Raw genomic sequence first — 56,161 nt, forward strand, 5'->3', positions numbered from 1 at the left:
CCCAAGAGTCGGCCGATGCCTGGCCCTCTGGCGGCCAGAGGCGGGCTTCAGGCCAGGCGGGTGCGGTGGCGCGCAATCTGCGTCAACACCTGGGCCGGCGCGGTGCCGCCCAGGGTGTTGCGGGCGTTGAGGCTGCCACGCAGGCTCAGGCACTCGTACACGTCTTTTTCGATGGACGCGTTGAAGCCCTGCAGCACAGCCAGCGGCAGCTCGGACAGGTCGCAGGCGTGGCTGGTGGCGGCCTTCACGGCGTGGGCCACGGTTTCGTGCGCGTCGCGGAAGGGCAGGCCCTTCTTCACCAGGTAGTCGGCCAGGTCGGTGGCGGTGGCGTAGCCCTTCTTGGCCGCGTCTTCCATGGCCTGGGCGTTGACGGTGATGCCGCCTTCCTTCTGGCCGTTGGCCGGGTTGAGCTGGCCACCCACCATCTCGCAGAAGATGCGCAACGTGTCTTTCAGCGTGTCCACGGTGTCGAACAGCGGCTCTTTGTCTTCCTGGTTGTCCTTGTTGTAGGCCAGCGGCTGGCCCTTCATGAGCGTGAGCAGACCCATGAGGTGCCCGAACACCCGGCCGGTCTTGCCGCGGGCCAGCTCGGGCACGTCGGGGTTCTTCTTCTGCGGCATGATGGAACTGCCGGTGGTGAAGCGGTCGGCGATCTTCACGAAGCCGAAGTTCTGGCTCATCCACAAGATCAGCTCCTCGCTGAAGCGGCTGATGTGCACCATGCACAACGAGGCGGCGGCGGTGAATTCGATCGCGAAGTCGCGGTCGGACACACCGTCCAGGCTGTTCTGGCAGACCTGGGCCACGCCCTTGTCATCGACCATGCCCAGCGTGACGGCCACGCGTTCGCGGTCCAGCGGGTAGGTGGTGCCGGCCAGCGCGGCGCTGCCCAGCGGCAGGCGGTTGGTGCGGCGGCGCACGTCGGCCATGCGCTCGGCGTCGCGGGCGAACATTTCCACATAGGCCAACAGATGGTGGGCGAAGCTCACCGGCTGCGCCACCTGCAGGTGGGTGAAGCCGGGCAGGATCACTTCCACGTTCTTCTCGGCCACGTCCACCAGCGCGGTTTGCAGCTCTTTCAGCAGATCGGAAATCAAATCGATCTCGCCGCGCAGCCACAGGCGCACGTCGGTGGCGACCTGGTCATTGCGGCTGCGGCCGGTGTGCAGGCGCTTGCCGGCGTCGCCCACCAGTTGGGTCAGGCGCGCTTCGATGTTCAGGTGCACGTCTTCCAGATCGAGCTTCCACTCAAACGTGCCGGCTTCGATCTCGCTGCGGATCTGCGCCATGCCGCGCTCGATGGCGGCGCGGTCGTCGGCGCCGATGATGCCCTGGGCGGCCAGCATTTCAGCGTGGGCCAGACTGCCGGTGATGTCGGCCAGCCAGAGGCGTTTGTCGAAGAAGACGCTGGCGGTGTAGCGCTTGACCAACTCGCTCATGGGCTCCGAGAATAGGGCGGACCAGGCTTGGGATTTCTTGTCGAGTTGGTTGGTGGACATGGTGGAGCCAGCGGCGTGTGGGTGAAGAAGGCGGCGCACAGGCCGCGGGCAAGGATGCTCAAGGGCTTGAGCCGGGTGCTGCTCGCCGGGGTTGGGGAAGGAAGGACGGCCTGTGCGCCTGTCCGTGGTTCCCGTGCCGGCCTATAGTGCGACCCATGAAAGATTCCCGAATTTTATCGACCTTCCAGGAGCTGGCCCCGGCGAAGGGCACGCGCCCCTTGCTCAAGATGCCCGAGCATGGCCAGGCCCATGAGCTGGTGTTCGACACCTGCCAGGTCGGGGTGGTGCTGCGCGCGGTGCTGTTCGTGCAGGCCATCGTGCTGGTGGCCTCGCTGTTTGAGTCCCAGTCCCTGTGGGGCTGGATGTCGCAGATGGCCATGCTCACCGGCGCGGCGCTGCCGGCCGTGCTGGCGTGGCTGCTGGTGGTGTGCATGCTCAAGCGGCCGCTCTGGTGTCTGCCGATGCCGCTCCAATGGACCGTGGGTGTTGGGCTGGGCGCGCTGGCGGCACTCTACGGTTGTGGTCTGTTGAACTGGATGGGCCTGCTGGAGCCCGCCCCCTGGCTGGGCAGTGCCGCGTCGGGGGCCCTGGTGGCCGCGGTGCTGGTGGCCGGGCTGGTGTGGCGCGCCAAGGCGCGCACCCCTGCCGGCACCACGGCGCAGCTGGCCGAGCTGCAGGCGCGCATCCGGCCGCACTTTCTTTTCAACACGCTCAACAGCGCGATCGCGCTGGTGCGCGCCGAACCGGCCAAGGCCGAGCGACTGCTGGAAGACCTGAGCGAGCTGTTTCGCCACGCGCTGGCCGACGCCAAGGAGGCGGTTCCGCTGGGGCAGGAACTGGAACTGGCCCGGCACTACCTGGCCATCGAGCAGGTGCGGTTCGGCGATCGTCTGCGGGTGGAGTGGAGCATCGACGAAAACGCCTCGCGGGCGAAGCTGCCGCCCCTGATCCTGCAGCCGCTGGTGGAAAATGCCGTGAAGCACGGCGTGGAGCCCAGCCCCATGGGGGCGGTGGTGCGCATCAGCACGAAGCGCCGCGGTTCGGTGGTGGTGATCAAGGTGACCAACACGGTGCCGGCCGGCAGCGGCGTGCCCGGCCATGGTCTGGCGCTGGACAATGTGCGCCAGCGGCTGAACCTGTTGCACGACGTGCAGGGGCGTTTCCAGAGCGCACTGGTTGATGGGGTGTTTCAGGTGCGACTCGAAATACCGGTATAAGGTCTGTTTCTGAAGCCACAAGCAACGGAGCGTGACATGGCACTGAAGGTACTCATCGTTGACGACGAACTGCTGGCCCGCTCGCGGCTGCGCACGCTGCTGGGCGACTGCACCGATCCACACGCGGAGGTGGTGGGCGAGGCGAGCAATGCGGTGCAGGCCATGGAGCAGATCCGGCGCCTGCCCTGCGACCTGGTGCTGCTCGACATTCACATGCCCGGTGTGGACGGCATGGCGCTGGCGGCCACGTTGCGGGAATTGGCGGTACGGCCCATGGTCGTGTTCGTGACGGCGCACGCCGAACACGCGGTGCATGCCTTTGAACTCGAAGCCGCCGACTACCTGACCAAGCCCGTGCGGCTGGAGCGCCTGCAGCAGGCACTTCAGAAGGTGCAGCGCCTGCGCGCCGCCAGCGAGGCGGGCGCGGCCGACGACACGGGCGCAGGCGAGTGCCTCATCATCCAGGAGCGCGGGCGCAGCGAGCGCGTGGCGCTGGCCGACGTGATCTACCTCAAGGCCGAGCTGAAGTACATCACCGTGCGCACGGCCGAGAAGGAACACATCTACGACGGCGCTCTGAGCGATCTGGAGCAGAAGTACGCGCATCTGTTTGTGCGGGTGCACCGCAATGCGCTGGTGGCGCGGCGCCGGGTGCGGGCGGTGGAGAAGCACAACGACCCGGTGGACGGCGAGGGCTGGACGGTGCGGCTCGATGGGGTGGACGAGCGTCTGGCCGTTTCCCGCCGGCAACTGGCGGCGGTTCGTGAAGCGCTGATGACTTGAGGTTTTTTGATGGGCTTGCTCCGGTCATCGGCAACCGGGGCGACCGATTCCGCTCATGTCCCCCGGGCCGTTCCGGCCCTCCTCCTTTACTTCGCTGCATCGGTCACCCCGGTTGCCGATGACCTCCCTGGTGCTCGGACGGCTCAATGCTTGAGTGCCCGCCCGGCTGTTGCTGGCGGGAACATGGCGTTCTGCATAGCGAAGTAAAGGAGGAGGGCCGGCGCAGCCGGGCCGGGGGACATGAGCGGCGCAGAGCGCCATGGTCTCGCCAGCGTGCGAGGTTCAAGAACGAAACAGAATCTCAGACCTCAGCAGCTTCGATAAGGAAGCGCACCCTCCGCTGACCCTGCCACTCATCCGCATCCAACCGGAACGCCAGCTTGACCCGCTCGGGCAAAGGCTCGGTGTGGCCAAACCAGATGCCGTCCACCGGCTCGCCCTGGTGCTTCATCTTCAGCGCCAGGTGCTTCTCGCCCACAAGACGCTGCGACACGATCTGCACTTCCTCGCAGAACACCGGCGGCGCAAAACCCTGGCCCCACACCTCCTTGTGCAGCGTGTCCACCAGGTCGGTGCGGCGGTACTGCTTGTCCAGCACGCCATCGGCCTCCATGCGGCGCTGCAGGGTGGCCGCGTCCAGCCACTCGTGGGCCACCTGCTGCAGCGCGGCCTCGAACACGTCCAGGTGCTCTTCGTCGATGGTGCAGCCCGCGGCCATGGCGTGGCCGCCGAAGCGCATCAACACGCCCGGGTGGCGCTTGGCCACCAGGTCCAGCGCGTCGCGCAGGTGAAAACCGGGGATGGAGCGGCCCGAGCCCTTGAGCTCGTTTTCCTTGCCCTCGGCGCCACTGGTGGCGAACACGAAGGTGGGGCGGTGCAGCTTGTCCTTCAGGCGCGAGGCCACGATGCCGACCACGCCCTCGTGGAAGTCCGGGTCGAACACGATCAGCGCGGGCGGGGGCTCTTCGGATTCGTCGAACATCTCTTCGGCCAGCGCCAGTGCCTGGTCGCGCATTTCGCCTTCGATGTTTTTGCGCTCGCGGTTGATGCCGTCCAGCGTGCGCGCGAGTTCGTCGGCACGCAGGCCGTCGTCGGTGGTCAGGCATTCGATGCCCAGGGTCATGTCGGCCAGGCGGCCGGCGGCGTTCAGGCGCGGGCCGAGGGCGAATCCGAAGTCGAAGCTGGTGGCCGCCTCGGGCTTGCGCGCCGCCACGTTGAACAGCGCCGTCATGCCCGGCGGCATAGCGCCGGCGCGCACCCGCTTCAGGCCCTGGGCCACGAGGCGGCGGTTGTTGGCGTCGAGCTTGACCACGTCGGCCACGGTGCCCAAGGCCACCAGGGGCAACAGCGTGTCGATCTTGGGTTGTGATTTCGCATCAAACACCCCCCGTTCGCGCAATTCGGCGCGCAGCGCCAGCAGCACGTAGAACATCACACCCACGCCGGCGATCGACTTGCTTTCGAAGTCGCAGCCCGGCTGGTTGGGGTTCACGATCACGCAGTCGGTGGGGACGACCACCTCGCCGCCCTTGAGCGCGGGGAGGTGGTGGTCGGTCACGATCACCTGCAGGCCCAGCTCGCGTGCGGCGCGCACGCCGTCGATGCTGGCGATGCCGTTGTCCACCGTCACCAGCACGTCGGCGCCCTGCGCCTTCACGCGTTTGGCGATCGCGGGCGTGAGGCCGTAGCCGTCGGTCACGCGGTCGGGCACCAGGTAGCTGACGCGGTCATGGCCCATCGGCGCGCCCAGCAGGCGCAGGCCACGCAGGCCCACGGCGCAGGCGGTGGCGCCGTCGCAATCGTAGTCGGCCACGATGCAGATGGCCTGGTTGGCGGCCATGGCGTCGGCCAGGGCGCGGGCGGCATCCGCTGCGCCTTTCATGGTGGACGGGGGCAGCAGCAGCGAGAGCGCGTCGTCCAGCTGTTCCTTGGCGGTGATGCCGCGGGCGGCAAAGAGGCGGGCCAGCAGGGGGTGCAGGCCGGCCTGTTCCAGCGCCCAGGCGGCGCGGGGCGGGACATCGCGGGTGATGATCTTCATAGGGGTTCGAGGGCTTTCCAGGCCGGGGGTGTGCCCAGCAGGTTTTTGAACAGGCGGCCAAGGCGGGCTGCGCCGCCGCGAGGGGCGCTGACCCTGGTTTGCGCACTGCGCTCGCCGCACAGCGTGAGTGTGACCGCTTCGCCGCGCCGCGCGCGCTCCAGCAGGGCGGGGATGTGTGTGGCGTCGAGTTCGGCCCAGGCCTGCGCCCAGGCGGCCCAGTCGGCGCGCAGCGCGGCCTGGCGCAGCGTGTCCGGCAGGGTGGGTGGCGGCTGCAGGGGGGTGGGGGATGCCACCGCGCCCGCGCCGCTGAGCCACAGGCCGTTCACCGGAAACAGGCCACGGGCCGTGCGCGCGTCGTGCACCGGGTGGGTATAGAACAGCATCTGTGCCTCGCTTTGCAGGCGCTTGAGCACCTGGGCGCCGCCCGGGTTGCGCGGGCTCTCGGCCATCCACGCATCCACCTGGCGGCCGCTCACGCGGTCCAGGCTGGCGCAGGCGATGTCTCGCAGAGGCTCGCCGCTGGCGTGCCAGCGCGTGGCCGAGTCAAAACGCAGGGTCACGCCGTCTTCGGCACAGAAGGGCGCCAGGGCGTCGAACAGGGCGCGCGACTCCGGCTCGTCCAGCACCAGTTGCTCCAGCGGCAGCAGGCTGACCCGCTCCATGCCGACCTGGAAGTGGCAGGGGCTGAGCCAGGCCTGCGGCGTCGCGGGCTGCGCGCTGTGCGCGGCGGCCCAGGGAATCAGGCCGTCTTCGCAGGGGCTGCCGTCGGCCTGCGTCAGGCCCAGCGCCCGCGCCAGCGCGCGCTCGTGCGGCAGGCTCAGGCTGTGGTCGTCGCCCGCGTCCAGGGCCGCCGGCACCAGTTCGCCCAGCAGGGCCTCCAGCTGGGGCAGGCGCAGGCCTTTGAGCGTGGCCTGGCAGTCCGGCGCGCTGGCGCTGGCAAACGGGATCAGCAGGTGGCTGGGCAGCGGGGGCGGGGCGGGTGGGGCCATGGGGGCGACGGGCATGGGGGCGATTGTCGGGGATGCCACAATCCACCGCTGGACTCCAACGATGCAAACCCCTTACGAACTCATCATCGGCTGGCGCTACACGCGCGCTGGCCGCGCCACGCGGCGCAACGGTTTCATTTCCTTCATCTCGGGCGTGTCCATGCTGGGTATCTCGCTGGGCGTGGCCGCGCTCATCATCGTGCTCTCGGTGATGAACGGTTTCCAGAAAGAGGTGCGCGACCGCATGCTCGGCGTGTTGTCCCACATCGAGGTGTTCGAGCCCGGCGGGCAGGCCATTCCAAACCTGACGGACACGCTGGCCGCCATCGAACGCCACCCCGAGGTGCTGGGCGCGGCACCGTTCGTGGGCGCGCAGGCGCTGATCGCGCGCGGCGAAGACATGAAGGGCGCGCTGGTGCGTGGCATCGACCCGGCGCTGGAGCCCAAGGTGACCGACCTCGTGGCCGACCTCGCCGACACCGTGCTGCCGCGGCTGGTGCCGGGCGAATTCGGCGTCATTCTCGGCGGCGAGCTGGCGCGCAGCCTGGGCGTGGGCATCGGCGACTCAGTAACCCTGATCGCGCCCAGCGGCCAGGTGACGCCCGCGGGTGTGGTGCCGCGCATCCGCCAGATGACGGTGGTGGGCACTTTCGATTCGGGCCACTTCGAATACGACTCGGCGCTGGCCCTGCTGCACCAGGACGACGCCGCGCGCATCTTCCGCGTGGAAGGCCCCACCGGCGTGCGCGTGAAGATCAAGAACCTGCACGAAGCGCGCGAGGTGGCGATTGACATCGCGAGCAGCCTCGACCCGGGCCTGCTGGTGCGCGACTGGACGCGCCAGAACCGCAGCTGGTTCGCCGCTGTGCAGCTGGAAAAACGCATGATGTTCATCATCCTCACGCTGATCGTGGCGGTGGCGGCGTTCAACCTCGTGTCCACGCTGGTGATGACGGTGACCGACAAGCGCGCCGACATCGCCATCCTGCGCACCCTGGGCGCGAGCCCGCGCAGCATCATGGGCGTCTTCATGGTGCAGGGCGCGATGGTGGGCGTGATCGGCACCGGCGTGGGCCTGCTGCTGGGCCTGGGTATCGCATTCAACATCGACACCCTCGTGCCCGCGCTGGAGCGCGCGCTGGGCGCGAGTTTCCTGCCGCAGGACGTCTACCTCATCAGCCGCATGCCCAGCGACCCGCAGCAGAGCGACATCATGCCGATCGCGCTGATCTCGCTGGCGCTGTCGTTCGTGGCCACGATCTACCCGAGCTGGCGTGCCAGCCGGGTGAACCCTGCCGAGGCGTTGCGCTATGAATGACATCAAGAACCCCGTTCGCCCCGAGCCTGTCGACGGGCTCAGGACAGGCTCTGTCGAAGCCTCCGCCAAGGGGTTGGCGAGCCCATCAACAGGCTCGGCCCGCACGGAGGTGGTGCTGAGCGCCACCGGCCTCACCAAACGTTTCACCGAAGGCCGGCTCGACGTGACCGTGCTCACCGGCGTGGACTTGGCGGTGCGCGCGGGCGAGACGGTGGCCATCGTTGGCGCGTCCGGCTCGGGCAAGAGCACCTTGCTGCACCTGCTCGGTGGGCTGGACGCGCCCACCAGCGGCCGTGTGCAGCTGATGGGGCAGACGATGTCGGGCCTGAGCGCGGCGCAGCAGGGCGATCTGCGCAACCGGTACCTGGGCTTTGTGTACCAGTTCCACCACCTGCTGCCCGAGTTCAGCGCGCGCGACAACGTGGCCATGCCCTTGTGGATCCGCCGCATGCCGCGCGCCGAGGCCGCGCAGCGCGCCGCGCAGATGCTCACCCGCGTGGGCCTGGGCGAGCGCCTGCACCACCGGCCGGCCGAACTCTCGGGCGGCGAGCGCCAGCGCGTGGCGATCGCGCGGGCGCTGGTGACGCAGCCGGCCTGCGTGCTGGCCGACGAGCCCACCGGCAACCTGGACCGCGGCACCGCCGAGAGCGTGTTCCAGCTCATGCTGGAGCTGGCACGCGATCAGGGCACGGCCTTCATCGTCGTGACGCACGACGAGACCCTGGCCGAGCGCTGCGCCCGCGTGCTGCGCCTGACCACCGGCGTGCTGACCTGACGGGGGCCGCTCAGGGCTTGGTGCGGACGAAGCGCAGCGGTTTGTCCAGCCCCTGGCTGTGGAGCCACATCGTCGTGCCCTGCACCTCGACCCGTTCGGCCTTGCGCAGCGCATCCAGGTAGCGGGTTTCCTGCTCGGACACCCCCTCGCCACAGGCCATGCGGGTCGAGCCGATCTGCCCGAGCGCGATGCGGTCATGGATCAGCGTGTAGGTGCTGAAAAAGCCGTTGCACGAGCCACTGCCCGTCACGCGACCGGCCTCGGGAAAGGCCAGCGTGGCCTTCACCTGGCCGAGCACGGGGCGACCCCCCAGGTCCTGCAGCAGCCATTCGCTGCCCACCAGCGGCGCGCTGGCCGGTGCGGCGGCCGGTGCTGCGGGTGCGGCACAGGCCACGAGCGACGCCAGCACGGGCAGGGCCAGCCAGAGCGGGGAGCGCGGGCCTGCGAGGCGGCGGGTGGCGTTGAGCGGCATGGTGAGGTCCTTTCGGGGGTGTTGCAAAGGGGAAAATGGTGCGCCGGGCTTACCGTCACAATGGCCCTTTTATACCGCCATGTGGATCGACACACACTGCCATCTTGACGCCCCTTCGCTCGGCGACACCCCAGCCCTCGTGCAGGCCATGCGCGAGCGCGCCGCCCGGCTGGGCGTGCGGTGCTGCGTGATTCCGGCGGTGGAGCGGTCCAACTTCGACACCGTGCGCGAGCTGGCCCACCGGCTGGGCGACGCCTACGCGCTGGGCATCCACCCGCTGTACGTGCCGCAGGCGCGCGACGACGACCTGCAGGTGCTCGACGCCCTGCTGGCGCAGCACCGAGACGACCCGCGCCTGGTGGCCGTGGGCGAGATCGGGCTGGACTTTTTCGTGCCCGCGCTGTGCGAGCCGGCCATGCGCGAGCGTCAGCAGGGCTTCTACCGTGCGCAGCTTCAGTTGGCCCGCAAACACCGTCTGCCCGTGATCCTGCACGTGCGCCGCAGTGCAGACGCCCTGCTCAAACAGCTGCGCGAGTTGCCCACCGGTGGCGGCATCGCGCACGCCTTCAACGGCAGCGCCCAGCAGGCGCAGGCCTTCATCGAGCTGGGTTTCAAGCTCGGCTTCGGGGGCGCGCTGACCTTCGAGCCGGCCCAGCGCCTGCGCCGGCTCGCGGCCGAGCTGCCGCTGGAGGCCCTGGTGCTGGAGACCGACGCGCCCGACATCCCGCCGCAGTGGCTGTACGCCACCGCCGCCGAGCGCGCCGCCGGCCGGGCGCAAGGCGTGAACACGCCCGCCGAGCTGCCGCGCATCGCCGCCGAGCTGGCGCGGCTGCGTGGCATGCCGCTGGATGCGCTGGCCCGGGCGAGCACGGCCAATGCCCTGGCCGCGCTGCCCCGGCTCGCGGGCCTGCGCAGTGGAGCCGCCGCGTGAGCCGTCTGCTGGGGCTGGCGCCGGTGCTGGATGAGAACACCCGGCTGCTGGTGCTGGGCAGTTTTCCGGGCGTGGCCTCGCTGCGCGCGCAGCAGTACTACGGGCACCCGCAAAACCACTTCTGGAAGATCCTGGGCGCCCTGTGGCAGCAGCCGCTGACCGAGATGCCCTACCCGGAACGCGTGGCCGCGCTGCGCGCGCATGGCCTGGGCCTGTGGGACGTGTACCAGGCCTGCGAGCGCGAGGGCAGTCTGGACGCGGACATCCGCGCCGCCGAACTCAACGACCTGGCAAGCCTGCGCCAGCGCTGCCCCCGGCTGCTGGCCATTGCCCACAACGGCGGTGAGAGTTTCCGCCACGCGAAACACACCCAGGCGCTGGGCCTGCCGGTCTACCAGCTGCCCTCGACCAGCCCGGCCAACGCCAGCTGGAGCTTCGAGCGCAAGCGCGCGGCCTGGGCCGAGGTGCTGCGCCGCCACGGCCTGGCGCCCTGAACACCGCCTTGGCGCTGCCGCGGTCGGGCGCCCCGAAGTGGATACATTCCGTACATATTTGCTGCTCATAATGAGCTTTCCGGACCGATTCCAGACCCCCCCATGCCAGTCTCCCGAGAACCCCGCCTTTCCTGTCTTTCCTCAGCCCGAGCCGACCTGGCCGGCTACCCGCCCGCGTTGGCAACGCCGTTCGCCGTGCGCACGGGAGCCTCCGCATGAGGGCCGGCGCCAACGCCACCGCCCGCCGCCGCACCGGCCCCCAGACCTTACCCGAGGTCACGCTGTCGGAAGACGGCGAGGTGCGCTTCCTGCACCTGGGCACGGAGTGGATCCAGGGTTCCATGATCATCGACGCGCCGTTCGACATCGAGCTTGATTACGTCCAGCGCATGATGGCCTGGCTGCTCTTCGTGGAGCCCGACACCGTGAGCAAGCGCCGCGCCCTGCAGCTCGGTCTGGGCTCGGCCGCGCTCACCAAGTTCCATTTCAAGGCGCTGCGCATGGACACCACCGCCATCGAGATCAACCCCCAAGTGCTCGCCGCCTGCCGGGGCTGGTTCAAGCTGCCGGCCGACGGGCCGCGCCTGCGCGTGGTGCTGGCCGATGCGGGGCAGGAAATCCGAAACCCCGCTTACACCGGCGCCATCGACGCGCTGCAGGTCGATCTGTACGACCACGAGGCCGCGGCCCCGGTGCTCGACAGCCCCGACTTCTACGCCGACTGCCACTCGGTGCTGACCGACGAGGGCGTGATGACGGTCAACCTGTTTGGCCGCGACGCCAGCTACGAGCGCTCGCTGCAGAGCATCAGCGCCGCGTTTGGCGCGGACGCGGTCTGGGCCTTCAAACCCACGCGTGAGGGCAACACCATCGTGCTGGCGCAGCGCACGGCGGACCGGCCCACGCGCATGCAGCTGCTGGCGCGCGCGGAAGAGATCCAGTCGCGCTGGGGGCTGCCCGCCGTGAAGTGGTTGCGCATTTTCAAACCGGTCGCCTGACCCGAACTCCGCATGAAAACCTCCGCCAGAACCCCGCTTCCCACGTCCCCGCAGGCCACCCCGGAGGCCCCGCTCGACTGGCGCCTGCTGGTGGGCTGGCTGCGCGATGACGGTGTCATCTCCGCCGACGAGGCCGCGCGCACCGTGGCGCGTTGCGCCTCGGCCCACAGCGCGCAGCACCCGCTGCAGCGCCTGGCGGTGGTGGGCATGGCGCGCCAGTCCGACGGCCATGTGCTGGACGTGGAGCTGCTGACCCAGTGGCTGGCCACGCGCAGCGGACTGAGCTATTTCCGCATCGACCCGCTGAAGGTGGACGTGGGCAAGGTGGCCGACGTGATGAGCGCGGCCTACGCCGAGCGCCACAAGGTGTTGCCGGTGCAGGTGGGGCTGGCCGAGGTGGTGGTGGCCACGGCCGAGCCCTTCATCCGCGACTGGGTGACCGAGGTGGAGCGCCAGACGCGCAAGAGCGTGCGCCTGGTGCTGGCCAGCCCGCTGGACATCGCGCGCTACACCGCCGAATTCTTCGCACTGGCCAAGTCGGTGCGGGCGGCCAACAAGCTGGGCGGCCAGGCCGGCTTTGGCAGCTTTGAACAGCTGGTGGAACTGGGCAAGGCCAACAAGCAGCTCGATGCCAACGACCAGCACGTGGTGCAGGTGGTGGACTGGCTCTGGCAGTACGCGTTTGACCAGCGCGCCAGCGACATCCACCTGGAGCCGCGGCGCGAGCAGGGCGTGATCCGTTTCCGCATCGATGGCGTGCTGCACCCGGTCTACCAGATGCCCATGGGCGTGATGAACGCCATGACCGCGCGCATCAAGCTGCTCGGGCGCATGGATGTGGTGGAAAAGCGCCGCCCGCAGGACGGCCGCATCAAGACCGTGCGCCCCGGTGTGGGCGCGGTGCGGGGCGACGAGGTGGAAATGCGTTTGTCCACCTTGCCCACCGCGTTCGGTGAAAAAATGGTGATGCGCATCTTCGACCCCGAGGCCACGGTGAAAGACCTGAGCGCGCTGGGCTTCGCCGCGCACGACGCGCAGCGCTGGGAAACGCTCACGCACCGGCCGCACGGCATCATCCTCGTGACCGGTCCCACCGGCTCGGGCAAGACCACCACGCTCTACGCCACGCTCAAGCGCCTGGCGACCGAAGAGGTCAACGTGAGCACGGTGGAGGACCCGATCGAAATGATCGAACCCGCCTTCAACCAGGTCCAGGTGCAACCCCATCTGGACCTGGACTTCGCCCAGGGCCTGCGCGCCCTCATGCGGCAGGACCCGGACATCATCATGGTGGGCGAGGTGCGCGACCTGCCCACGGCCGAGATGGCGGTGCAGGCCGCGCTCACCGGCCACCTGGTGTTCACCACGCTGCACACCAACGACGCGCCCTCGGCCATCATGCGGCTGATGGAACTGGGCATCCCGCCCTACCTGATCAACGCCACCGTGCTCGGCGTACTGGCGCAGCGCCTGGTGCGCACCCTGTGCCCGGCCTGCCGCACACGCGAGGACGACGCCACGGCCAAGGCCTCGCGCGAGGCCATGGAAGAGATCGTCAAGCCCTGGCAGGTCAGCGGCAAGTACCGGCCCTACCAACCCGTGGGCTGCGTGGATTGCCGCATGACCGGCTACCGCGGGCGCACCGGCCTGTACGAGCTGCTGGTGGTGACCGAGGCGTTCAAGGACAAGGTCAGCCACGAGCCGCGCATGGAGGTGCTGCAGAAGCAGGCCGTGGCCGATGGCATGCGTCCGCTGCGGCTGGCGGGCACGGTGCGCGTGGCCGAGGGGCTGACCACGCTCGACGAGGTGCTGGCCTGCACCCCCCCTTTGCACTGACCACGACCGTGGCGCGGGCCCGCCGCGCCACGGGTTGGGTGTTTTTTCAGCAAAGGCTTATATTGCGGGTCTGTGACAGATATGGTCTCCCCCGTCCCCATGATCCCCATCAAAACCGAATCGGCCTGGCGCGGCACGGCCGACTGCCGCAGCTGCGGCATCCGCGACATGGTGCTGTTCGCCGATCTGCATGAGGACGATTTCAAGCTCATCCACGCGCCCATCGACGATCTGGAGTTGAACGCGGGCCAGCCGCTGGTGCGCATGGGCGAAACGGCCACCTCGCTCTACACCCTGCGCGCCGGCCTCATCAAGCTGGTGCGCAACACGGTGGATGGCCGCCAGCGCATCGTGCGCGTGCTGCGCGCGGGAGACGTGGTGGGGCTGGAAGCGCTCATGGGGCCGACCTACGACTCCGACGCCATCGCGCTGACCAGCATCAAGGTCTGCCGCCTGCCGCTGCAGGTGATCCAGCGCCTGAACCGCGAAACACCGCGGCTGCACCAGCGCCTGCTGGAGAAATGGCACCGCAGCCTCAAGGAGGCCGACGACTGGCTGGCCGAGCTCAATTTCGGCAATGCGCGCCAGCGCGTCGCCGGCCTGATCCTGAAGATGCGTTCCGACCACGACGCGGCCCTGGCCACCCTGTTCTCGCGCGAAGACATGGGCGCCATGCTCGACCTGAAACTGGAGACCGTGAGCCGCACGCTCAGCGCATTCATGCGCGAGGGTCTGGTCGAGGCGCTGGACAAACAGGGCCGTGTCTACCGCGTGCTGGACGCGCAGCGGCTGGCCAATCCGAAGGGCTGAGCGGCTGAGCGTTCCCATGGCGCCTGGGGGCATGGCACCGGCCCGCCACCCGGCGCGGGCCGTCTGCCGATAATCGGACCGATGTCCGTTGCCACCGCCCGACCCCACCCCCACCTCGCCACCGGCCTGCTGCTCGCCAGCGCCGGCTCCATCGCCTTCAGCGGCAAGGCCATCATCGTCAAACTGGCCTACCGACACGGCGTGGACGCGGTCACGCTCATCATGTACCGCATGTTGTTCGCGCTGCCGCTGTTCCTGGCGCTGGCCTGGTGGGCCAGCCGGGGCAAGGCGGCGCTCACCGGCAAGGATTGGCTCGGCATTGTCGGCCTGGGGTTCACCGGCTACTACCTCGCGAGCTTTCTCGACTTCTGGGGTTTGCAATACGTCAGCGCCAGCCTGGAGCGGCTGATCCTCTACCTCAACCCCACGCTGGTGCTGGTGCTCGGCTGGTTGATCTACCAGCGCCGCATCAGCGGCCTGCAGGCGCTGGCCATGGCGGTGAGCTACGCCGGCGTGTTGCTGGTGTTCGGCCACGAGGCCGGTTTCCAGGGGCCGAACGCGGTGCTCGGCGCGCTGCTGGTGTTCGGCAGCGCCATCAGCTACGCGATCTACCTGGTCTACAGCGGCGAGCTGGTCAAGCGCCTGGGCTCGTTGCGCCTGGTGGGCCTGGCCACCAGCGTGGCCTGCGGCCTGTGCTTGCTGCAGTTCGTGGTTCTGCGCCCCCTGAGTGCGGCCGAGGTGGCGCCCGAGGTGATCTGGCTCTCGCTGCTCAACGCCACCTTGTGCACGTTTGCGCCGGTGCTGATGGTGATGATGGCGATCGAGCGCATCGGCGCGGGGCTGGCGGCGCAGACCGGCATGATCGGCCCCATGTCCACCATCGCCATGGGCGTGCTGATCCTGGGCGAGCCGTTCAATGGCTGGATCGTGGTGGGCACGGTGCTGGTGCTCTCGGGCGTGTTCCTGGTGACGCGCTTTGGTAAGCCCGCGGCGGGCCAGTGATTTTTTTGACAAGGAGACACGGACATGGATCTGGGCATCAACGGCAAATGGGCGCTGGTGTGCGGCGCGAGCAAAGGTCTGGGCCTGGGCTGCGCGCAGGCGCTGGCGGGCGAGGGCGTGAACGTGGTGATGGTGGCGCGCGGTCGTGAAGCGCTGGAGGCCTCGGCCGCGGGCATCCGCGCCGCGTCGCCCGGCGTGCAGGTGATCGCGGTGGCGGCCGACATCACCACGCCCGAAGGCCGCACCGCCGCTTTCGCCGCGGCCGGCGGGCCCGGCACGGCGTTCGACATCGTGGTCACCAACGCGGGAGGCCCGCCGCCCGGCGACTTCCGCCAATGGGACCGTGAAGCGTGGCTGAAGGCGGTGGACGCCAACATGCTCACGCCCATCGAGCTCATCAAGGCCACGGTGGACGGCATGGCGGCGCGCGGCTTCGGCCGCATCGTCAACATCACCAGCAGCGCGGTGAAGGCGCCCATCGACATCCTGGGTCTTTCCAACGGCGCGCGCAGCGGATTGACGGGCTTCGTGGCCGGTGTGGCGCGCAGCGGCATCGCGGCGCAGGGCGTGACCATCAACAACCTGCTGCCCGGCAAGTTCGACACCGACCGCATCGCCGCCACGCTCCAGGGCGCGTCGGCAAAGACCGGCAAGCCGGTGGAAGAACTGCGCCGTCAGCAGCAGGCGCAGATCCCCGCAGGCCGCTACGGCCACCCGCAGGAGTTCGGCGCCATCTGCGCCTTCCTCTGCAGCCAGCAAGCGGCGTACATGACGGGCCAGAACGTGCTGGCCGACGGCGGGGCGTATCCGGGGACGTATTGACCGGACGCGGTTGATCAACCAGCCGGTTTGCGGCGGGTGGTGGTGCGCTGGGTTTTCGTCTTGACCTGCAGTTCCGCGCAGAGCGCGTAGAACTGCTGCGCCGCAGGGGAAAGCACCGTTGATCGGCGCCTGATCAGCCCCATTTTCCGTTTGATCACCGGGTCAATCAGCGGCACGCTCATCAGCAGCGGGTGGTCGGATCCGGGCATCGCCATGGAGGGCACCACCGCCACGCCCAGGCCCGCTTCGACCAAGCCGATCATGGTCGTGCCATGCTGGGTCTCGTACATGCTCTGGGGTTGACCTGGCAGGCCGGCCAGTGCTTGGTCGATCAGCAGCCGGTTGCCCGAGGTCTTGCCGGCCGAGATGTAGTCGTATTGCGCCAGTTCCGTCCAGCGCACCTGCTTCTTTTTCGCCAGTGGGTGATCGCGCCGGCAGGCTGCAACGAATTGCTCTTCCAGCAAAGGCTCGAACTCCACGTCGGCTTCCTGTGATCCGATGAAGTTCAGGCCGAAGTCCACCTCGCCACGCGCCACGGCCAGCAGCACGTCGTTGGCGCTGCCATCGATGATCTTCACCCGAATCTTGGGATAGCGTTCGTGGTAGACCGCAATCACGCGCGACAGGAAGTAGTTGACGGCCGAGGGCACCGACGCGATCGTGACCTCGCCCATTCGGGTGGCCGCCACGCCGCGAATGCCCAGCAGCGTGGTGTCCAACGCGTCCAGGATATGCCGCAACTGGCGATCGAAGTCCCGGCCTACCGCGGTCAGGCTGACGCGTCGCGTGGTGCGTTCCAGCAAGCGCGTGCCCAACGCGCTTTCCAGCTTGTCGATGCGCCGGCTGAATGCCGGCTGCGAGATGTGGACCGACTCCGCCGCCTTGCGAAAACTGCCCAGCTCCGCCACGGCCCGAAAGGCCAGCAGGTCGTTGAGATCGAAGTTGATGGCCATGAAAACCCCCGAATCTGATTGATGTGAATTGTGGATCAATCCATCTCAAATATGCAATTCACAGCAGCATCGACTCGGAACATCATTCGCTTGCGGTTGTGGATGGGGCCCCTCAAGGCCTTCTGCACCGGTTCACCGACACCGACCCGTACAGGAGACAAGACATGAACAAGCTGCTCGCCACCATGATCGTGGGCACGGCCATCACCCTCACGCCGCTGGCCATGGCATTCCCCACCAAGACCATCACCATCGTGGTGCCGACAGCAGCCGGTGGCGGCAACGACCTGATGGCGCGCACCATTGCCCAGAAACTGGGGCCCATGCTCGGGCAGAGCATCGTGGTGGAGAACCGGGCAGGCGCCAACGGCTCCATTGCCAGCGAGTTTGTGGCGCGCGCTGCGCCCGATGGTCACACGCTCATGCTGGGCTACATCGCGACCCACGCCATGAACCCGGCCTTGCAGAAGCTGCGCTACGACCCTGTCACCGATTTCGAGCCGGTGGGCCTGGTGGGCTACTCGGCCACGCTGATGGTGGCAAATGCCAACACGCCCGTGAAGGACGTCAAGGACCTGGTGGCCCAGCTCAAGGCGAAACCCGACAAGTACACCTATGCCACGGCAGGCAATGGCACAGCGCCTCACTTCGCCGGCGAGCTGTTCAAGCTGAATGCGGGCGTCGTGATGCTGGGCGTGCCGTACAAGGGCGCAGCCCCGGCTGTGAACGACACCATCGGCGGTCAGACCCAGTTCATGTTTCCCAGTCTGTTCACGGCGCTGCCGCACGTGAAGGGCGGCAAGCTCAAGGCGCTGGCCGTGGCCGGACCGAAGCGCTCGGCCTTGCTCCCCGATGTGCCGACCCTGAAGGAGGCCGGTGTGGAGGGGGTGGAGGTTCAGCAGTGGTACGCCCTGTTTGCGCCCGGCAAGACGCCCAAGGCGGTGGTGGACCAAATCAACAAGGCTTTGAACCAGGTGCTGAGCGACAAGGAAGTCGTCAAGCGAATGGAAGATCACGGCGCCGATGTCGAGACCAGCACGCCTGAGCAACTGGGTGCCATGGTCAAGACCGAACTGGTCAAGTGGAAAGACGTGGTGACGAAAGCCAAGCTCACTGCGGAATGATTCAGCGCCAGCGTGGAAGAGCCCCTAACCATGGAAAACCTCTCGGACTGGATCGGTCGCCAGGAATCGGTGCGCGACACCATCGGTGCCACACCGGTGAAGGCGCTGAACGCCACCCTCGACCACCCCGCCATGGCGGTGGTGCCTGGCACACCGCTGCCCCCGCTGTGGCATTGGCTGTATTTCCTGCCGCTGCACCGGCAGAGCGAGATCGGTGCCGACGGTCACGCCAGGCGAGGCGGCTTCCTGCCCCCGGTGCCGCTGCCGCGGCGCATGTGGGCCGGCAGCCAGTTCGAGTTCCGTTCCCCGGTCCGTGTGGGCGACGACGTGGAGCGCACCTCGACCATCGCCAACGTCACCCAGAAGGAGGGACGGACGGGAACGCTGGTGTTTGTGAAGGTGCGCCACGAGCTGCGATGCAACGGAGTGCCTGATCCGGCCATCGTCGAGTTCCACGACATCGTCTACCGGGAGGCCAAACAGGCGACCGATGTGGAGCCCCCTCCGGTGGCCGCGCCCACTGGGGCCCCCTGGCAGCTGGAGATCGTTCCGGACGACGTGCTGCTGTTCCGCTACAGCGCGCTCACCTTCAACGGCCACCGCATTCATTACGACCGCAAGTACGTGACCGAGGTCGAAGGCTACCCCGGCCTGATCGTGCATGGCCCGCTGATCGCCACGCTGCTGATGGACCAGATCCGCCGCCACCTGCCGAGTGCCGATGTGGCGAGCTTCAGCTTCAAGGCGGTGCGGCCCACGTTCGACCTGCACCCGTTCCGTGTCAATGGAGCTCCGCAGGCCGATGGCAAGACGGTGAAGCTCTGGGCGCAGGACCACGAGGGCTGGCTGACCATGGACGCCGTGGCCACGTTGCGCTGAAGGACACCCCATGCAACCGCTTCACGGCATCACCGTTGTCACGCTTGAACACGCCATTGCGGCGCCGTTCGCCACCCGCCAGCTCGCCGACCTGGGTGCGCGCGTCATCAAGATCGAGCGCCCCGGTGTGGGCGATTTCGCGCGCGGCTACGACACCCGCGTTCGGGGCATCGCCTCGCACTTCGTCTGGACCAACCGCAGCAAGGAGAGCCTGACGCTGGACGTCAAGCACCCCGAGGCGCAGGCGATTCTCAAACGGATCATTGAAGAAGAAGCCGACGTGGTGGTGCAGAACCTGGCACCCGGCGCCGCAGCGCGCCTGGGTCTGTCGTACGGGGTCCTGAGTGCCGCCAAGCCCGGCATCATCGTCTGCGACATCTCGGGCTATGGCGACAGCGGCCCCTACCGCGACAAGAAGGCCTACGACCTGCTGATCCAGAGCGAGGCCGGGTTCGTGTCGGTCACCGGGACCGAGGACACGCCGTCCAAGGCCGGGCCTTCCATCGCCGACATTGCCGCCGGCATGTACGCGTACACCAACATCCTGGCCGCGCTGCTGCACCGCCAACGGACCGGTGAGGGCCAGCACATCGACATCTCGATGCTGGAGGCCCTGACCGAATGGATGGGCTACCCGCTGTACTACAGCATCGATGGCGCGGCGCCCCCGAAGCGCACCGGCGCCAGCCACGCCACCATCTACCCGTACGGCCCGTTCCCCGCCGGGGATGGCAAGACCGTGATGCTGGGCTTGCAGAACGAGCGCGAGTGGAAAGCCTTCTGCGAGCAGGTGCTGTTGCAGCCCGCGCTGGCCGTTGACGAGCGCTTCGCGAGCAATCCGCTGCGCGTGGCCGCGCGTGCATCGCTCGACGAGATCATCGTGAACGCCTTTGCCGGGCTCAGCGCCGCCGAGGTGGTGCAGCGTCTGGAAACGGCACAGATCGCCAACGCCCGGGTGAACACCATGGCCGAGGTCTGGGCGCACCCGCAGTTGCAGGCACGCCAGCGCTGGACCCAGGTGGACACCTCGGTGGGGACGGTCCCGGCCCTGCTGCCGCCGGGCTCCTGGAGCCGGGGTGCGCCGCGCATGGATGCCGTGCCCGCCCTCGGGCAGCACACCGACCGCATCTTGGGTGGTCTGGGGTACGGCGCCGAGCGGGTGCAGACCCTGCGCGCCGAGGGGGCGGTGTGATCCCGACCACCTACCTGTTCGTTCCAGGCAACCGGCCCGAGCGTTTTGCGAAGGCGCTGGCCAGTGGTGCGGACCGTGTCATCCTCGATCTGGAGGACGCGGTGTCGCCCGCCGACAAGCCTCAGGCCCGCCATGCCATCGGTGCCTGGCTCGACGCGCTGGGCAGTGCCGCGTGCGCCACCGTCCTCGTGCGCCTCAACGATGCCCGCAGCCCGTGGCACGCCGACGATCTGCAATGGCTGCCTGCCCAGCCCATTGGCGAGGTGATGCTGTCCAAATGCGAGTCAGCGGCCCAGGTCGCCGCCGTTCATGCGCGGATGGCACCCGATGCCCGGGTGTTGCCACTGATCGAAACCGTGCGCGGTGTGATGGCCCTGAACGACATCGCTCGTGCCGCCCACGTGTCGCGCCTGGCTTTCGGCGCTATCGACTACTTGCTGGACCTCGACCTGCCCGGTCCCGGCTTCGCGCTCGATGCGGCCGCCACCGCCATCGCCATGGCCTCGCGTGCCGCCGAGCTGCCGCCGCCGGTGGCTGGGGTCACCCCCGAACTGGCCACCGAGCGCGTGAATGCCGACTTCCTGCACGCCCGCGCCCTGGGGTTTGCCGCCAAGCTTTGCATCCACCCCACGCAAGTGCGCGTGGTGCGCGCAGCCATGCGGCCCGATGCGCAGACGCTGGCATGGGCATCGCGCGTGAACAGTGCCTGGCAGGCCGCGGGTGACCTGGGGGCGATCCAGGTCGACGGCCGCATGGTCGATAAGCCTGTGGCGCTGCGCGCGCAACGCATCCTGGCCCTGGCAAGCCTGACCACCTGAACCTCGCGCCCACTTCTCAGAGGATTTCCATGGCAGCCACCATCATCGACTCCCGCATCTTCGGCGACATGTTCAGCGACGCGCGCATGCGCCAGGTATGGTCGGATGAGAACCGCACCGCCAAATACCTGGACATCGAACGTGCGCTCGCCAAGGTGCAGGGAGAGCTGGGCCTCATTCCTCAGGAGGCCGCAGACGAAATCGTCAAGAACTGCGAGCTGTCCATGATCGACTGGGACCAGCTCAAGGCCAAGACCGAGCAGATTGGCTATCCCATCATCGCGGTGGTCAACCAGATCAACGCCAACTGTCGCGACCGTCTGGGGGAGTACTGCCACTGGGGTGCGACCACGCAGGACATCACCGACACCGCGGCGGTGCTGCAGATGCGCGAGGGCCTGGAACTGGTCGAGCAGGACCTCAAGGACATCTCGGATGCGCTGGCCGCGCTGGCGCAGAAGTACCGGGACACACCGGTCATCGGGCGCTCCAACCTGCAGCAGGCCACCCCGATCACCTTCGGCTACAAGATGGCCAGCATCCTGGCCGGCATGGATCGCCATCGCGAGCGCCTGCAACAGCTCAAGCCCCGTGTGCTCATGGGTGAGTTTGGTGGCGCCTCGGGCACGCTCTCGTCGCTGGAAAAGGGAGCGATGGAAACTCAGGCCGCGCTCATGAAAGAACTGGGTTTGGCCCAACCGCTGATCTCCTGGCACACGGTGCGCGACACCATCGCCGAAGTCGGTGCTTTCCTCGGTCTGGTGGGTGGTTCGCTGGGCAAGATCGCCATGGACGTGAAGCTGATGATGCAGACCGAGGTGGGGGAGGTGTTCGAGCCCTATGCCCCCGGCCGCGGTTCGTCGAGCACCATGCCGCAAAAGCGCAACCCGATCTCCTGCCTCTACATCCACGCCAACACCTCGGTGGCACGCCAGCACGTTGCCGCCTTGATGGATGCCATGGTCGCCGACCATGAACGGTCCACCGGCCCGTGGGAAATCGAATGGGTGTGTTTGCCCGAGATCTTCTGCCTCATGTCGGGCGCGCTGAAGCAGACGAAGTTCGTGTTGCAAGGCCTGGAGGTGGATGCCACCCGCATGCGCGCCAACATGGACATCACCAACGGGCTGGTCATGTCCGAGGCCGTCATGATGGGTTTGGGCCCGTACCTGGGCCGCGAGTACGCCCACGACCTCGTGTACGACCTGTGCCGCCAGGCGCGGGCCGAGAACCGTCCGTTGATCGACATCCTGGAAGCGCACCCGGAGATCAGCCAGTACCTGTCCCGCTCACAGCTCGAATCCTTGTGCGACCCGGTGAACCACCTGGGCCAGGCCGGGGTGATGGTGGACCGGGTGTTGGCTGCACATGCAGCCCTCGTCTGAAGTCCGCCACGGCGTTCCTTCCGTATTTCACTTTCCTCAACCTGCATTTCACTGGAGACAAACCAAGATGAAAAAACAAGCGCTTGCCGCGGCCACCCTGTCCGCACTGACCCTGGGAGGCGTGGCTCATGCCCAGTCGTCCGTGACGCTCTACGGCGTTGCGGACATGGCGCTGGCGAAGGTCACAGGTCAGTCTTTGCGACTGGCTGGCGCGTCCCCGCTGACCAACGGCAAGGGAAAAGCCGAGACCGATGTCAACTCGACACTGATCGGCATACGCCACAGCTTCTGATCCATCGGCTGTTCCAAGGTTTCAGGCCGCTTTCGGGTGGCCCTTTTTCGGTGTGCCACGTTGCGCCAACGTCGTTCCAAAAGTAGAGTGAGCCATGAAGCTGTCCATTCCCTGTGTTCTTATGCGTGCAGGCACTTCACGTGGCCCTTTCTTCCTGCGCGACTGGCTGCCCGAGGGTGACGAGGCGCGCGACCATGCGCTGATCGGCGCCATTGGTGCGTCGGACCCGCTGCAGCTCGACGGTCTGGGCGGCGGCAGCACGCTCAACAGCAAGGTGGCCATCGTGTCGCGCTCCACACGGACCGATTGTGATCTCGACTACCTGTTCGCCCAGGTGGGGGTGGGGCATCGGTCGGTGGACACCCGGCCCAACTGCGGCAACATGCTCGCGGGCGTGGCCCCGTTTGCGATCGAGCAAGGGCTGATCCCTGCGCAGGAGGGCACCACCACCGTGCGCATCCACAACGTCAACACCGGCTCGCAGATCGAGGTGACCGTGTGCACGCCTGGGGGCAAGGTGACCTACGAAGGCGATGCCCGCATCGACGGCGTGGCGGGCACCGCAGCGCCCGTGCTGCTGAACTTTCTGGATGCCTGGGGCGCGGTGACCGGACAGCTCTTTCCCACGGGACAGCGCATCGACATCATCGACGGCCTCGACGTGACCTGCATCGACGCGGCCATGCCGTTGATGATGCTGCGTGCCACCGACTTCGGGCTCACCGGTCGCGAGCGTCCAGCCGAGCTGGACGCCAATGCTGCGCTGCTGGCGCGCATCGAAGCGCTGCGGTTGCAGGCCGGACAGCGCATGGGTCTGGGCGATGTATCGGGCAGCGTGGTTCCCAAACCGGTGCTGGTCAGCGCCGGTGACGCACCCAACAGCATCACCTCGCGCTATTTCACGCCACACAAATGCCATGCCTCACACGCCGTCACCGGCGCCATTGGTGTGGCGACCGCCTTTGCCTTGCCCGGCACGGTGGCCAGCGGCGTGGCGCGGTCGCCCGGGCGCCATCCGTTGGTGGTGCTGCATCCCGCCGGACAGATCGATGTGGAGGTGGAAATCGATGGCTCGGGCGACGCCGCCACCGTGCAGAGCGCCGCCCTGGTTCGCACGGCGCGCAAGATCATGCAGGGCATGTTGCATCTGCCAGGTTATGTGTTTCCGCCCGCGCCGGAAGCGACCGACGCCGTGGCCGGTGTGATGGCACAGCGTCAGTTTCCGCAGCGCGAGGTGCACGTGATCGTGCCGACCAGTGCAGGCGGTGGCAACGACACCATGGCGCGAACCCTCATGCGCAAGCTCGGCCCCGTGCTCGGGCAGTCGATGGTGGTGGACAACCGTGCCGGTGCCAATGGCAGCATCGCCTGCGAGTACGTGGCCGCGGCCCAACCCGACGGTCACACGCTGATGTTTGGCTACATCGCCACACATGGCATCAACCCGGCGCTGCAAAAGCTGCGCTACGACCCAGTGGCCGACTTCGCGCCCATCGGTCTGATCGGCTATTCGCCCACGCTGCTCGTGGTCCCGGTCGCGTTGGGGGTGGACAGCGTGGCGGACCTGGTGCGTCTGCTGCGCGAGTCACCCGGGCGTATGAGCTATGCCTCGGCTGGTGAAGGCACGGTGCCGCATTTCGCCGCCGAACTGTTCCGCCTGCAGACCGGCTCCCAATTGCAGCGGGTGGACTTTTCCGGCGCCGCACCAGCCATTGCCGACGTGGCCAATGGCCTGGTGCAGGTGATGTTCCCCAGCTTGTTCACGGCCCAGCCCTATCTGCGCAGCGGGCGTCTGAAGGCGCTGGCGGTTGCCGGCCCGACACGCCTGCCCGCGCTGCCCGATGTGCCCACGCTGCAGGAAGCCGGTGTGTCGGGTGTCGAGATGACGCAGTGGTATGCCCTGTTTGCGCCGGCCAAGACACCGCCAGCGGTGGTGCGGCAGCTGAACACCGCGCTCAACGGCGTCTTGAAGGATCCCGAGATCGTGGCGCGCATGGAGGCCGACGGCGCCCGGGTGCAAACCTCCACACCAGGCCAGCTGCACGACCTGCTGATGGCCGAGGGCGAGCGCTGGCAGGGCGTGGTGCGCCAGGCGGGTCTTCGACCCGACCTCTCGTTCGACTGAACCTCAGCGTCGCGAAGAAACGAAAATCCCACCCACGATCAGCACGAAGCCGGCCGCGTGGTAGAGCTGTGGCAACTCGCCCAGCAGCGTGGCCGACATGAGCCCGGCAAACAACGGGGTGAGGTTGTTGAAGAAGCCGGCGATCGCCGGCCCCACGCGGGCCACGCCGGCGCCCCAGCAGCGGTAGGCCAGCAGCGAAGGCCCGATGGCCACGTAGGCCAGCGCGGCGGCCAGGGGCCAGCCCCAGGCGATGTGGGTGCTGCCCGCGGCGGCGGGCGGCAGGCTGAGCCATTCGCCGGTGGTCATGAGGCTGGACCAGCCCAGGCCAAACGCGATCTGCGCCAGCAGGAAGGCCGCCCAGTCGGCCTTGATGTGGGCCGGGTAGCCGCCTTCGGGTGGCCTCACCAGCAGCCAGCTGTACCAGGCCCAGGTGATGGAGGCGAGCACCATCCAGGCGTCGCCCGGCACGAACTGCACCGCCAGCAGCTGCGCCAGATCGCCCCGCGCGAGCACCACCGCCACGCCGGCCAGCGACAGCGTTGAGCCCAGCGCGGCACGGCGCGAAATGGGCACGCCATAGAGCAGCCGGCCCAGGATCAGCATCCAGACCGGGATGCTGGAGGCCACCAGGGTCACGTTCAGCGGGGTCGAGGTCTTGAGCGCCATGTACTGCAGCGCGTTGTACATGCCCACGCCCAGCAGGCCGAGCAGGGCGAAGCGCTTCTTGTGGGCCCACAGGCCGCTACCGGGCCGCAGCACCCAGCCGGCCAGCGGCAACAGCAGCGCACCAGCGAGCACCCAGCGCACGAAGTTGAAGGTGATGGGCGGAATGGCGCCCTGCATCATCCGGCCGACCACGGCGTTGCCGGCCCACAGCAGCGGCGGGATCAACAACAGGGCGATGGTGGACGGCGTGAGGCGGGCGGGTGCGGACATGCCGGCACTGTACCCATACGGGCATGCCCTGCGCTGGCGCGGGGCTGACGGCCTGCCTCACTGGCGACACGGTGGTTTCGTGGCAGCATGTGGGTCGTTCAGAACGAAGGAGATTCCCATGACCCAGACCAGCCGCGCCGTGCGCATCCACGCCAACGGCGGCCCCGAACAGCTTGTGATCGAAGCGCTGAGCGTGGGTGAACCCGGCCCGGGCGAGGTGCGCATCCGCCACCACGCGATCGGCCTGAACTTCATCGACGTCTACCAGCGCAGCGGCCTGTACCCCAACGCCATGCCCCTGTCGCTGGGCATGGAGGGCGCGGGCGTGATCGAGGCGGTGGGCGAAGGCGTGACGCACCTGAAGGTGGGCGACCGAGCCGCCTACGCCGCCAACCCGCCCGGCAGCTACTGCGACCTGCGCGTGATGCCGGCCATGAACGTGTGCCGGTTGCCCGATGCGATCGACTTCGAGACCGGCGCGGCCATGATGCTCAAGGGTCTGACCGCGATGTACCTGCTCAAGCGCTGCCCACCGGTGGAAGGGCTGCATCCGGGCGACTTCGTGCTGTTCCACGCCGCGGCCGGTGGTGTGGGGCTGATCGCCTGCCAGTGGGCCAAGGCCCTGGGCCTGCGCCTCATCGGCACCGCGGGTTCGGACGACAAATGCGCGCTGGCCCGGGAGCACGGCGCGGAATTCACCATCAATTACCGCAGCGAGGATTTCGCCGCGCGGGTGAAAGAGATCACCGGCGGCAAGGGCGTGAAGGTGGTCTACGACTCGGTGGGCAAGGACACCTTCGACAAGTCGCTCGACTGCCTGATGCCGTTTGGGTTGATGGTGAGCTTCGGCAACGCCAGCGGCCCGGTGGCGCCGTTCGCGCCCGGCATCCTTGGCGCCAAGGGGTCGCTGTACGTGACGCGCCAGACGCTCTTCACCCACATCACCAGCCGCGAGCGCACGCAGGCCATGGCCGACGAGCTGTTCGCGGTGGTGGCCAGCGGCGCCGTGAAGATCCGCATCGACCAGCGCTTTGCGCTGACCGACGTGCAGGCCGCGCACCGCAGCCTGGAGGCGCGGCAGACCACGGGCTGCACCATCCTGTTGCCGTAGTCGGGTTCGCCCGGTCGCCGTCAGCCACTCCGGTGGCGGGCCGCCTCGATCTTGTGAATCCACGCGGTCGTTCGCCCACAAAACAAAGCCCCCAGCAGGTGGGGGCTTTGTCGGTGCTTCAAGCCGCCTTGCGGGCGGGCTCAGCGTTGGGCCGGCGGACTCAGAACTTCATGCCGACGCCGATGTTGAGGCCGTCCACCTTGACGCCCTTGCGGTCGTAGTAGTTCATGTAGTCGGCGTTCAAGGAGGTGTTGCCGCCCAGCGCGAAGCTCATGCCCGCCCCGTAGGCGAAACTGCCTCCCGAGTCCGAAACGCTCAGGTTGCCCGAACGGGCGCTGACCTTGGTGCCGGCGACACCGGCCCGGGCGAACAGTTCCACGGACTCGCCCAGACGGATCTTGGGTTTGACGAAGGCGCCATACACGTGCTCAACCTTGCCCTTGACCGTGACCCCGCCGACGTTCACATCGTCGGAGCCCGCGCCCAGACCCAGCAAGCCTTCCACGGCCAGATTGGGGTTGAGCTCGTAGCCCGCGATGCCGCGGACCATGGAGGGGTTGACCTTGGCGGAGAAGCCGTCGTCCCGGTTGTCGAAATTGAGGCGGCTGTACCCCAGCTCTCCGTACGCTCCTTGTGCTTGGGCAGCGGTGGCGGTGAGCGCGACAGCGGCGATGGCGACAAATTTGCCGAGATGTTTCATGAAACCTCCAGTTCAGAATGGTGAAGAATGCCGCCCCCGTGAGGGCAACACTGTGCTGGAGTCCCTGGAGGAAAGCGTCGTTCCCGCTACATGGCGAAAGCAGGGGATACGTTTGTCTCATTCGGTAAGGCGTGCCGGCCCCACCGCTTGGAAAAAAAGAAAGCCACCCGAGGGTGGCCTGGTTGCCGGAGGTCAGCGGGTGTCAGAACTTCATGCCGGCGCCCAGCGTGAAACCGGTGTATTTCACACCGCTGCCGCTGTAGTAGGACATGTAGTCCGCGTTGATCGAGATCTTCCGGTGGTTGAACGAGGCCCAGTCGGTCAGGTAGCTGAAGCCCGCGCCATAGGACAGCCCGGCGCCGCCGTCGGTCCCGGTGTAGCCGCGGACGCTGGAGCTGGTGTTGACCAGGCCAAGGCGGCCAAACACCTCCATGTCGCCCAGCTGCAGCCGTGGTTTGGCATAGACGCCGATCATGGTGCCCGCGCTGACGTTGTAGGCCGAACCGAAGTAGCCGGTGGCGCTGCCACCGCGAAGACCCAGGCCCAGCATGGCTTCGGCGGCCAGTTGGGGGTGGTAGTCGTAGCCCACGATGCCGCGCAGCATGATGGGTTTGGCGGAAATGCCGTGGTTCGAGATCTTATAGCTCAGCAGGCTCAGGCCCAGCTCGCCGTACAGACCCTGGTTTTTCAGGCCTTGTGAGGCCAGGCCCTTGTCGAGCGCGCCCTCGGCCTTGGCCATGCCGCTGCTGGCTTTTTGCTTGACCACCTGGGCCTGGGCGCTGAGGCCCGTGAATGCCATGGTGGCGAACGTGATGAACGGAATCAGTTTTTTCATGAAAACTCCCTGGAACAAAACAGATGCGATACCCAGATCGGCACAACGGCCTGCGCTGGTGCGCAGGCCGTTGTGCTTCTTGAGTAATAAAAAAGGCGCAATTTTTAGAATTGCGCCGGGCATTATTGTAACTTTTGAATGCCTGATTTCACAGGCATGCTCCAAAGAGGAGTGGGCGAACCGCTGCGGCTCGGCAGCGTTCGCTCAAAGGGCCAGTCAGGCCGGCGTGGCCACCGGCTGTGGCGCCATGGTCCGCAGCGCGGCGTCCAGGTGGCTCAGCGTGCCGTTCACGTCGTGCCACTTGTCCAGGCCGAACAGGCCGATGCGGAAGCTGCGGAAGTCGGCCGGCTCGTCGCACTGCAGCGGCACGCCGGCGGCGGCCTGCAGACCCGCGGCGAGGAATTTCTTGCTCGACTGGATATCGGGGTCGGTGGTGTGGCTCACCACCACGCCCGGCGCCTGGAAGCCTTTGGCCGCGACGCTGGGGAAGCCGCTTTTTTCCAGCAAGGCACGCACGGCGCGGCCCAGGGCAAGCTGCTCGTCGCGTACCTTGGCAAAGCCGTAGGCCTCGGTTTCCCGCATGGTGTCGCGCAGCCGCAGCAGGGCGTCGGTCGGCAGCGTGGAGTGGTAGGCGTGGCCGCCGCCTTCGTAGGTTTCCATGATCTGCAGCCACTTCTTCAGGTCCATCGCGAAGGTGGTGCTCTGGGTGGTGTCGATCGCTTTACGCGCGCGTTCGCTCAGCATCACCATCGCGCAGCAGGGCGAGCTGCTCCAGCCTTTCTGCGGCGCCGAGATCAGGATGTCCACGCCGGTCGCCTTCATGTCCACCCACATCGCGCCCGAGGCGATGCAGTCCAGCACGAACAGGCCACCCACGGCGTGCACCGCGTCGGCAACGGCCTTGAGGTAGTCGTCGGGCAGCATCATGCCGGCGGCGGTTTCCACGTGGGGTGCGAACACCAGGGCGGGTTTTTCTGCCGCGATGGCGGCGGTCACTTCGTCGATCGGCGCGGGCGCCCAGGCGGCCTGCGGGCCATCGGCGATGCGGCGGGCCTTCATCACGGTGTGGCTGGCGGGGATGGACCCCATGTCGAAGATCTGCGTCCAGCGGTAGCTGAACCAGCCGTTGCGGATCACCATGACGTGTTTGCCGTGCGCGAACTGGCGTGCCACCGACTCCATGCCGAAAGTGCCGCTGCCGGGCACCAGCACGGCCGAATGCGCACCGTAGACGCGCTTGAGCATGGCCGAGATGTCGGTCATCACGCCCTGAAAGCGCTTGGACATGTGGTTGAGCGCGCGGTCGGTGTAGACCACCGAAAATTCGAGCAGGCCGTCGGGGTCGATGTGGGGCAGCAGTCCGGGCATGGGTGTCTCCTGGGGCGGGTCGCAAACGGTTTGCCAGCGTAGCACAGGGGTCGTGCCGCTGCGGTGCCACCACCCGGGGCCTTGCTCAGTGCCGCTCTGGCGCTGGTGGCGACGCGCGCAGCCGGCTGGGCGCGAGCACGCCGGCGCTGTCGAGGATGGGGTAGGCGATGGAGCAGATGTGGGAGTTGATGCGCTTGAGGTCGCTGATCATGTCCAGGTGCAGCGCGCTGGTGTCCATGCTCAGCATGCTCATGCCCGAGAGGCGCTGCAGGTGGGCGGCGGCGTACTCGCGCTCCAGGTCGCGAAAGCGCACCTTCTCTTCCAGCAGCCGCTGGGCATCGCGCACGTTGCCATTGAGAAACACGCTCATGCCCAGGCGCAGGTTGTCCAGCAGGCGCGCATGCAGTTCGACGATCTCGGCCATGCCCGCTTCGGAGAACTCGCGACCCTTGCGGATCTTCTTCTCCTCGATGTCGAGCAGTACCCGCTCGACCGTGTCGCCGATCTGCTCCATGTTGATGGTGAAGCTGATGATGTCGGTCCAGCGCCGGCTCTCTTCCTCGCTGAGCTGCTGGCGCGAGATCTTGGTCAGGTAGTACTTGATGGCGGAATACAGGCTGTCGACGGTGTCGTCCAGCTTGCGCAGGTCCTGGGCCAGCTTGAGGTCGTTGTTCCGGATCACGGTGACCACGCCACGCAACATGGTTTCGACCACGTCGGCCTGGTGCAGCGCCTCGCGCGCGGCGCACGAGATGGCCAACGACGGCGTGGCCAGCGCCGAGGGGTCGAGGTGGTTGGGCCGGTCCAGCGGGCCGTTGCCGTCCTGCAGTGGCAGCAGCCTTTCCACCAGCCGGGCCACCGGGTGGGTCAGGCCGATGAAGATCAGGCCCACCATGAGGTTGAAGCTCAGGTGGAACAGCACCGTGAGCGTGGCCGGGTCCTGCACCAGGGGTTGCACCCCCTGGAGCCAGAGTGGAATCAGCCAGGGCGCGATGGCCACGCCGAGCAGCTTGAACAGCAGGTTGCCCAAGGGCACCTGCCGGGTGCGGATGCCCGATCGGGCGGTGGTGACCACGGCCATCAGGCCGCTGCCCAGGTTGGCCCCCAGCACCAGGCCGAGTGCCACGTCCAGCCCCACCACCTGCAGCGCCAGGGTGGCGGCGAGCAGGACCACGGCCAGGCTGGAGTAGGCCAGCACCGCCAGCGTGGCGCCCACCAGGATCTCCAGCATGCGGTCGCTGCTGAGCGATTCCAGCATCAGCTGCACCGCCGGGTTCTGCGTCAGCAGGTTGGTGGAACCGGTCACCAGTTGCAGCGCCAGCAGCATCAGGCCCAGGCCGATGAGGATGCGCCCGACGTCGCCGGGCACGGAGCCCTGGCGCGAGATGAACAGCGCCACGCCGGTGAAGATGCACAGCGGCGAGAGCCAGGACAGGTCGAAGGAAAACACCACCGCCATCACGCTGGTGCCGATGTCCGCGCCCAGCATCACGGCCAGGGCGGCGGGCAGCGCGATCAGGCCCCGGCCCACGAAGGAGCCGGTGATCAGGGCGGTGGCGGTGCTGGACTGCACCAGGGCTGTGACCGCCAGGCCGGAGAGCGCGGCCGAGAAGCGGTTGCCCATGCTGGTGGCGAGCATCTGGCGCAGGTTGCTGCCGAAGACGCGCAGCACCCCGGTGCGCACCAGGTGCGTACCCCACACCAGCAAGGCCACGGCGGCCAGAAGATCCAGCAGATGTCTCATGAACCTCAAAACTATACGCGCCCGCCTGGCCGGGCGGCGGCGCGCGGCGGACCGGCCACACGGCCGGACACGCCGCGCGTCCGTTGCGACGGGCTCAGCGGCCGCGCCGCACGCGCAGGATCTCGTCGAGGATCAGACCCACGGCGCCGATGGTGATGCCCGCGTCGGCGATGTTGAAGGCCGGGAAATGTCCGCCGGGGAAGATGCCGGCCAGGAATCCCCAGTGGAAGTCCAGGAAGTCCACCACATAGCCGTGCAACAGGCGGTCGATCACGTTGCCGACGGCGCCACCCAGGATGCAGGCCAGCGCAAACGCGAACAGCTTCTGGCCCGGGTACGAACGCAGCATCCAGACGATGAACGCGGCCGCGGCCACACCGATGCCGGTGAAGAACCAGCGCTGCCAGCCACCGGCGTTGGAGAGGAAGTTGAAGGCCGCGCCGGTGTTGTGCGCTCGGATCACGTTGAAGAAGTCGGTGACGGTGGTGCTGTCGCCGAGCCGATAGTTGCCCAGGATCAGGGTCTTGGTGAACTGGTCCAGCAGCACGATGGCGACCGCCAGACCCAGCCAGGGCCACACGCTTGCGTTGCCTGTTTTCGCCATCTCAGGCCACCTCACGGGTTTCGCCGGCGCCCGTGCCCGCGGCTTCGGCCAGGTTGCTCACGCAGCGACCGCAGAGGCTGGGGTGGGCCGCATCGGCGCCCACGTCGTCGCGGTAGTGCCAGCAGCGCTCGCATTTCTGCGCTGCGCTGGGGGCCACCGTCACCTGCAGTTCGGCGCCGTCCAGCACCGTGGCGGCGGACGTGATGGTGACGAACTTCAGATCGTCACCCAGCGAGCGCAGCAGGGCCGCATCGTCGGCGCCCGCGGTGATCACCAGCGTGGCCTGCAGCGAGGCGCCCACGGCACCCGCGGTGCGCACGGCTTCGATTTCCTTGTTGGCCACGTCGCGGATCGCGCGCAGGCGGTTCCACTTCGCCAGCAGGGCTTCGTTGGCCGAGGGCAGCGGCGAGTAGGTCTCGAAGAAGATCGAACCCTGGTTCTTGTCACCCGCGAAATGGCCCCAGGCCTCTTCGGCGGTGAAGCTCAGGAACGGCGCCATCCAGCGCAGCATGGCGTCGGTGATCTGGTGCAGCGCGGTCTGGGCCGAGCGGCGTGCCAGGCTCTTGGGCGCCGTGGTGTACAGCCGGTCCTTGAGCACGTCGAGGTAGAACGCGCCCAGGTCTTCCGAGCAGTACACCTGCAGCTTGCTCACCACCGGGTGGAATTCGTACACATCGAAGTGCGCGAGGATCTGGGCCTGCAGCTCGCTGGCGCGGGCCAGGGCGTAGCGGTCGATCTCCAGCATCTGTTCCAGCGGCACGGCGTCGGTGGCGGGGTCGAAGTCCACCGTGTTGGCCATCAGGAAGCGCAGCGTGTTGCGGATGCGGCGGTAGGCGTCGACCACGCGGGCGAGGATCTTGTCGTCGATGTTGAGGTCGCCCGAGTAGTCGGTGCTGGCCACCCACAGGCGCACGATTTCGGCGCCGAGCTTGCTCGTCACCGACTGCGGCTCCACCGTGTTGCCCAGGCTCTTGCTCATCTTGCGGCCCTGGCCGTCGGTGGCGAAGCCGTGGGTCAGCAGGCCCTTGTAGGGCGCGCGGTCGTAGAGCGCGCAGCCCAGCAGCAGCGAGCTGTGGAACCAGCCGCGGTGCTGGTCGTGGCCTTCGAGGTACAGGTCGGCCTCGGGGCCTTGTGCGTGGCTGGCGCCATTGGGGTAGGCATGCGCGTGGCTGCCGCGGAGCACGTGCCAGAAGGTGGAGCCGGAGTCGAACCACACTTCCAGGATGTCGGTGCTCTTGGTGTAGTGCGGAGCGTCTTCGGTACCCAGGATCTCTTCGGCCGTCACGCGGCTCCAGGCCTCGATGCCGCCCTTTTCCACGATGTCGGCCGCCTGGTCCAGGATCTCCATCGTCCGCGGGTGCAGCTCACCCGAATTCTTGTGCAGGAAGAACGGCACGGGCACACCCCAGCTGCGCTGGCGCGAGATGCACCAGTCGGGCCGGTTGGCGATCATGTCGCGCAGGCGGGTCTTGCCGTTTTCGGGATAGAAGCTGGTGTGGTCGATCGCGTCCAGCGCGAGCTGGCGCAGGGTCTTGGGCGCCTTGTCCTTCGTGAACACGCCGTCGCCTTCGTCCATGCGCACGAACCACTGCGCGGCGGCGCGGTAGATCACCGGCGTCTTGTGGCGCCAGCAGTGCGGGTAGCTGTGGGTGATCTTCTGCGTGGCCATCAGGCGGCCGGCGTTCTTCAGCGCTTCGAGGATGACCGGCACGGCCTTCCAGATGTGCAGGCCACCGAACAGCGGGAAGTCGGCCGCGTAGGCGCCGTTGCCCTGCACGGGGTTCAGGATGTCGTCGTACGCCAGGCCGTTGGCCACGCAGGAGTTGAAGTCGTCCACGCCGTAGGCGGGCGCCGAGTGCACGATGCCGGTGCCGTCGCTGTCGCTCACGTAGTCGGCCACATAGACCGGCGAGAGGCGGCGGTAGCCCGCGTCCACGTCGTACAGCGGGTGGCGGAAGTTCAGGCCGCCGAGCTGGTCGCCTTTTGCCGTGGCGAGCACGGAGCCTTGCAGGCCGAAGCGTTCCAGGCAGTTGTCCACCAGCGTTTCGGCCAGCACCAGGCAGCCCATGGGCGTGTCCACCAGCGCGTAGGTGAGTTCGGGGTGGGCGTTGAGCGCCTGGTTGGCGGGAATCGTCCAGGCGGTGGTGGTCCAGATCACCACGAAGGCACTTTTGCCGGCGGGCAGCGCGGACAGGCCGAAGGCGGCGGCCAGCTTCGTGGCGTCATCGGTCTCGAACGCCACGTCCAGCGTGTCGCTCTGCTTGTCGGCGTATTCGATCTCGAACTCGGCCAGCGAACTGCCACAGTCGAAACACCAGTACACGGGCTTGAGGCCCCGGTAGACGAAGCCGCGCTCGATGACGCGCTTGAAGGCGCGGATCTCGCCCGCCTCGTTGGCCGGGTCCATGGTGCGGTAGGGGCGCTCCCAGTCGCCGAGCACGCCCAGGCGCTTGAAGTCTTCGCGCTGCTGATCGATCTGCTCGGTCGCGAAGGCGCGGCTCTTGGCCTGCATGTCGTCGCGGCCGAGGTTGCGGCCGTGCAGCTTTTCGATCGCGTTCTCGATCGGCAGGCCGTGGCAGTCCCAGCCCGGGATGTACTGCGCGTCAAAGCCGGCCAGCTGGCGCGACTTGACGATCATGTCTTTCAGCACCTTGTTCAGCGCATGGCCGATGTGCAGCTTGCCGTTGGCGTAGGGCGGACCATCGTGCAGCACGAACAGCGGGGCGCCTTGGCGCGCATCGCGCAGGCGCTTGTACAGGCCTCCCTCGTTCCATGCCCCGACCCAGGCCGGCTCGCGCTTGGGCAGGTCGCCGCGCATCGGGAACGGCGTGTCGGGCATGTTCAGCGTGGCGCGGTAGGCGCTGGCTTCGGGCTTGGCCTCGTTTTTCGGGGCGACGGGCTTCTCAGACATGGTGGTTCGACTTTCGAATTCGGGATCGGCGAGGGCAGGCTCGTTGGTGCGACAGGGTGCACGGGAATGGGGCGGGTCGCCCCGAGCCTGTCAGAGGGCGCGCGGCCCGGGGCTCGTCGCCCCGGCTGCGGCGTTAAATTCGATCGCGGGTGGTCTGGCGGTGCGTCTGCACGTACGCTTGGTTCGGCAGGGACGCAAAAAAAGCACGTGCATCGTCGCAGTCCCTGGCGATGCCCCGGGTCAGGGCGTCCAGACTGTCGTACTTCAACTCGTCGTGCAGTTTGTGCAGCAGTTCCACGCGGATGATTTTACCGTAGGCCTCCCCGCCGGGCAGGCTGGCGACCAGCGCCTCGGGCCATTCCAGGCAGTGCGTTTCCAGCAGCACCCGCCCGCCATTGGCGTCGTTCGGGTCCAGTGAGGGGCGTACCCCCAGGTTGGCGACGCCGGACAGAGGGGGGGAGTCCGCCTCGGGACCCAGGCCGTGCACATGCACCGCGAAAATGCCGCTGGCCGCCGGCTTCCAGTGCGCAAAGCGCAGGTTGAGCGTGCGAAAACCGTCGCCGCGTCCCGGGCTGCTTTCGGCCAGCTGGCGCCCGAGCTTGCGACCATGCACCACGTGGCCGCTGATGCTGAACGGTCGCCCCAGCAAGGCGGCCACACGGTCCATGTCGCCCGCGGCCAGCGCTTCGCGCACGGCCGAACTGGACACCCGCACGCCATGGACCTCGTAGCTCTGCATGCGCGCCACGTCAAAACCGAGCGATGCGCCGGCGGCATCCAGCATGGCGTAGTCGCCCGCGCGCTGGGCGCCGAAACGGAAGTCGTCGCCCACCAGCACGTACTTGACGCCCAGCGCGCGCACCAGCGTGTCTTCGATGAAAGCCTGTGGGGCCTGCGAGGCCAGCCGGGCGTTGAACGGCAGCACCACACAGCGGTCGACGCCGCAGCGGGCCAGTTCCTCGAGCTTGTCGCGCAGGGTGGCGATGCGCGCGGGGGCCAGATCGGGCTTGTGGTGCACGGCGGCGAAATAGTCGCGCGGGTGCGGCTCGAAGGTCATGACGCAGCTGGGCACGCCGCGGTGCCGGGCCTCGTTGTTCAGCAGGGCCAGCATGGCCTGGTGGCCTCGGTGCACCCCGTCAAAGTTGCCGATGGTCAGGGCGCAGCCCGCGATGGCCTCGTGGCGCAGGGCATGTTGCAGGTTCCAGAGGCCACGGATGATTTTCATGGGCGATGTCGGTCCACTCCCGGGAGTTGGACGCGGTTCAGGTGCTTGTCACAGAAGCACTGTATATTGACACACGTGCGGAACGCGACTCTGCGGTGGCGCCCCGCTCTGAAGACAGATTGTCCGGTTGTTTGTCAACATGGAGGTGGGTCTTGAAGGTCTTGAAGCTGTCTGCGCAGGGACTGCCCCAGTCCTGGATCAGCCTCGAAGAAGCCGTGCTGCATTACGCGGCGGATGAAGTGCGCTGGGAAATGGGCGCCGAGGTGGCGGTGTTTCACGGTGGACACAACGCGATCTCGGGTCGCCAGTCCATCATCGCCGTCAACTCCATCATCGGCACCCAGGGCGTTCCACGCATCAACCCCTTTGACCTGCGACCCACGCTCACCAACAGCAAACTGTTTGCGCGCGATCGCTGTCTGTGCGGCTACTGCGGCGGGCACTTCCACGAAGAAGAGCTGACGCGCGAGCACATCATTCCCTTGGGGCAGAACGGACGCGATCTGTGGATGAACGTGGTGACGGCCTGCCGCTCGTGCAACCACCGCAAGGGCAACCGCACGCCCGAGCAGGCCAACATGCCGCTGCTGTACGCGCCCTATGTGCCCAGCCTGTGGGAAGACTTCATCCTGCGCAACCGCCGCATCCTGGCGGACCAGATGGAGTTCCTGATGGCGCACCTGCCGAAGACATCCCGTCTTCACGCCTGACTCGGTTGTGCTTGCTTGTGCTTCTTCAATGGCCTGAGGGCGCTGGATGAGTAACTCCGCTCATGTCCCCCGCCAAGGGCTTCGCCCTTGTCTCCTCCTTTACTTCGCTGCGTCACTCACCCAGCGCCCTCAGGCCGCGACCGCCCGGGCGTGCCAGCGGTGGAGTGCCAATACATCGGCAGATCGGTGAGGCGTCGGGTCTTGCGCAGCGAAGTAAAGGAGGAGGTGCCGCGAAGCGGCGCCGGGGGACATGAGCGGAGTAAGGCCTGGCGCCTCATCGATCCCGCGACACCATTGAGCGAAAAGAAAAAGCCCCGCAAAGCGGGGCTTCAGGATCGTTGCCAACAGAAGACTCAGGCAAACACCCCTGCCGTGTCTTCCATGCGCGCCGACACCTCCCCCAGGTGGTGGAGGGTGTCGCCCCAGCTGATTTCCAGCTGGGTCAGTTTCTTGAAATAGTGGCTCACGATGTATTCGTCGGTCACGCCGATGCCGCCGTGCAGCTGCACCGCCTGCTGGCCGACGAAGCGCATGCTCTGGCCCAGTTGCACCTTGGCGCGCGCCATGGCGGTGCGGCGTTCGTTTGCCGGGGCGTTGAGTTTCAGACTGGCGTAGTAGCTCATGGAGCGGGCCAGTTCCAGCTGCATCTTCATGTCGGCCACGCGGTGGCGCAGGGCCTGGAAACTGGCGATCGCCACGCCGAATTGTTTGCGTGTGTTCAGGTACTCGACCGTGATCGCCAGGGTCTTGTCCATCACGCCCACGGCTTCGGCGCAGGCCGCGGCGATGCCGATGTCCACCGCGTGTTCCAGGGCCGCCAGCCCGTCGGTGGTGATCAGCCGGGCTGGTGCGTTCTGGAACACCACTTCGGCGGCGCGCCCGCCGTCTTGCGTGGCGTAGCCGCTGGCGCTGACGCCCCCGGCCGTGTGCGCCACGAGGAACAGGGCCAGCCGCCCGCCCGCCATGGCCGGGACGATGTAGGCGTCGGCCAAGTCACCCGCGGCCACGATGCTCTTGGTGCCGGACAGCGCCCAGGTGCCGCCCGCTTCGGTGGCGCTCGCCGCGCACACGTCCAGGCGGTAGCGCGCCCCGCGTTCCTGGTAGGCCAGGGTCACCAGGGTTTCGCCCGAGGCCACGCCGGGCAACCATTCGGTTTTCAAGGCCGCGGGCCCGTAGCCCGCCAGCACGGCGCCAGCGATCAGTGCCTGCGCCAGGGGTTCGAGCACGATGCCGCGCCCGAGTTCTTCCATGACCACCATGCCTTCGACGGGGCCCATGCCCATGCCGCCATCGACCTCCGGGACGTACAGGCCGGTCAGGCCCAGATCGGCCAGCTCACCGTAGGCCGCGCGGTTGAACCCGCCCGTGGCCACGATGCCCCGGCGGCGCTCGAAGTCGTAACCCTTGTCCACCCATTTGCGCACGGCGTCGCGCAGCTGTTCCTGGTCGTCGGAAAAATCGAAATCCATGTGGTTCTCCTAAGGTCCGTTCGCCCTGAGCTTGTCGACGGGCTCGTGCCATGTTCGTGTGAGGGCTTCGACAGGCTCAGCCCGAACGGTGAGTGGGTGTTCAGCCCAGAACGGTCTGTGCCACGATGTTGCGCTGCACTTCGTTGGAACCGCCGTAGATCGTGGTCTTGCGCAGGTTGAAGTAGGTCGATGCCAGCGGGGCGTTGCCCACCTCGCCGCCGGGGTAGTCGCCTTGCCAGCCGGCTTCCATGGCCTCTTCGATGAAGGGGAGCGCAAACGGGCCGGCGGCCAGCATCATCAGCTCGGCGTAGCGCTGCTGGATTTCACTGCCCTTGATCTTGAGCAGGCCGGCGATGTCCAGCGAGTTCTTGCCCGACTTCTCGGCCGAGAGCACGCGCAGCACCAGCATCTCCAGTGCCACCACGTCCACCTCCAGCAGCGCGATCTGGTCGCGGAAGCGTTGGTCGTCCCAGACCCCTTCGGCCTTGGCGATGCGCTTCAGGCGCTCCAGCTCGCGCTTGGCGCGGTTCACGTCGGCGATGTTGGTGCGCTCGTGGCTGAGCAGGTGCTTGGCATAGGTCCAGCCCTTGTTCTCTTCGCCGATCAGGTTTTCGGCGGGCACCTTGACGTTGTCGAAGAAGACCTCGTTGACCTCGCATTCGCCGTCGAGCAGTTTGATCGGGCGCACGCTCACGCCGGGCGATGTCATGTCGATCAGCAGGAAGCTGATGCCGGTCTGCGGCTTGCCTTCGGTGGATGTGCGCACCAGGCAGAAGATCCATTCGCCGTACTGGCCCAGCGTGGTCCAGGTCTTCTGGCCGTTGACGAGGTAATGGTCACCTTGGCGCTCGGCGCGGGTCTTGACCGAGGCCAGGTCCGAGCCCGAGCCCGGTTCGCTGTAGCCCTGGCTCCACCACACGTCGCCGCTGGCGATGCCGGGCAGGAAACGTTCCTGCTGCTGCCGGTTGCCGAAGGCCATGATCACCGGCGCCACCATCACGGGGCCGAAGGGCACGATGCGCGGCGCGCCGGCCAGTGCGCATTCCTCTTCAAACAGGTGTTTCTGCACGGCGGTCCAGCCCGGGCCGCCGAACTGCTGGGGCCAGCCGTAGCCCAGCCAGCCCTTTTTGCCGAGGATTTTGGCCCAGCGCTGCATGTCGTCCCGCGACAGGCGCAGCGCGTTGTGGACCTTGTGGGCGATGTCGGCGGGCAGGTTGTCCTTGACCCAGGCGCGAATCGTTTCGCGAAACGCCTGTTCTTCGGGCGTGAATGCCAAATCCATGTGTGTCTCCTGGTGCGGTTCGCCCGGGCATCGCATGGGGGAGCCCGAAGCAGCTCCGCAGTTTGGCACGACCGTTCGTTTTATCCCTGTCCGGGCTGCGACAGACCCAGCTGTTCGTGCAGGTTCTGCAACTGGGCCTGAAGCTGGGCGAGGCTGTCTTCCAGCGCCGAGACGCGGCGGGCCAGGGTGATCATCTCTTCCTCGGTGGCGCCCGGCGTCCCCGGGGCCGCGCTCGCGGCGAGGGCGGCGGCGTCCACCGGGCCGCAGAGCAGATGGGCCCAGCGCTGCTCGCGCGCGCCGGGCGCCCGGGGCAGCTTCACCACCAGCGGGCCGCCTTTGTCGGGCGAACGGTCCTGCAGTTCTTCCAGGAAGGCATCGACCGACGCGATGTCGAGGAACTTGTACCAGCGCTCGGTGTTCAGGCGCAGCTCCCCGGCGGTCTGCGGGCCGCGCAGCATCAGCAGGCCCAACAACACGGCGGACTGTTCGGGCACGCCCACCCCACGCAGGAAGTTGTGCTCGTAGCGCGTGACCCGCCCACCGCTGGTCTCGAACACCAGGCTGGACTGGCGCAGGCCGTCGATGGCTTCGCTGATCTCGCTTTCGGTGAGCTGCAGCACCGGGTCGCGGCTCGACTTCTGGTTGCAGCCCGACTGCAGGCTGTTGAGCGTGAGCGGGTAGCTGTCGGGCACGGTGCGCGCTTTTTCCATCAAGGTGCCCAGCACGCGGGCCTGTGCCGCCGTCAGCGGGCGCTGCTGAAAGTCGAGCACGCGCGGGCCGGTGGGGGCGGTGCTGGGGAACTGGGTCATTACACTTCCTCGTTATGTCTCAAGTGAGCAAGAACATCGTGATTCTGATCTCGGGCGGCGGCTCGAACATGGCCGCCATCGTCAACGCCGCGCACCAACAGCGCTGGCACGAGGTCTGTGGCGCCCGGGTGGCCGCCGTGATCAGCAACAAGCCCGACGCCAAGGGGCTGGATTTTGCGCGCTCCCGGCGCATCGCCGCCGACGTGGTGGACCACAAAGGCTTTTCAAGCCGCGAGGCGTTTGACGCGGCGCTGATGCAGTGCATCGACGGCCACGACCCCGCTGGCCACCCGGCGCTGGTCGTGCTGGCGGGCTTCATGCGCATCCTCACGCCGGGTTTTGTGCAGCACTACGCCGGGCGGCTGGTGAACATCCACCCCAGCCTGCTGCCGGCCTTCACCGGCCTGAACACCCACCAGCGCGCGATCGACGCCGGCTGCAAATTCGCCGGCGCCACGGTGCACCGCGTCACGTCCGAACTCGACGACGGCGACATCCTGGAGCAGGCCGTGGTGCCGGTGCTGCCAGACGACACCGCCGAATCGCTGGCCGCGCGTGTGCTGACCCAGGAACACCTGATCTATCCGCGGGCGGTGCGGCGCTTGCTCTGCGTTTGACCACCCGTCCAGAAACACAAAAACCCGCCGAAGCGGGTTTTTGTGTTTCTGGCGGCCTGCCGTCAGGATTTGCCGGACTCGGCCGATGGGGCGGCCGGCTTGCTGGCCTTCTTGTTGGCCGCGGGCGAGACGGGGGCCTTGAAGGTCTCGCCATTGACCGTCAGCCCCTCGTTGGAGAGCGCGCCTGCGCGCTTGGGGCCGATGCCGGGCACGCGGTCGATCAGATCGTTCCAGTCCTTGAATTTGGCCGCTTTGCGCGCGTCCAGGATCTTGGCCGACGTGCCGGGGCCGATGCCCTTGATGCTGTCGAGATCGGCCACGGTGGCGTTGTTCACGTCCACGGCAGCGAAGGCGGTGGCGCAAATGAGGGCCATGATCATGGCCAGTGCTTTTTTCAGCATGAATCCTCCTGAATTGAATTTGATGGAATGTGGACGAAACACCAGCGGGTCCATCGGCAAACGGTGTGACAGGCCCGTTGACGGGTGGCTTGTGACCACCAGTGCGCAATCTAATCGGTGGCGGCGAAAACAGGGCCCCTGAGCATCTAAAAATGTAGAAGATTGTTGTCATTTAACGTCGATATTCACCGTTTTGAATTGGTTTTTCCGGGATGTGAAATTTGAAAAGAGTTCTTTTAACTTATCTTTTCGAGCGTTCCGCAGTCCCTATCGCATGCCTGCTGTTGGGGGGCTGCGCGGCGGTCCCTGTCAACGAGGGTGTGCCCGGTGCCGCTGCCGACCCGGTTGAGCGGGCCTCCGCCCCGTCGCTGCTGGCCCCGCCAACCATGCAGGCACGGGCCCGGCACCTGTTGGTCACGCCAGCCCAACCGCCGTTCTGGGAAGCGCTGACCCTTCCGGGCAAGCCTATGGCGCGTTTCGAGCCCGACACGAAGGCGGGTCGGCTGGCGCTGCGGGTGAGTGCGCACCGGTCGGTCAGCATCCTGCGCCAGCACTTTCCCGCGGGGCTGGACGCGTCGGCCACCACGCTGTCTTTCTCCTGGATGGTGGAAGCCTTGCCCATGGGCGCCGATCTGCGCGATGCCCGGCGCGAAGATGCGCCGGTGCGCATCCTGCTGGCGTTCGATGGCGACCGCGCGCGGTGGCCGGCGAGTGCGCACCGGCTGTCGGAATGGAGCCGCTTGCTCACCGGTGAGGAGCTGCCTTACGCCACGCTGAGCTATGTCTGGAGCCCTACCGACGCGCCGGGCACCGTTGTGGTGAATCCGCGCACCGATCGCCTGCGCAAACTGGTGGTCGACGGCGGTGCGACCCACCTGGGGCAGTGGCGCGAACACCACCGCCACGTGCGGGACGATTTTGTCCAGGCGTTTGGCGAAGAGCCCGGACGCCTGAGGGCCATCGCCCTGATGACCGACACCGACAACACCCAGTCCTCGCTGGAGGCCTGGTATGGCGCCTTGAGGCTGCAGGAGCGTCTCCCCGGAGACACCCCCTGAAGGCATCACGGCCGAGCGTAGGGGTTATGCCCGATCAAGGGCGGGAACAGATGTTGCATAGTGACGCAGCCGAGCGGATGCGCGGGCCCACCGCCGCGCCCGGGGCCGCCAGCGACCCAGGTAAACTGGATTTGCCTGACAGCAGAGGGTCGCTCCCGGAGCGGTGAGCGACCCTCTCTTTATTCCTTCAATGATGTTTGCATTCATTCTCAGGCGATTGGCGCAGGCCGTGGTGGTGATGGTCAGCGTGGCGCTGATCGCGTTCATGCTGTTTCAGTACGTGGGAGACCCGGTGGTTTTCCTGCTCGGCCAGGACGCCACGCCGCAGCAGATCCGCGAGCTGCGCGCCGACCTGGGACTGGACCAGCCGTTTTTCGTGCAGTTCTGGCATTTCCTGGTCAATGCCGCGCAGGGCGAGTTCGGCCTGAGCCTGCGCCAGGGCGCGAAGGTCTCGCGCCTGATCGCCGAGCGTTTCCCCGCCACGCTGGAGCTCTCCATGGTGGCCGCCGTGATGGCGCTGGTGGTCGGCATTCCCATGGGGGTGTATGCCGCGCTCAAGCGGGGCACTCTCATCAGCCAGCTGTTCATGACGGTGTCGCTGCTGGGCGTTTCGCTGCCGACCTTCCTGATCGGCATCCTGCTGATCCTGGTGTTCGCGGTCAACCTGGGCTGGTTTCCGAGCTTTGGCCGGGGTGACGTGACGCAGATCGGCTGGTGGAGCACCGGTCTGCTCAACGCCAAGGGCTGGCACCACATCGTGCTGCCGGCGGTCACACTGGCCATCTTCCAGCTCACGCTCATCATGCGCCTGGTGCGGGCCGAGATGCTGGAGGTGCTGCGCACCGACTACATCAAGTTCGCGCGCGCCCGCGGCCTGACCAACCGCGCGGTGCATTTCGGCCACGCCCTGAAAAACACCCTGGTGCCGGTGATGACCATCACCGGTCTGCAGCTGGGCGGGCTGATCGCCTTTGCCATCATCACCGAGACGGTGTTCCAGTGGCCGGGCATGGGGCTGCTGTTCATCCAGGCGGTGACGTTTGCCGACATCCCCGTGATGGCGGCCTACCTGTGCCTGATCGCGCTCATCTTCGTGGTCATCAACCTGGTCGTCGATCTGCTGTATTTCGCGGTCGACCCACGCCTGCGCGTCGAAAAAGCGGGGAGCCACTGATGCCCACCCCCAACCACCACAAAAACATGCTGTCACCCCGCATCAAAGCCCACGGCCGCGCCTTCGCGCACATCGTGGCCCACCACCCCGAGCTGACCGCGCTGCGGCGCGACCTGCACGCCCACCCCGAGCTCGGGTTCGAAGAGCACTACACCGCGCAGCGCGTGGTGGAGTCGCTCAAGGTCTGCGGCGTGGACGAGATCCACACCGGCATCGGCAAGACCGGCGTGGTGGCCGTGATCCACGGTCGCACGCACCGGCGCGGCGCCGCACCGGGCCGCATGGTGGGGCTGCGCGCCGACATGGACGCGCTCCCCATGACCGAGCACAACGACTTTGCCTGGAAGTCCGCCCACCCCGGCCTCATGCACGGCTGTGGCCACGACGGCCACGTCGCCATGCTGGTGGGGGCGGCGCGTTACCTGGCCGAAACGCGGCAGTTCGACGGCTCGGCCGTGCTGATCTTCCAGCCCGGCGAAGAGGGGTTTGCCGGCGCCAAGGCCATGATCGAGGACGGCCTGTTCGAGCGTTTCCCGGTGCAGTCGGTCTACGGCATGCACAACTGGCCGCAGATGAAGCCCGGTACGGTGGGCGTGAACCCGGGGCCCATGATGGCGTCGGCCGACCGCATCACCATCGAGATCATCGGCAAGGGCGGCCACGGCGCGCACCCCTACCAGACGGTGGACCCGGTGCTGGTGTCGGCCCACATCATCACGGCCCTGCAGAGCATCGTCTCGCGCAACGTGCGCCCGATCGACAGCGCGGTCATCAGCGTGTGCGCCATGCAGGCCGGCGACCTGGGCGCGTTCAGCGTGGTGCCGGGCAAGGCCACGCTGGTGGGCACCGTGCGCACCTTCAACCCCGAGGTGCAGGGCCTGGTGGAGCGCCGTCTGCAGGAGGTCTGCTCCGGTGTGGCGCTCGGCCTGGGTGCCACCGCCAACGTGCACTACGAGCGCATCTACCCGGCCACCATCAACAGCCGCAGCGAAGCGCGGTTCGCCGCCGACGTGGCGCAAAAGCTGGTCGGCCACGATCACGTGGACCGCAACATGGAGCCCAGCATGGGCGCGGAGGATTTTTCCTTCATGCTGCAGGTCAAGCCGGGCGCCTATCTGCGGCTGGGGCAGGGCGCCGACAACGGGGTGGGCAGCTGCTTCCTGCACAACAGCCGTTACGACTTCAACGACGACGTGTTGCCGCTGGGCGCCGCCCTGCACGCCAGCCTGATCGAGCAGAGCATGCCGCTGGACGAAGCGGCATAGGGCTTTCTTTTCCATTCAACAACCACAGGAGCGACTCATGAAGTTCAAGCAAACGCTGGCGGCCAGTCTGATGGCGGCCGCACTGGCCACCCTGGGGGCGGCCCAGGCGCAGACGGTGCGCATCGGCAACCAGGGCGACGCGCTGTCGATGGACCCGCATTCGCTCAACGAGTCGCTGCAACTCAGCGTCACGGGCAACGTGTACGAACCGCTGGTGACCCGCGACAAGGACCTGAAGCTGGTGCCCGCGCTGGCCACGAGCTGGAAGCAGGTGTCGCCCACCGTGTGGCGCTTCGAGCTGCGCAAGGGCGTGAAATTCCACGACGGCAAGCCCTTCACCGCCGACGACGTGCTGTTCAGCCTGGCCCGCGGCGCGGGTGAAGGCTCGGACATGCGCTCCTACACCAACGACATCAAGGAAGCGCGCAAGGTTGGTGACTTCACGGTCGAGATCGAGACCAAGGCACCGTTCCCCATCCTGCCCGACCAGCTCTCGTTCTTCTACATCATGAGCAAGCCGTGGTGCGAGGAAAACCAGGCCACGCGCCCGGTGGACCGCCGCAAGGGCATCGAGAACGCGGCCTCGTTCCGCGCCAACGGCACCGGCCCGTTCCGCCTGCGCGAGCGCCAGCCGAACGTGAAAACCGCCTTCGTGCGCAACGGCAGCTACTGGGGCAAGATCGAAGGCAACGTGGTGAACGTCGAATACACGCCCATCGGCAACGACTCCACGCGCGTGGCGGCCCTGTTGTCGGGCCAGGTGGACGTGATCGAACCTGTGCCGGTGCAGGACGTGGCGCGCATCAACGCCAGCGGCAAGTCCAAGGTGCTGCAAGGCCCCGAGCTGCGCTGGATCTTCCTCGGCATGGACCAGAAACGCGACGAGCTGCTGTATTCGAGCGTCAAGGGCAAGAACCCGTTCAAGGACAAGCGCGTGCGCCAGGCCTTCTACCAGGCCATTGATATCGTGGGCATCCAGAAGACCGTGATGCGCGGCGCGGCCACGCCTGCGGCCTTGCTGGTGGGTCCCGGTGTCAACGGTTATGACCCGGCCATGGACAAGCGCCTGCCGTACGACCCGACCGCGGCCAAGAAGCTGCTGGCCGATGCCGGCTACCCCAACGGGTTCGAGGTGGGCATGAACTGCCCCAACGACCGCTACGTGAACGACGGCAACATCTGCCAGGCGGTGGCGGCCAACCTCGCGCGCATTGGCGTGAAGGTCAACCTGCAGGTCGAAACCAAGGGCACCTACTTCCCCAAGGTGCTCAAGCGCGACACCAGCTTCTACCTGCTGGGCTGGTCGCCCAGCACCTACGACTCGCACAACGTGCTCAACGCGCTGATCCGCTGCGTGGACGACAAGGGCTCGGGCCAGTTCAACCTGGGCGCCTACTGCAACCCGCAGGTGGATGCGCTCACGCTCAAGATCCAGTCGGAAACCGACAAGCCCAAGCGCGACGCCATGATCAAGGAAGCCTTCCAGCTGCACGCCGACGACATCGGCCATCTGCCGCTGCACCAGCAGGCCCTGGCCTGGGGCGTGGGCAGCAATGTGCAGCTGACGCAGCGCGCCGACAACCAGATGCCGTTCCGCTACATGAGTGTGAAGTAGCCCCCTGCGCCGCTGCGCGGCTTCCCCCCAGGGGGACGCCTGCAGCGGCCCGGCGGAGCCGGTTCCGCGCAGGCCCTGGGATGGGCTTCCCTTCTGTTCCGCCAACTGGCTGGTCCACACCCATCGAAAGCACCCCACTTGTTTGCCTTTGCTCGCCGCTGGCTCGACAGCGATGTCGGCCACAGTTTCCGCACCTCGCCCACGGCCATCGTGGCCGCGGTGATTGCCTTCGTCTGTGTGTTCTGCGCGGTGTTCGCGCCCTGGGTGGCGCCGCACAACCCGTTTGACCTCGCCACCCTGGAGCTGTCCAACGCGCGCCTGCCGCCGGCCTGGAGCGAGGGCGGCAGCCGCGACTTTCTGCTCGGCACCGACGACCAGGGGCGCGACATTCTTTCGGCCCTGATGTACGGCGCGCGCATTTCGCTGGCGGTGGGGCTGGCCTCGGTGCTGCTCTCGGTGGTGATCGGCGTGGCCCTGGGGCTGCTGGCGGGTTTCCTGGGCGGCTGGGTCGATGGCGTGCTCATGCGCCTGTGCGACGTGATGCTGTCGTTCCCGTCCATCCTGGTGGCGTTGCTGATCGCCGGCGTGGGCCGGGCGCTGTTTCCCGACGCGCACGACAGCCTGGCCTTCGGCGTGCTGGTCATCGCCATCACCCTGACCGGCTGGGTGCAGTACGCGCGCACCGTGCGCGGCTCTACGATGGTGGAGCGCCACAAGGAATACGTGCAGGCCGCGCGCGTGACCGGCGTGGCACCGCTGCGCATCATGCGCCGCCATGTGCTGCCCAACGTGATGGGCCCGGTGCTGGTGCTGGCCACCATCCAGGTCGCCACCGCCATCATCACCGAGGCCACCTTGTCGTTTCTCGGCGTGGGCGCGCCGCCCACCTCGCCCTCGCTGGGCACCCTGATCCGGGTGGGCAACGACTACCTGTTCTCCGGCGAATGGTGGATCACCATTTTTCCGGGCGCCATGCTGGTGTTGATCGCACTGAGCGTGAACCTGCTGGGCGACTGGCTGCGCGACGCGCTCAACCCAAGACTGAGATGAGCACACGATGAGCCTGCTGCAAGTCAACAACCTGGTCGTCGAATTTCCGCACCGGCGCGGCACGCTGCGCGCCCTGGACGACATTTCCTTCGACATCGCACCCGGCGAGATACTGGGCGTGGTGGGCGAGTCCGGGGCGGGAAAGTCGCTCACCGGGGCCTCGATCATCGGTTTGCTGGAGCCACCCGGGCGCGTGGCGTCCGGCGAGATACGGCTGGAGGGCCGACGCATCGACGACCTGCCCCATGAAGAGATGCGCAAGGTGCGCGGGCGCAAGATCGGCGCCATCTTCCAGGACCCGCTGACCTCGCTGAACCCGCTGTATTCCGTGGGCCGCCAGCTCATCGAAACCATCACCACCCACCTGCCGGTGAACCCTGCCGAGGCGCGCAAACGCGCCATTCAGCTGTTGCGCGACACCGGCATACCGGCGGCCGAGCAGCGCATCGACCACTTCCCGCACCAGTTCTCGGGCGGCATGCGCCAGCGGGTGGTGATCGCGCTGGCGCTGGCGGCCGAGCCGCAGCTGATCGTGGCCGATGAGCCGACCACCGCGCTGGACGTGTCGATCCAGGCCCAGATCATCACGCTGCTGAAGTCCATCTGCAAGGAGCGCGGCGCCGCCGTGATGCTGATCACGCACGACATGGGCGTGATCGCCGAGACCTGCGACCGCGTGGCCGTGATGTACGCCGGGCGCATCGCCGAGATCGGACCGGTGCACGAGGTGATCAACCACCCGGCCCACCCCTACACCGCCGGGCTCATGGCCTGCATTCCCGACATGGGCGTGGACCGCGAGCGGCTGCACCAGATCGACGGCGCCATGCCGCGCCTGAACGCCATCCCCCCGGGGTGCGCCTACAACCCGCGTTGCGAGCGGGCGTTCGACCGCTGCCACGCCGAGCGCCCGGATCTGATGCCCGCTGGCGTCACGCGGGCGGCCTGCTGGCTGCATGCCGGGGCGTCCGCGGCGCCGGGCCTTGCGCGGGAGGTCATCCAGTGAGCGCGGACCTGACCGAGCCCGGGGTGCTGCGCCACGTGCCACAAGAGAACCCGTCGCAGGGACACGCGCATTCTCAGGAGGCGCAGGCCGAGGCGCCGCTGGTGCGCGCCACCGACCTGGCCAAGACCTTCGACGTGTCCGCCCCCTGGCTCAACCGAGTGCTCGAACGCCAGCCGCGCCAGCTGCTGCGCGCGGTCGATGGCGTGTCGTTCGACATTCCGCGCGGCCAGACGCTGGCGCTGGTGGGTGAGTCCGGCTGCGGCAAGAGCACGGTCGCGCGCCTGCTGGTGGGGCTGTACGAACCGACCCGGGGCGGCTTCGAGTTCGACGGGCAGGACGCGCACGCCGCGTTCAAGACGCCCGAAGGGCGCCAACTGCGCCGCCGCATCCAGATGATCTTTCAGGACCCGTACGCCAGCCTGAACCCGCGCTGGGTGGTGGAGGACATCATTGCCGAGCCGCTGCGCGAGCACGGCATCGAGACCGAGCCGGTGGCCCTGCGGGCGCGGGTCGACGCGCTGCTGCATTCGGTCGGGCTGTCGCCGCACGACCGCGTGAAGTACCCGCACCAGTTCTCGGGCGGCCAGCGCCAGCGCATTTCGATCGCGCGCGCGCTGGCCACGCAACCGGAGTTCCTGGTGTGCGACGAGCCCACCAGCGCGCTGGACGTGAGCGTGCAGGCCCAGGTGCTCAACATCATGAAAGACCTGCAGCGCGAGCGCGGGCTGACCTACCTCTTCATCAGCCACAACCTGGCGGTGGTGCGCCACGTGAGCGACCAGGTGGGCGTGATGTACCTCGGCCGCCTGGTGGAGCTGGCACCCAAGCACACGCTGTTCGACACGCCGCGCCACCCCTATACGCGCATGCTGCTCGACGCCATTCCCAAGATGCACGACACCGGGCGGGCGCGCACGCCGGTCTCGGGCGAAGTGCCCAACCCGCTCAATCCACCCGAGGGCTGCGCGTTCAACCCGCGTTGCCCACACGCCAACGGGCGCTGCCGCAGCGAGCGGCCGGCGTTGTTGACCCTAGGCGGGGTGCGGGTGGCCTGCCACGCGGTGGAAGAGGGCCGCATTCCGTAGGCGGGTGTTCCCCTGGGCGGTCAGCGCATGCAAAGGGCTTTTCCAGAGGGCTTTGTGTAGGAAGCCGTGGCCGGCCCGGCGCCGGCATGGGTTTCATCGTTGTTGGGGCGGCGAGAGCAGGTGCTCGCGCAGGGTGGCCAGAATCTCGTCGGAAAGTGCCGGCCGTCCCGCCGCCGTGGCGCGCGCCAGCACCAGGCCGCCCACCATGGTGGCCAGCATCTGCGTGGCGCGCGCACGCCCTTCGGGGCTCGGCTCGCCCTGCTCTAGGCCTTCGATCACGCGCGCAAAGCGCTCGATGTTGCGCTCGATGCCCTGCGCAAAGACCTCGGAGAGGCCACCGCCCGCCCGCGCGGCATCCACCGCCAGCGCCGCCACGGGACAGCCCTCACCCGGGTGGTCGCGGTGCTGGGGCGAGAGGTAGCCCGCCACCCGTGCCGCCAGACCCTGGGGCGCGGCACCCGTGTCTGCGTCCGTGCCGCCGAGCGGGGGAATCGACCAGTCGAACGCCCTTGTGCAGGCCTCGCGCACCAGCGCGTCCTTGTTCTCGAAGTGCCGGTACAGCCCGCCATGGGTCAGGCCCGCATCGCGCGTGATGTCGGCCACGCCCACGCCCGAGAGCCCGTGCTCGCGGTACAGGCGCGACGCCGCATCCAGGATGCCCTGGCGGTTTTCCGCAGACTGGAGCTTGGAGACTTTCATGGTCACCTCTTTTGATGATGATCGTACGCAAAATGCGTTGGTGCGTTTATGATGATGGTCGCAATCATAAATGCGCGGCCCTTCGTCGCGCAGCAAGCAGAGGGTCAACGACGATGGATGGCAACAACGGTGCGCAGGCATCGGGCAACGGCGGCGGGCACCTGCGCCGTGTGGTGATCACGGGCATGGGGCTGGTGTCGCCCCTGGGATGCGGGGTGGAGCTGGCATGGCGCCGCCTCTTGCAGGGGGCCTCGGGCCTGCGCCTGCTGCCCGATGCGGTGGTGGACGGCATCGCCGCCAAGGTGGGCGGCGCGGTGCCCACGCTGGCCGACGACCCCGAGGGGGGCTGGGACCCCGACACCGTCGCCTCGTCCAAGGACCGGCGCAAGATGGACCGCTTCATTCCCTTTGCGCTGGGCACGGCGCAGCAGGCGCTGGCGCAGGCCGGCTGGGCACCCACCGAGGCACATGAGCAGCAGCGCACGGCCACCGTCATCGCATCCGGCATCGGCGGCTTTGGCGCCATTGCCGAGGCCGTGCGCACCACGGATGCGCGCGGGCCGCAGCGCCTGTCGCCGTTCACCGTGCCGTCCTTTCTGGTCAACCTGGCCGCCGGGCAGGTGTCCATCCGCCACGGGCTCAAGGGGCCTCTGGGTGCGCCCGTCACCGCGTGTGCGGCCAGCGTGCAGGCCATTGGCGACGCCGCGCGCCTGATCCGCTGCGGCGAGGCCGACGTGGCCGTCTGCGGCGGCACCGAGGCCACCATCGACCGCGTGAGCCTGGGCGGCTTCGCGGCGGCCAAGGCGCTCTCCACCGGTTTTTCGGACCACCCTTCGCAGGCCTCGCGCCCCTTCGACGCGGCACGCGACGGCTTCGTGATGGGCGAGGGGGCCGGCATGCTGGTGCTCGAATCGCTCGACCATGCGCTGGCCCGCGGCGCGACGCCGCTGGCCGAGGTGCTGGGCTACGGCACCTCGGCCGATGCGTACCACATCACCTCGGGGCCCGAGGACGGTGACGGCGCGCGCCGCAGCATGGAGATGGCGCTGGCCCAGGCCGGTCTGGTGGCCAGTCAGGTGCAGCACCTCAACGCCCATGCCACCTCCACCTTCGTGGGCGACCGGGGTGAGCTGGCGGCCATCCGCCGTGTGTTCGGCACCGGCAAGTCGGTGGCGATTGCGTCGACCAAGGCGGCCACGGGGCATCTGCTGGGGGCGGCGGGCGCGGTGGCGGCGATCTTCACCACCCTGGCGCTGCGCGATCAGGTGGTGCCCGGCACGCTGAATCTGGACCACCCCGACGAACTGGCCGAGGGCCTGGACATGGTGGCGCACCGCCCTCGCGCCATGGCGCTGGAGCACGCCATGCTCAACGGCTTCGGGTTTGGCGGGGTGAACGCCTCGCTGGTGCTCAAGCGCTGGGTGCCCGCCACCGCGTAGGCGGCGAGCGTCCCGCGGCGCTCAGGTGTAGCGCTTGCTCCGCAAGTTGTTCTTCATTTCCTTGAGCAGCGGTTGCAGCTTGCTGCCGCCGATGCGCAGCGCCACGCAGGTGGCCACCACGTCGATCACCATCAGGTGCATCAACCGCGAGGTCATGGGGCTGTAGCGGTCGTAGCCTTCGGGGTGGTCGGCCGAGAGGTGGATGTGGCCGGAGGTGGCCAAGGGCGAGCCGCTGGCGGTGATCACGATCACGGTGGCGCCGTGCTTGCGGGCGATGTCGGCCGCGTCCATCAGGTCGCGCGTGCGGCCCGAGTTGGAGATGATCACCACACAGTCGCCCGGCCCCAGCAGCGAGGCGCTCATCACCTGCATGTGGCCGTCGCTGTAGGCGATGGCGTTGATGCCCAGGCGGAAGAACTTGTGTTGCGCGTCCTGCGCCACGATGCCCGAATTGCCGGCGCCGTAGAACTCGATGCGGCCCCGGTTCTTGTAGGTGGCGAGCAGGGCGTCCACCGCCTTCTCGATCGAGTGGGTGGAGGCGTCGTTGCGGTATTTCAGGAACGCCGCCACGGTGTTGTCGATCACCTTCACCAGCACGTCGCCGACCTTGTCGTCCACGTCCACGCTGCGGTGGATGAAGGGCACGCCTTCGCTCACGGTGCCGGCCAGCTTGAGCTTGAAGTCCGACAGGCCGTCGTAGCCCATGCTGCGGCAGAAGCGCACCACGGTGGGCTTGCTCACATGGGCGCGGTCGGCCAGTTCGGACACCGGCAGGCTGGCGAAACTGCGCGGGTCGAGCAGCACGAGTTTGCCCACCCTTTGTTCGGCGGGGGCCAGCGAGGGCAGGGAGGCTTTGATGCGGTCGAGCATGGGGAACAAGCGGGTTACGAAACCAGTTACATGGCGGATATGAAACCTTATTACACCCGATAATGGCGAAATGAACCAGCTTGACGCACTCAAACAGCTCACCACCGTGGTTGCCGACACCGGCGACTTCAACCAGATCGCCGCCTTTTCGCCGCGCGACGCCACCACCAACCCGTCGCTCATCCTGAAGGCGGTGCAGAAGCCCGAATACGCCCACCTGCTGCAGGACGCGGTGTCCAAATACGGCTCGCAGGGGCTGGACGAAACCATGAACCGCCTGCTCGTGAGCTTCGGCTGCGAGATCCTCAAACACATCCCCGGCCGCGTGTCCACCGAAGTGGATGCCCGCCTGAGCTTCGACACCGAAGCCACCGTGACGCGGGCGCGCCGCATCATCGACCTGTACCAGGGCGAGGGCGTGCACATCGACCGGGTGCTGATCAAGATCGCTTCCACCTGGGAGGGCATTCAGGCCGCGGCGCGGCTGGAGCGCGAAGGCATCCACACCAACCTCACGCTGCTGTTCTCGTTTGCCCAGGCCGTGGCCTGCGGCCAGGCCAAGGTGCAGCTGATCTCCCCGTTTGTCGGTCGCATCTACGACTGGTACAAGAAAAGCGCGGGCGCCGGCTGGGACGAAGCCGCCAACGCCGGTGCCAACGATCCCGGCGTGAAGTCGGTGCGCGCGATCTACAACTTCTACAAAAAGCACGGCATCGCCACCGAGGTGATGGGCGCGAGCTTTCGCAACGTGGGCCAGATCACGGCCCTGGCCGGCTGCGACTTGCTGACCATCAGCCCCGACCTGCTGGCCCAGCTGGCCGCGAGCGAGGCCGCGCTGCCCAGGGCGCTGGACGCCGAAGCCGCGCGGGCGATGGACGTTCCCTTCGTGCAGTACGACGAGGCGGGTTTCCGCTTCGCGCTCAACGAAGACGCGATGGCCACGGAGAAGCTGGCCGAAGGCATCCGCGCGTTCGTGGCGGACACGATCAAGCTCGAAGCCCTGATGAAGTGAACGGCGGCCGCTGGAGACCGAAAAAAGCCCCGCGGGTCACCTCGCGGGGCTTTTTTTGTTTCTGGGTGGCGGGTGTGCACCCGTCGATATATAGTTCGATGAACAAACTATATCGGGTTTGTCCCTATTCGCTTTCACCTTGCGGTCCAGAACAATTAGTTCGTCGTCCTTACAAAATGCACTGTGCTGCATTGGGTGGAGCACGATGGCTCTGAGGGGCCTTTCCACAACCACGGGCCTGGCACAGGCCAAAACCACCGGAGACATTGATGAAACTGAAGACAACTCTGACCGCCTTTGCCCTGAGCATGGCCACCGCGGGCGCGTTCGCCCAGGTCGTGGGCGTGAGCTGGTCCAACTTCCAGGAAGAGCGCTGGAAGACCGATGAAGCCGCCATCAAGGCGCAACTGGCCAAAGCCGGTGCCAGTTACATCAGCGCCGATGCCGGTGGTTCACCGGAAAAGCAGTTGGCCGACATCGACAGCCTGATCTCCAAGGGCGCCAAGGCGCTGATCATCCTGGCCATGGACAAGGACGCCATCCTGCCCGCCGTGAACAAGGCCAACCAGCAGAAGATTCCCGTGGTGGCTTACGACCGCCTGATCGAAGCGCCCGGCGTGTTCTACATCACCTTCGACAACGCGGAAGTGGGCCGCATGCAGGCGCGCGCCATTTTTGCAGCCAAGCCCAAGGGCAACTACGTGATGATCAAGGGCTCGCCGACCGACCCCAACGCCGACTTCCTGCGCGGCGGCCAGCAAGAAATCATCGACGCCGCCGTGAAGAAGGGCGACATCAAGATCGTGGGCGAGGAATATACCGAGGGCTGGAAGCCCGAGGTTGCCCAGAAGAACATGGAGCAGATCCTCACCAAGACCGGTGGCAAGGTGGACGCCGTGGTGGCCTCCAACGACGGCACCGCCGGTGGCGTGGTCGCCGCGCTGAACGCCAAGGGCATCAAGGGCACGCCGGTGTCGGGCCAGGACGGCGACCACGCCGCGCTCAACCGCGTGGCCATGGGCTCGCAGACCGTGTCGGTGTGGAAAGACGCGCGCGACCTGGGTCGCGACGCCGCAGCCGCCGCCGTGGCGCTGGCCAAGGGCCAGAAGGTGGCGGGCGCCCAGACCTGGAACGGTGGCGAGAAGAAGGTGGCCCTGCAGGCCCAGTTCCTCAAGCCGGTGCCCATCACCTCCAAGAACCTGGACGTGGTGGTGAAGGCGGGCTGGATCAAGAAGGACGAGCTGTGCAAGGGCGTGGACGCCGCCAAGGGACCGGCCGCATGTAAGTAAAAAAGCACCCCCTGCGCCGCTGCGCGGCTCCCCCCTCAAGGGGGGCGCGCCCAGCGGCCTGGCAGAGCCAGTTCCGCGGGCGCCCTGGGGCAACATCCTTTGCGCATCGCTGACGAACTGGACGGAGAGGTCTCCAACCGCGGGCTGGGGTCGGCCCGCGGTTTTTTCTTTCTTTGTGTCCTGCGGAGAACGCATGTGAATCCGTTTTTGAATTCGCTCAGACAGGCGGCCATCGACTGGCGCCTGGTGATGATGGGCGCGGTGCTGGCGGCCATTGCCCTGGTGTTCAACGTGCTGTCCGACGGGCTGTTTCTGTCGCCCGAGAATCTGTACAACATTGCCCAGCAGACGGCGGTGGTGGGCATCGTGGCCACCGTGGTGGTGCTGATCATCGTGGCGCGCCACATCGACCTGTCGGTCGGCTCGGTCATGGGCTTCGTGGGGGTGCTGATCGCCACCCTGATGTACACCGCCGGCTGGCACTGGGTGTCGGCCTCGCTGGCGGGCCTGGCGGTGGCCATCGGGGTGTCGCTGTACCAGGGTGCGCTGACGGCCAAGCTGGGCGTGCCCTCGTTCGTGGTGACGCTGGGCGGCCTGATGTCGTTCCGCGGCGCGGCTTTTCTGGTGGCCGACGGCAAGACCCAGCCGGTGAACGACCCGTTTTTCCAGCGCCTGGGCGGCGGCTATGACGGCGCCATTGGCGTGGGCCCGAGCTGGTGGCTGGCAGCCGTGATCGTGCTGGCCCTGGTGGCGCTGACCTGGGTCCGGCGCCGGGCCCGGGCGTCCTACGGCGTGCCCAACAACCCGCTGTGGCTGGACGCGCTCATCGTGCTGGTGCCCGTGGCCATCGTACTGGGCTTCGTGGCGGCCATGAACGCCTACCAGATTCCCAGCAAGGACGCGCCGCAGGGCATTCCCATTCCGGTGCTGATCTGGGGTGTGGTGGCCGTGGTGCTGTCCTTCATCGTGCGCCGCACCCGTTTTGGCCGCTACGTGTTCGCCATGGGCGGGAACCCCGAGGCCGCCGCGCTGGTGGGCATTCCGGTGCGCAAGGTCACGCTGATGCTGTTCGCGCTGCTCGGGGTGCTCATCACCATCGCCGCCATCGTGTCGATCGCCCGGCTG

51 protein-coding genes (1 of these 51 running past the window's edge) are annotated in these 56,161 nt (G+C 67.4%); 32 read left to right on the plus strand and 19 right to left on the minus strand.

All coding sequences use genetic code 11. The annotated features are described in order from the left end of the window. Positions 1–47: 47 nt before the first annotated feature. Positions 48–1,499, minus strand: coding sequence for an argininosuccinate lyase (gene argH / locus KIH07_RS09370; protein ID WP_226491714.1), 1,452 nt, complete (start codon positions 1,497–1,499; stop codon positions 48–50). A gap of 155 nt (positions 1,500–1,654) precedes the next feature. Between argH and KIH07_RS09375 the strand changes: the two genes are divergently transcribed. Further along, positions 1,655–2,716: a sensor histidine kinase gene (locus KIH07_RS09375; protein ID WP_413465725.1), complete on the plus strand. Its 1,062-nt coding sequence runs from the start codon at positions 1,655–1,657 to the stop codon at positions 2,714–2,716. Between the two features lie 36 nt (positions 2,717–2,752). Next, a complete protein-coding gene (locus KIH07_RS09380) occupies positions 2,753–3,499 on the plus strand; it encodes a LytR/AlgR family response regulator transcription factor (protein WP_226491715.1) in 747 nt (248 codons plus the stop codon). Between the two features lie 301 nt (positions 3,500–3,800). Here the strand turns inward: KIH07_RS09380 and recJ are convergent, their stop codons facing one another. Together recJ and KIH07_RS09390 are read right to left on the minus strand one after the other, a co-directional pair. Then, complete coding sequence (gene recJ, locus KIH07_RS09385; RefSeq protein ID WP_226491716.1) at positions 3,801–5,537, minus strand: single-stranded-DNA-specific exonuclease RecJ; 1,737 nt, start codon at positions 5,535–5,537, stop codon at positions 3,801–3,803. Next, positions 5,534–6,541: a phosphoglycerate mutase gene (locus KIH07_RS09390; protein WP_226491717.1), complete on the minus strand. Its 1,008-nt coding sequence runs from the start codon at positions 6,539–6,541 to the stop codon at positions 5,534–5,536. Before KIH07_RS09390 ends, recJ begins: the two co-directional genes overlap by 4 nt. A 46-nt stretch (positions 6,542–6,587) precedes the next feature. Here KIH07_RS09390 and KIH07_RS09395 point away from each other — a divergent pair, with 46 nt between their 5' ends. Then, on the plus strand, positions 6,588–7,844 hold the full coding sequence (locus tag KIH07_RS09395; protein ID WP_226491718.1) for a lipoprotein-releasing ABC transporter permease subunit: 1,257 nt from the start codon (positions 6,588–6,590) through the stop codon (positions 7,842–7,844). After that, positions 7,837–8,619, plus strand: coding sequence for a lipoprotein-releasing ABC transporter ATP-binding protein LolD (gene lolD, locus KIH07_RS09400; RefSeq protein ID WP_226491719.1), 783 nt, complete (start codon positions 7,837–7,839; stop codon positions 8,617–8,619). The genes KIH07_RS09395 and lolD overlap by 8 nt, the downstream gene beginning before the upstream one ends. 10 nt (positions 8,620–8,629) lie before the next feature. Here lolD and KIH07_RS09405 read toward each other — a convergent pair whose 3' ends face one another. Next, on the minus strand, positions 8,630–9,091 hold the full coding sequence (locus tag KIH07_RS09405; protein WP_226491720.1) for an META domain-containing protein: 462 nt from the start codon (positions 9,089–9,091) through the stop codon (positions 8,630–8,632). 79 nt (positions 9,092–9,170) lie between these two features. Here KIH07_RS09405 and KIH07_RS09410 point away from each other — a divergent pair, with 79 nt between their 5' ends. From KIH07_RS09410 to KIH07_RS09440, 7 genes are all read left to right on the plus strand, one after another. After that, the gene (locus KIH07_RS09410) at positions 9,171–10,022 is read left to right on the plus strand and encodes a TatD family hydrolase (RefSeq protein ID WP_226491721.1); all 852 of its coding nucleotides are present in this window, start codon (positions 9,171–9,173) and stop codon (positions 10,020–10,022) included. Then, a complete protein-coding gene (locus KIH07_RS09415; RefSeq protein WP_226491722.1) occupies positions 10,019–10,516 on the plus strand; it encodes a DNA-deoxyinosine glycosylase in 498 nt (165 codons plus the stop codon). Before KIH07_RS09410 ends, KIH07_RS09415 begins: the two co-directional genes overlap by 4 nt. 215 nt (positions 10,517–10,731) lie before the next feature. Further along, on the plus strand, positions 10,732–11,514 hold the full coding sequence (locus KIH07_RS09420; RefSeq protein ID WP_226491723.1) for a spermidine synthase: 783 nt from the start codon (positions 10,732–10,734) through the stop codon (positions 11,512–11,514). 12 nt (positions 11,515–11,526) lie between these two features. Continuing rightward, positions 11,527–13,350, plus strand: coding sequence for a GspE/PulE family protein (locus tag KIH07_RS09425; protein ID WP_226491724.1), 1,824 nt, complete (start codon positions 11,527–11,529; stop codon positions 13,348–13,350). A gap of 99 nt (positions 13,351–13,449) precedes the next feature. Next, on the plus strand, positions 13,450–14,160 hold the full coding sequence (locus KIH07_RS09430; protein WP_226491725.1) for a Crp/Fnr family transcriptional regulator: 711 nt from the start codon (positions 13,450–13,452) through the stop codon (positions 14,158–14,160). A gap of 81 nt (positions 14,161–14,241) precedes the next feature. Then, a complete protein-coding gene (locus KIH07_RS09435; RefSeq protein WP_226491726.1) occupies positions 14,242–15,162 on the plus strand; it encodes a DMT family transporter in 921 nt (306 codons plus the stop codon). 24 nt (positions 15,163–15,186) lie between these two features. After that, positions 15,187–15,984, plus strand: a complete 798-nt coding sequence (locus KIH07_RS09440) for an SDR family oxidoreductase (protein ID WP_226491727.1) — start codon at positions 15,187–15,189, stop codon at positions 15,982–15,984. A gap of 14 nt (positions 15,985–15,998) precedes the next feature. Here the strand turns inward: KIH07_RS09440 and KIH07_RS09445 are convergent, their stop codons facing one another. Beyond that, positions 15,999–16,937, minus strand: a complete 939-nt coding sequence (locus KIH07_RS09445; protein ID WP_226491728.1) for a LysR family transcriptional regulator — start codon at positions 16,935–16,937, stop codon at positions 15,999–16,001. Between the two features lie 164 nt (positions 16,938–17,101). Between KIH07_RS09445 and KIH07_RS09450 the strand changes: the two genes are divergently transcribed. From KIH07_RS09450 to KIH07_RS09480, 7 genes are all read left to right on the plus strand, one after another. Then, positions 17,102–18,061, plus strand: coding sequence for a tripartite tricarboxylate transporter substrate binding protein (locus KIH07_RS09450; RefSeq protein ID WP_068174484.1), 960 nt, complete (start codon positions 17,102–17,104; stop codon positions 18,059–18,061). 30 nt (positions 18,062–18,091) lie between these two features. Continuing rightward, on the plus strand, positions 18,092–18,940 hold the full coding sequence (locus KIH07_RS09455; RefSeq protein WP_226491729.1) for a MaoC family dehydratase N-terminal domain-containing protein: 849 nt from the start codon (positions 18,092–18,094) through the stop codon (positions 18,938–18,940). Positions 18,941–18,950: 10 nt separating this feature from the next. After that, the gene (locus KIH07_RS09460; protein WP_226491730.1) at positions 18,951–20,132 is read left to right on the plus strand and encodes a CaiB/BaiF CoA transferase family protein; all 1,182 of its coding nucleotides are present in this window, start codon (positions 18,951–18,953) and stop codon (positions 20,130–20,132) included. Continuing rightward, a complete protein-coding gene (locus tag KIH07_RS09465; RefSeq protein WP_226491731.1) occupies positions 20,129–20,950 on the plus strand; it encodes an HpcH/HpaI aldolase/citrate lyase family protein in 822 nt (273 codons plus the stop codon). The genes KIH07_RS09460 and KIH07_RS09465 overlap by 4 nt, the downstream gene beginning before the upstream one ends. A gap of 29 nt (positions 20,951–20,979) precedes the next feature. Next, a complete protein-coding gene (gene pcaB / locus KIH07_RS09470; RefSeq protein ID WP_226491732.1) occupies positions 20,980–22,335 on the plus strand; it encodes a 3-carboxy-cis,cis-muconate cycloisomerase in 1,356 nt (451 codons plus the stop codon). Positions 22,336–22,402: 67 nt separating this feature from the next. Further along, positions 22,403–22,627, plus strand: coding sequence for a porin (locus KIH07_RS09475; protein ID WP_226491733.1), 225 nt, complete (start codon positions 22,403–22,405; stop codon positions 22,625–22,627). 94 nt (positions 22,628–22,721) lie between these two features. Then, a complete protein-coding gene (locus tag KIH07_RS09480) occupies positions 22,722–24,752 on the plus strand; it encodes a 4-oxalomesaconate tautomerase (RefSeq protein WP_226491734.1) in 2,031 nt (676 codons plus the stop codon). Positions 24,753–24,755: 3 nt separating this feature from the next. Here KIH07_RS09480 and KIH07_RS09485 read toward each other — a convergent pair whose 3' ends face one another. After that, positions 24,756–25,688, minus strand: coding sequence for a DMT family transporter (locus KIH07_RS09485; RefSeq protein WP_226491735.1), 933 nt, complete (start codon positions 25,686–25,688; stop codon positions 24,756–24,758). Positions 25,689–25,806: 118 nt separating this feature from the next. Here KIH07_RS09485 and KIH07_RS09490 point away from each other — a divergent pair, with 118 nt between their 5' ends. Beyond that, positions 25,807–26,799: a quinone oxidoreductase family protein gene (locus tag KIH07_RS09490; protein WP_226491736.1), complete on the plus strand. Its 993-nt coding sequence runs from the start codon at positions 25,807–25,809 to the stop codon at positions 26,797–26,799. A 160-nt stretch (positions 26,800–26,959) separates the two neighbouring features. Here the strand turns inward: KIH07_RS09490 and KIH07_RS09495 are convergent, their stop codons facing one another. From KIH07_RS09495 to KIH07_RS09525, 7 genes are all read right to left on the minus strand, one after another. Next, positions 26,960–27,499 (minus strand): porin family protein, encoded by a 540-nt coding sequence (locus tag KIH07_RS09495; RefSeq protein WP_226491737.1) that lies wholly within the window; start codon positions 27,497–27,499, stop codon positions 26,960–26,962. Between the two features lie 202 nt (positions 27,500–27,701). Next, positions 27,702–28,334: a porin family protein gene (locus tag KIH07_RS09500; protein WP_226491738.1), complete on the minus strand. Its 633-nt coding sequence runs from the start codon at positions 28,332–28,334 to the stop codon at positions 27,702–27,704. A gap of 216 nt (positions 28,335–28,550) precedes the next feature. Further along, a complete protein-coding gene (locus KIH07_RS09505) occupies positions 28,551–29,702 on the minus strand; it encodes an aminotransferase class V-fold PLP-dependent enzyme (RefSeq protein ID WP_226491739.1) in 1,152 nt (383 codons plus the stop codon). Positions 29,703–29,787: 85 nt separating this feature from the next. Then, the gene (locus KIH07_RS09510; RefSeq protein WP_226491740.1) at positions 29,788–31,446 is read right to left on the minus strand and encodes a Na/Pi cotransporter family protein; all 1,659 of its coding nucleotides are present in this window, start codon (positions 31,444–31,446) and stop codon (positions 29,788–29,790) included. 94 nt (positions 31,447–31,540) lie between these two features. Beyond that, positions 31,541–32,050 (minus strand): signal peptidase II, encoded by a 510-nt coding sequence (gene lspA, locus KIH07_RS09515; protein ID WP_226491741.1) that lies wholly within the window; start codon positions 32,048–32,050, stop codon positions 31,541–31,543. A 1-nt stretch (position 32,051) separates the two neighbouring features. Continuing rightward, a complete protein-coding gene (gene ileS / locus KIH07_RS09520) occupies positions 32,052–34,961 on the minus strand; it encodes an isoleucine--tRNA ligase (protein WP_226491742.1) in 2,910 nt (969 codons plus the stop codon). 133 nt (positions 34,962–35,094) lie between these two features. Next, on the minus strand, positions 35,095–36,186 hold the full coding sequence (locus tag KIH07_RS09525) for a bifunctional riboflavin kinase/FAD synthetase (protein ID WP_226491743.1): 1,092 nt from the start codon (positions 36,184–36,186) through the stop codon (positions 35,095–35,097). 152 nt (positions 36,187–36,338) lie between these two features. On the opposite strand from KIH07_RS09525, the gene KIH07_RS09530 reads away from it, so the two are divergent. Continuing rightward, the gene (locus tag KIH07_RS09530; RefSeq protein WP_226491744.1) at positions 36,339–36,896 is read left to right on the plus strand and encodes an HNH endonuclease; all 558 of its coding nucleotides are present in this window, start codon (positions 36,339–36,341) and stop codon (positions 36,894–36,896) included. Positions 36,897–37,249: 353 nt separating this feature from the next. On the opposite strand, the gene KIH07_RS09535 is transcribed toward KIH07_RS09530, so the two are convergent. The 3 genes from KIH07_RS09535 to KIH07_RS09545 all read right to left on the minus strand — a co-directional run bounded on the left by KIH07_RS09535 (position 37,250) and on the right by KIH07_RS09545 (position 40,456). Next, a complete protein-coding gene (locus KIH07_RS09535; RefSeq protein WP_226491745.1) occupies positions 37,250–38,365 on the minus strand; it encodes an acyl-CoA dehydrogenase family protein in 1,116 nt (371 codons plus the stop codon). A 100-nt stretch (positions 38,366–38,465) separates the two neighbouring features. Next, positions 38,466–39,647: an acyl-CoA dehydrogenase family protein gene (locus tag KIH07_RS09540; protein ID WP_226491746.1), complete on the minus strand. Its 1,182-nt coding sequence runs from the start codon at positions 39,645–39,647 to the stop codon at positions 38,466–38,468. 80 nt (positions 39,648–39,727) lie between these two features. Beyond that, positions 39,728–40,456 carry a YceH family protein gene (locus KIH07_RS09545; protein WP_226491747.1) on the minus strand — a complete coding sequence of 243 codons (729 nt, stop codon included), beginning with the start codon at positions 40,454–40,456 and terminating at the stop codon, positions 39,728–39,730. 23 nt (positions 40,457–40,479) lie between these two features. Between KIH07_RS09545 and purN the strand changes: the two genes are divergently transcribed. After that, entirely contained in the window at positions 40,480–41,073 is a 594-nt protein-coding gene (purN, locus tag KIH07_RS09550) for a phosphoribosylglycinamide formyltransferase (RefSeq protein WP_226491748.1), read from the plus strand. A gap of 62 nt (positions 41,074–41,135) precedes the next feature. Here purN and KIH07_RS09555 read toward each other — a convergent pair whose 3' ends face one another. Continuing rightward, positions 41,136–41,474 (minus strand): ComEA family DNA-binding protein, encoded by a 339-nt coding sequence (locus KIH07_RS09555; protein ID WP_226491749.1) that lies wholly within the window; start codon positions 41,472–41,474, stop codon positions 41,136–41,138. A 386-nt stretch (positions 41,475–41,860) separates the two neighbouring features. Between KIH07_RS09555 and KIH07_RS09560 the strand changes: the two genes are divergently transcribed. From KIH07_RS09560 to KIH07_RS09590, 7 genes are all read left to right on the plus strand, one after another. Next, the gene (locus KIH07_RS09560) at positions 41,861–42,532 is read left to right on the plus strand and encodes a DUF3047 domain-containing protein (protein WP_226491750.1); all 672 of its coding nucleotides are present in this window, start codon (positions 41,861–41,863) and stop codon (positions 42,530–42,532) included. 193 nt (positions 42,533–42,725) lie between these two features. Beyond that, a complete protein-coding gene (locus tag KIH07_RS09565) occupies positions 42,726–43,706 on the plus strand; it encodes an ABC transporter permease (protein ID WP_226494663.1) in 981 nt (326 codons plus the stop codon). Between the two features lie 26 nt (positions 43,707–43,732). Next, positions 43,733–44,971, plus strand: coding sequence for a M20 aminoacylase family protein (locus KIH07_RS09570; protein WP_226494664.1), 1,239 nt, complete (start codon positions 43,733–43,735; stop codon positions 44,969–44,971). Positions 44,972–45,008: 37 nt separating this feature from the next. Then, the gene (locus tag KIH07_RS09575) at positions 45,009–46,586 is read left to right on the plus strand and encodes an ABC transporter substrate-binding protein (protein WP_226491751.1); all 1,578 of its coding nucleotides are present in this window, start codon (positions 45,009–45,011) and stop codon (positions 46,584–46,586) included. A gap of 138 nt (positions 46,587–46,724) precedes the next feature. Beyond that, the gene (locus tag KIH07_RS09580; RefSeq protein ID WP_226491752.1) at positions 46,725–47,636 is read left to right on the plus strand and encodes an ABC transporter permease; all 912 of its coding nucleotides are present in this window, start codon (positions 46,725–46,727) and stop codon (positions 47,634–47,636) included. 7 nt (positions 47,637–47,643) lie between these two features. Continuing rightward, the gene (locus tag KIH07_RS09585; protein WP_226491753.1) at positions 47,644–48,642 is read left to right on the plus strand and encodes an ABC transporter ATP-binding protein; all 999 of its coding nucleotides are present in this window, start codon (positions 47,644–47,646) and stop codon (positions 48,640–48,642) included. Between the two features lie 98 nt (positions 48,643–48,740). Further along, a complete protein-coding gene (locus KIH07_RS09590; protein ID WP_226494665.1) occupies positions 48,741–49,727 on the plus strand; it encodes an ABC transporter ATP-binding protein in 987 nt (328 codons plus the stop codon). A gap of 93 nt (positions 49,728–49,820) precedes the next feature. On the opposite strand, the gene KIH07_RS09595 is transcribed toward KIH07_RS09590, so the two are convergent. Continuing rightward, positions 49,821–50,426 (minus strand): TetR/AcrR family transcriptional regulator, encoded by a 606-nt coding sequence (locus KIH07_RS09595; protein WP_226491754.1) that lies wholly within the window; start codon positions 50,424–50,426, stop codon positions 49,821–49,823. A 113-nt stretch (positions 50,427–50,539) separates the two neighbouring features. On the opposite strand from KIH07_RS09595, the gene fabF reads away from it, so the two are divergent. Then, positions 50,540–51,865 carry a beta-ketoacyl-ACP synthase II gene (gene fabF, locus KIH07_RS09600; RefSeq protein ID WP_226491755.1) on the plus strand — a complete coding sequence of 442 codons (1,326 nt, stop codon included), beginning with the start codon at positions 50,540–50,542 and terminating at the stop codon, positions 51,863–51,865. A gap of 21 nt (positions 51,866–51,886) precedes the next feature. On the opposite strand, the gene KIH07_RS09605 is transcribed toward fabF, so the two are convergent. Beyond that, a complete protein-coding gene (locus KIH07_RS09605) occupies positions 51,887–52,735 on the minus strand; it encodes a MurR/RpiR family transcriptional regulator (RefSeq protein WP_226491756.1) in 849 nt (282 codons plus the stop codon). Between the two features lie 70 nt (positions 52,736–52,805). On the opposite strand from KIH07_RS09605, the gene tal reads away from it, so the two are divergent. The 3 genes from tal to KIH07_RS09620 form a co-directional block, all read left to right on the plus strand. Then, complete coding sequence (gene tal / locus KIH07_RS09610; RefSeq protein ID WP_226491757.1) at positions 52,806–53,747, plus strand: transaldolase; 942 nt, start codon at positions 52,806–52,808, stop codon at positions 53,745–53,747. A 269-nt stretch (positions 53,748–54,016) separates the two neighbouring features. Beyond that, positions 54,017–55,036, plus strand: a complete 1,020-nt coding sequence (gene xylF / locus KIH07_RS09615; protein WP_226491758.1) for a D-xylose ABC transporter substrate-binding protein — start codon at positions 54,017–54,019, stop codon at positions 55,034–55,036. A gap of 249 nt (positions 55,037–55,285) precedes the next feature. Beyond that, positions 55,286–56,161, plus strand: partial view of an ABC transporter permease subunit gene (locus KIH07_RS09620; RefSeq protein WP_319004850.1) — the 5' portion only. Its footprint extends 261 nt past the window's final position; 876 of the gene's 1,137 nt are visible here — the first part of the coding sequence; the start codon lies at positions 55,286–55,288; its stop codon lies beyond the right edge, outside the window.

The sequence above is a fragment of the Hydrogenophaga taeniospiralis genome (genome assembly GCF_020510445.1).
In the GTDB taxonomy this organism is placed as follows: domain Bacteria; phylum Pseudomonadota; class Gammaproteobacteria; order Burkholderiales; family Burkholderiaceae_C; genus Hydrogenophaga.

What these genes read in the sequence shown, in the direction of transcription:
- tal (WP_226491757.1), top strand. Translation starts at nt 52,806, where the DNA reads ATGAACCAGCTTGACGCACTCAAACAGCTCACCACCGTGGTTGCCGAC.
- fabF (WP_226491755.1), top strand. Translation starts at nt 50,540, where the DNA reads ATGGATGGCAACAACGGTGCGCAGGCATCGGGCAACGGCGGCGGGCAC.
- KIH07_RS09475 (WP_226491733.1), top strand. Translation starts at nt 22,403, where the DNA reads ATGAAAAAACAAGCGCTTGCCGCGGCCACCCTGTCCGCACTGACCCTG.
- KIH07_RS09500 (WP_226491738.1), bottom strand. Translation starts at nt 28,334, where the DNA reads ATGAAAAAACTGATTCCGTTCATCACGTTCGCCACCATGGCATTCACG.
- ileS (WP_226491742.1), bottom strand. Translation starts at nt 34,961, where the DNA reads ATGTCTGAGAAGCCCGTCGCCCCGAAAAACGAGGCCAAGCCCGAAGCC.
- KIH07_RS09390 (WP_226491717.1), bottom strand. Translation starts at nt 6,541, where the DNA reads ATGCCCGTCGCCCCCATGGCCCCACCCGCCCCGCCCCCGCTGCCCAGC.
- KIH07_RS09595 (WP_226491754.1), bottom strand. Translation starts at nt 50,426, where the DNA reads ATGAAAGTCTCCAAGCTCCAGTCTGCGGAAAACCGCCAGGGCATCCTG.
- KIH07_RS09605 (WP_226491756.1), bottom strand. Translation starts at nt 52,735, where the DNA reads ATGCTCGACCGCATCAAAGCCTCCCTGCCCTCGCTGGCCCCCGCCGAA.
- KIH07_RS09490 (WP_226491736.1), top strand. Translation starts at nt 25,807, where the DNA reads ATGACCCAGACCAGCCGCGCCGTGCGCATCCACGCCAACGGCGGCCCC.
- KIH07_RS09540 (WP_226491746.1), bottom strand. Translation starts at nt 39,647, where the DNA reads ATGGATTTGGCATTCACGCCCGAAGAACAGGCGTTTCGCGAAACGATT.
- KIH07_RS09455 (WP_226491729.1), top strand. Translation starts at nt 18,092, where the DNA reads ATGGAAAACCTCTCGGACTGGATCGGTCGCCAGGAATCGGTGCGCGAC.
- KIH07_RS09460 (WP_226491730.1), top strand. Translation starts at nt 18,951, where the DNA reads ATGCAACCGCTTCACGGCATCACCGTTGTCACGCTTGAACACGCCATT.
- KIH07_RS09440 (WP_226491727.1), top strand. Translation starts at nt 15,187, where the DNA reads ATGGATCTGGGCATCAACGGCAAATGGGCGCTGGTGTGCGGCGCGAGC.
- KIH07_RS09585 (WP_226491753.1), top strand. Translation starts at nt 47,644, where the DNA reads ATGAGCCTGCTGCAAGTCAACAACCTGGTCGTCGAATTTCCGCACCGG.
- KIH07_RS09380 (WP_226491715.1), top strand. Translation starts at nt 2,753, where the DNA reads ATGGCACTGAAGGTACTCATCGTTGACGACGAACTGCTGGCCCGCTCG.
- KIH07_RS09410 (WP_226491721.1), top strand. Translation starts at nt 9,171, where the DNA reads ATGTGGATCGACACACACTGCCATCTTGACGCCCCTTCGCTCGGCGAC.
- KIH07_RS09510 (WP_226491740.1), bottom strand. Translation starts at nt 31,446, where the DNA reads ATGAGACATCTGCTGGATCTTCTGGCCGCCGTGGCCTTGCTGGTGTGG.
- KIH07_RS09395 (WP_226491718.1), top strand. Translation starts at nt 6,588, where the DNA reads ATGCAAACCCCTTACGAACTCATCATCGGCTGGCGCTACACGCGCGCT.
- KIH07_RS09535 (WP_226491745.1), bottom strand. Translation starts at nt 38,365, where the DNA reads ATGGATTTCGATTTTTCCGACGACCAGGAACAGCTGCGCGACGCCGTG.
- lspA (WP_226491741.1), bottom strand. Translation starts at nt 32,050, where the DNA reads ATGGCGAAAACAGGCAACGCAAGCGTGTGGCCCTGGCTGGGTCTGGCG.
- KIH07_RS09450 (WP_068174484.1), top strand. Translation starts at nt 17,102, where the DNA reads ATGAACAAGCTGCTCGCCACCATGATCGTGGGCACGGCCATCACCCTC.
- KIH07_RS09555 (WP_226491749.1), bottom strand. Translation starts at nt 41,474, where the DNA reads ATGCTGAAAAAAGCACTGGCCATGATCATGGCCCTCATTTGCGCCACC.
- KIH07_RS09480 (WP_226491734.1), top strand. Translation starts at nt 22,722, where the DNA reads ATGAAGCTGTCCATTCCCTGTGTTCTTATGCGTGCAGGCACTTCACGT.
- recJ (WP_226491716.1), bottom strand. Translation starts at nt 5,537, where the DNA reads ATGAAGATCATCACCCGCGATGTCCCGCCCCGCGCCGCCTGGGCGCTG.
- KIH07_RS09560 (WP_226491750.1), top strand. Translation starts at nt 41,861, where the DNA reads ATGCAGGCACGGGCCCGGCACCTGTTGGTCACGCCAGCCCAACCGCCG.
- pcaB (WP_226491732.1), top strand. Translation starts at nt 20,980, where the DNA reads ATGGCAGCCACCATCATCGACTCCCGCATCTTCGGCGACATGTTCAGC.
- KIH07_RS09425 (WP_226491724.1), top strand. Translation starts at nt 11,527, where the DNA reads ATGAAAACCTCCGCCAGAACCCCGCTTCCCACGTCCCCGCAGGCCACC.
- KIH07_RS09485 (WP_226491735.1), bottom strand. Translation starts at nt 25,688, where the DNA reads ATGTCCGCACCCGCCCGCCTCACGCCGTCCACCATCGCCCTGTTGTTG.
- lolD (WP_226491719.1), top strand. Translation starts at nt 7,837, where the DNA reads ATGAATGACATCAAGAACCCCGTTCGCCCCGAGCCTGTCGACGGGCTC.
- xylF (WP_226491758.1), top strand. Translation starts at nt 54,017, where the DNA reads ATGAAACTGAAGACAACTCTGACCGCCTTTGCCCTGAGCATGGCCACC.
- KIH07_RS09570 (WP_226494664.1), top strand. Translation starts at nt 43,733, where the DNA reads ATGCTGTCACCCCGCATCAAAGCCCACGGCCGCGCCTTCGCGCACATC.
- KIH07_RS09505 (WP_226491739.1), bottom strand. Translation starts at nt 29,702, where the DNA reads ATGCCCGGACTGCTGCCCCACATCGACCCCGACGGCCTGCTCGAATTT.
- KIH07_RS09435 (WP_226491726.1), top strand. Translation starts at nt 14,242, where the DNA reads ATGTCCGTTGCCACCGCCCGACCCCACCCCCACCTCGCCACCGGCCTG.
- argH (WP_226491714.1), bottom strand. Translation starts at nt 1,499, where the DNA reads ATGTCCACCAACCAACTCGACAAGAAATCCCAAGCCTGGTCCGCCCTA.
- KIH07_RS09545 (WP_226491747.1), bottom strand. Translation starts at nt 40,456, where the DNA reads ATGACCCAGTTCCCCAGCACCGCCCCCACCGGCCCGCGCGTGCTCGAC.
- KIH07_RS09430 (WP_226491725.1), top strand. Translation starts at nt 13,450, where the DNA reads ATGATCCCCATCAAAACCGAATCGGCCTGGCGCGGCACGGCCGACTGC.
- KIH07_RS09575 (WP_226491751.1), top strand. Translation starts at nt 45,009, where the DNA reads ATGAAGTTCAAGCAAACGCTGGCGGCCAGTCTGATGGCGGCCGCACTG.
- KIH07_RS09405 (WP_226491720.1), bottom strand. Translation starts at nt 9,091, where the DNA reads ATGCCGCTCAACGCCACCCGCCGCCTCGCAGGCCCGCGCTCCCCGCTC.
- KIH07_RS09525 (WP_226491743.1), bottom strand. Translation starts at nt 36,186, where the DNA reads ATGAAAATCATCCGTGGCCTCTGGAACCTGCAACATGCCCTGCGCCAC.
- KIH07_RS09565 (WP_226494663.1), top strand. Translation starts at nt 42,726, where the DNA reads ATGTTTGCATTCATTCTCAGGCGATTGGCGCAGGCCGTGGTGGTGATG.
- KIH07_RS09495 (WP_226491737.1), bottom strand. Translation starts at nt 27,499, where the DNA reads ATGAAACATCTCGGCAAATTTGTCGCCATCGCCGCTGTCGCGCTCACC.
- KIH07_RS09445 (WP_226491728.1), bottom strand. Translation starts at nt 16,937, where the DNA reads ATGGCCATCAACTTCGATCTCAACGACCTGCTGGCCTTTCGGGCCGTG.
- KIH07_RS09375 (WP_413465725.1), top strand. Translation starts at nt 1,655, where the DNA reads ATGAAAGATTCCCGAATTTTATCGACCTTCCAGGAGCTGGCCCCGGCG.
- KIH07_RS09420 (WP_226491723.1), top strand. Translation starts at nt 10,732, where the DNA reads ATGAGGGCCGGCGCCAACGCCACCGCCCGCCGCCGCACCGGCCCCCAG.